36 protein-coding genes (1 of these 36 cut by a window edge) are annotated in these 44,270 nt (G+C 53.6%); 25 read left to right on the top strand and 11 right to left on the bottom strand.

The genetic code is table 11. The annotated features are described in order from the left end of the window. Positions 1 to 226, bottom strand: a 226-nt coding sequence (locus QMG93_RS18785; RefSeq protein WP_216790857.1) for a helix-turn-helix domain-containing protein, incomplete at its 3' end; no start/stop codon positions are given. 104 nt (positions 227 to 330) lie between these two features. On the opposite strand from QMG93_RS18785, the gene QMG93_RS18780 reads away from it, so the two are divergent. From QMG93_RS18780 to QMG93_RS18770, 3 genes are all read left to right on the top strand, one after another. Continuing rightward, positions 331 to 561 (top strand): hypothetical protein, encoded by a 231-nt coding sequence (locus QMG93_RS18780; RefSeq protein ID WP_281939094.1) that lies wholly within the window; start codon positions 331 to 333, stop codon positions 559 to 561. Beyond that, the gene (locus tag QMG93_RS35225; RefSeq protein ID WP_309299678.1) at positions 452 to 751 is read left to right on the top strand and encodes a type II toxin-antitoxin system RelE/ParE family toxin; all 300 of its coding nucleotides are present in this window, start codon (positions 452 to 454) and stop codon (positions 749 to 751) included. The genes QMG93_RS18780 and QMG93_RS35225 overlap by 110 nt, the downstream gene beginning before the upstream one ends. A gap of 179 nt (positions 752 to 930) precedes the next feature. After that, complete coding sequence (locus QMG93_RS18770) at positions 931 to 1,848, top strand: DUF4180 domain-containing protein (RefSeq protein WP_281939077.1); 918 nt, start codon at positions 931 to 933, stop codon at positions 1,846 to 1,848. Between the two features lie 126 nt (positions 1,849 to 1,974). Here the strand turns inward: QMG93_RS18770 and QMG93_RS35220 are convergent, their stop codons facing one another. The 3 genes from QMG93_RS35220 to QMG93_RS18755 all read right to left on the bottom strand — a co-directional run bounded on the left by QMG93_RS35220 (position 1,975) and on the right by QMG93_RS18755 (position 5,679). Continuing rightward, a complete protein-coding gene (locus QMG93_RS35220) occupies positions 1,975 to 3,354 on the bottom strand; it encodes a sensor histidine kinase (RefSeq protein WP_309299676.1) in 1,380 nt (459 codons plus the stop codon). Next, the gene (locus QMG93_RS18760) at positions 3,351 to 4,025 is read right to left on the bottom strand and encodes a response regulator transcription factor (RefSeq protein ID WP_281939075.1); all 675 of its coding nucleotides are present in this window, start codon (positions 4,023 to 4,025) and stop codon (positions 3,351 to 3,353) included. Before QMG93_RS18760 ends, QMG93_RS35220 begins: the two co-directional genes overlap by 4 nt. An 82-nt stretch (positions 4,026 to 4,107) precedes the next feature. Further along, positions 4,108 to 5,679 carry an MDR family MFS transporter gene (locus tag QMG93_RS18755; RefSeq protein WP_281939073.1) on the bottom strand — a complete coding sequence of 524 codons (1,572 nt, stop codon included), beginning with the start codon at positions 5,677 to 5,679 and terminating at the stop codon, positions 4,108 to 4,110. Positions 5,680 to 6,008: 329 nt separating this feature from the next. Here QMG93_RS18755 and QMG93_RS18750 point away from each other — a divergent pair, with 329 nt between their 5' ends. Continuing rightward, positions 6,009 to 6,176 (top strand): hypothetical protein, encoded by a 168-nt coding sequence (locus QMG93_RS18750; protein ID WP_281939071.1) that lies wholly within the window; start codon positions 6,009 to 6,011, stop codon positions 6,174 to 6,176. A 179-nt stretch (positions 6,177 to 6,355) separates the two neighbouring features. On the opposite strand, the gene QMG93_RS18745 is transcribed toward QMG93_RS18750, so the two are convergent. Then, the gene (locus tag QMG93_RS18745) at positions 6,356 to 6,691 is read right to left on the bottom strand and encodes a hypothetical protein (RefSeq protein ID WP_281939069.1); all 336 of its coding nucleotides are present in this window, start codon (positions 6,689 to 6,691) and stop codon (positions 6,356 to 6,358) included. Positions 6,692 to 6,913: 222 nt separating this feature from the next. On the opposite strand from QMG93_RS18745, the gene QMG93_RS18740 reads away from it, so the two are divergent. The 13 genes from QMG93_RS18740 to fba all read left to right on the top strand — a co-directional run bounded on the left by QMG93_RS18740 (position 6,914) and on the right by fba (position 23,347). Next, positions 6,914 to 8,602 carry a methyl-accepting chemotaxis protein gene (locus QMG93_RS18740; protein WP_281939068.1) on the top strand — a complete coding sequence of 563 codons (1,689 nt, stop codon included), beginning with the start codon at positions 6,914 to 6,916 and terminating at the stop codon, positions 8,600 to 8,602. Between the two features lie 325 nt (positions 8,603 to 8,927). Continuing rightward, a complete protein-coding gene (iolD, locus tag QMG93_RS18735) occupies positions 8,928 to 10,793 on the top strand; it encodes a 3D-(3,5/4)-trihydroxycyclohexane-1,2-dione acylhydrolase (decyclizing) (protein WP_281939066.1) in 1,866 nt (621 codons plus the stop codon). 25 nt (positions 10,794 to 10,818) lie between these two features. Further along, positions 10,819 to 11,739 (top strand): myo-inosose-2 dehydratase, encoded by a 921-nt coding sequence (gene iolE / locus QMG93_RS18730; RefSeq protein ID WP_281939064.1) that lies wholly within the window; start codon positions 10,819 to 10,821, stop codon positions 11,737 to 11,739. Positions 11,740 to 11,761: 22 nt separating this feature from the next. Continuing rightward, the gene (iolB, locus tag QMG93_RS18725; RefSeq protein ID WP_281939062.1) at positions 11,762 to 12,577 is read left to right on the top strand and encodes a 5-deoxy-glucuronate isomerase; all 816 of its coding nucleotides are present in this window, start codon (positions 11,762 to 11,764) and stop codon (positions 12,575 to 12,577) included. A 35-nt stretch (positions 12,578 to 12,612) separates the two neighbouring features. Next, positions 12,613 to 13,620, top strand: coding sequence for a 5-dehydro-2-deoxygluconokinase (gene iolC, locus QMG93_RS18720; RefSeq protein WP_281939060.1), 1,008 nt, complete (start codon positions 12,613 to 12,615; stop codon positions 13,618 to 13,620). Positions 13,621 to 13,973: 353 nt separating this feature from the next. Then, entirely contained in the window at positions 13,974 to 15,425 is a 1,452-nt protein-coding gene (locus QMG93_RS18715; RefSeq protein WP_281939058.1) for a CoA-acylating methylmalonate-semialdehyde dehydrogenase, read from the top strand. 336 nt (positions 15,426 to 15,761) lie between these two features. Further along, positions 15,762 to 17,264, top strand: coding sequence for a sugar ABC transporter ATP-binding protein (locus tag QMG93_RS18710; protein ID WP_281939056.1), 1,503 nt, complete (start codon positions 15,762 to 15,764; stop codon positions 17,262 to 17,264). A gap of 1 nt (position 17,265) precedes the next feature. Next, positions 17,266 to 18,249, top strand: a complete 984-nt coding sequence (locus tag QMG93_RS18705) for an ABC transporter permease (RefSeq protein WP_281939054.1) — start codon at positions 17,266 to 17,268, stop codon at positions 18,247 to 18,249. Between the two features lie 44 nt (positions 18,250 to 18,293). Then, positions 18,294 to 19,295, top strand: coding sequence for an inositol 2-dehydrogenase (gene iolG / locus QMG93_RS18700; RefSeq protein WP_281939052.1), 1,002 nt, complete (start codon positions 18,294 to 18,296; stop codon positions 19,293 to 19,295). Between the two features lie 51 nt (positions 19,296 to 19,346). Beyond that, entirely contained in the window at positions 19,347 to 20,345 is a 999-nt protein-coding gene (locus tag QMG93_RS18695) for a sugar ABC transporter substrate-binding protein (RefSeq protein WP_281939050.1), read from the top strand. A gap of 31 nt (positions 20,346 to 20,376) precedes the next feature. Further along, positions 20,377 to 21,405, top strand: a complete 1,029-nt coding sequence (iolG, locus tag QMG93_RS18690) for an inositol 2-dehydrogenase (protein WP_281939048.1) — start codon at positions 20,377 to 20,379, stop codon at positions 21,403 to 21,405. A 37-nt stretch (positions 21,406 to 21,442) separates the two neighbouring features. Next, complete coding sequence (locus QMG93_RS18685) at positions 21,443 to 22,462, top strand: LacI family DNA-binding transcriptional regulator (protein ID WP_281939046.1); 1,020 nt, start codon at positions 21,443 to 21,445, stop codon at positions 22,460 to 22,462. Between the two features lie 21 nt (positions 22,463 to 22,483). Beyond that, positions 22,484 to 23,347 carry a class II fructose-1,6-bisphosphate aldolase gene (gene fba, locus QMG93_RS18680; protein WP_281939044.1) on the top strand — a complete coding sequence of 288 codons (864 nt, stop codon included), beginning with the start codon at positions 22,484 to 22,486 and terminating at the stop codon, positions 23,345 to 23,347. Between the two features lie 267 nt (positions 23,348 to 23,614). Here fba and QMG93_RS18675 read toward each other — a convergent pair whose 3' ends face one another. Together QMG93_RS18675 and QMG93_RS18670 are read right to left on the bottom strand one after the other, a co-directional pair. After that, positions 23,615 to 24,241, bottom strand: coding sequence for an S-layer homology domain-containing protein (locus QMG93_RS18675; protein ID WP_281939042.1), 627 nt, complete (start codon positions 24,239 to 24,241; stop codon positions 23,615 to 23,617). A gap of 126 nt (positions 24,242 to 24,367) precedes the next feature. Then, positions 24,368 to 25,474 (bottom strand): hypothetical protein, encoded by a 1,107-nt coding sequence (locus tag QMG93_RS18670; RefSeq protein ID WP_281939040.1) that lies wholly within the window; start codon positions 25,472 to 25,474, stop codon positions 24,368 to 24,370. A 335-nt stretch (positions 25,475 to 25,809) separates the two neighbouring features. On the opposite strand from QMG93_RS18670, the gene QMG93_RS18665 reads away from it, so the two are divergent. Continuing rightward, complete coding sequence (locus QMG93_RS18665; RefSeq protein WP_281939038.1) at positions 25,810 to 26,835, top strand: tetratricopeptide repeat protein; 1,026 nt, start codon at positions 25,810 to 25,812, stop codon at positions 26,833 to 26,835. 682 nt (positions 26,836 to 27,517) lie between these two features. On the opposite strand, the gene QMG93_RS18660 is transcribed toward QMG93_RS18665, so the two are convergent. Beyond that, the gene (locus QMG93_RS18660) at positions 27,518 to 31,855 is read right to left on the bottom strand and encodes a discoidin domain-containing protein (protein ID WP_281939036.1); all 4,338 of its coding nucleotides are present in this window, start codon (positions 31,853 to 31,855) and stop codon (positions 27,518 to 27,520) included. Positions 31,856 to 32,010: 155 nt separating this feature from the next. Next, positions 32,011 to 32,874: an AraC family transcriptional regulator gene (locus QMG93_RS18655; protein ID WP_281939034.1), complete on the bottom strand. Its 864-nt coding sequence runs from the start codon at positions 32,872 to 32,874 to the stop codon at positions 32,011 to 32,013. A gap of 161 nt (positions 32,875 to 33,035) precedes the next feature. Here QMG93_RS18655 and QMG93_RS18650 point away from each other — a divergent pair, with 161 nt between their 5' ends. Then, positions 33,036 to 33,668: a TraX family protein gene (locus QMG93_RS18650; RefSeq protein WP_281939032.1), complete on the top strand. Its 633-nt coding sequence runs from the start codon at positions 33,036 to 33,038 to the stop codon at positions 33,666 to 33,668. A gap of 21 nt (positions 33,669 to 33,689) precedes the next feature. Here QMG93_RS18650 and QMG93_RS18645 read toward each other — a convergent pair whose 3' ends face one another. Then, positions 33,690 to 35,030, bottom strand: a complete 1,341-nt coding sequence (locus QMG93_RS18645) for a TrkH family potassium uptake protein (protein WP_281939030.1) — start codon at positions 35,028 to 35,030, stop codon at positions 33,690 to 33,692. 173 nt (positions 35,031 to 35,203) lie between these two features. On the opposite strand from QMG93_RS18645, the gene QMG93_RS18640 reads away from it, so the two are divergent. Further along, a complete protein-coding gene (locus tag QMG93_RS18640; protein WP_309299677.1) occupies positions 35,204 to 35,464 on the top strand; it encodes an SDR family NAD(P)-dependent oxidoreductase in 261 nt (86 codons plus the stop codon). Between the two features lie 74 nt (positions 35,465 to 35,538). Here QMG93_RS18640 and coaA read toward each other — a convergent pair whose 3' ends face one another. Then, positions 35,539 to 36,459: a type I pantothenate kinase gene (gene coaA, locus QMG93_RS18635; RefSeq protein ID WP_281939028.1), complete on the bottom strand. Its 921-nt coding sequence runs from the start codon at positions 36,457 to 36,459 to the stop codon at positions 35,539 to 35,541. Positions 36,460 to 36,717: 258 nt separating this feature from the next. Here coaA and QMG93_RS18630 point away from each other — a divergent pair, with 258 nt between their 5' ends. The 5 genes from QMG93_RS18630 to QMG93_RS18610 all read left to right on the top strand — a co-directional run. Beyond that, positions 36,718 to 37,290 carry a TetR/AcrR family transcriptional regulator gene (locus QMG93_RS18630; protein WP_281939026.1) on the top strand — a complete coding sequence of 191 codons (573 nt, stop codon included), beginning with the start codon at positions 36,718 to 36,720 and terminating at the stop codon, positions 37,288 to 37,290. Positions 37,291 to 37,343: 53 nt separating this feature from the next. Further along, positions 37,344 to 40,565, top strand: coding sequence for a bifunctional cytochrome P450/NADPH--P450 reductase (locus QMG93_RS18625; protein WP_281939025.1), 3,222 nt, complete (start codon positions 37,344 to 37,346; stop codon positions 40,563 to 40,565). A gap of 130 nt (positions 40,566 to 40,695) precedes the next feature. Further along, positions 40,696 to 41,238: an AAA family ATPase gene (locus tag QMG93_RS18620; RefSeq protein WP_281939022.1), complete on the top strand. Its 543-nt coding sequence runs from the start codon at positions 40,696 to 40,698 to the stop codon at positions 41,236 to 41,238. A 180-nt stretch (positions 41,239 to 41,418) separates the two neighbouring features. Next, the gene (locus tag QMG93_RS18615) at positions 41,419 to 43,170 is read left to right on the top strand and encodes an ABC transporter ATP-binding protein (RefSeq protein WP_281939021.1); all 1,752 of its coding nucleotides are present in this window, start codon (positions 41,419 to 41,421) and stop codon (positions 43,168 to 43,170) included. A 27-nt stretch (positions 43,171 to 43,197) separates the two neighbouring features. Further along, positions 43,198 to 44,270, top strand: partial view of a sensor histidine kinase gene (locus QMG93_RS18610; RefSeq protein ID WP_281939019.1) — the 5' portion only. 10 nt of this gene lie beyond the right edge of the window; only the first 1,073 of its 1,083 coding nucleotides appear in the window; its start codon is at positions 43,198 to 43,200; its stop codon lies beyond the right edge, outside the window.

The raw sequence follows: 44,270 nt of genomic DNA, 5'->3' as shown, positions 1-44,270 counted from the left end.
AATCCGCAGGCAGGGACTCTTTTCTTTGGTCTTCATGCTCGAATATCTCGCCGACACTAACATCTAAATATGAGCAGAGCTTGTCTAATGTCTCAAGATCAATTCTTTTTGCGCGCCCATGATAAAGTTCGGTCACCGTATTACGGGCAAGGCCCGTACCATCCACTACGTCGGATATTTTCAGACGTTTACGCCCCATGATTTCACTTAATTTATTGATGATCAAACCTTTCTCCCTCCCTTTGTCTTCATGATATCGAAGTTAATGAAAATGATCAAAATATTGATTATTTTAATTGACTTAGAAGATGAAAAAATGTTGCCAGCGGGGTGAGCGACGGCTTTAAGCACGAGGCGGTAGCTTTACATTCGATACTTCGCAAGGATACGGAACAACAGAAAATCATCATCAAGGCTTGCGTTGAAATTTATGAAGAGCATCGACGGCTGCATGCCGTGCGAAGGATGTGTGAGGCTCTGGACGATACCGATCAAGCGAGAAAATATTTTCATGAGGCAATGGGGCTGGACAAAGCAGCTCATGGAGAAGTTGAACCGTGAAATCGGGGGCCTTGCTGATTTTCTCCATATGGGGTCTGTATTGTCAGAGGATGACTATACGTTAATACAGCGAGGGTATCGTTTTATTGTCGTTTCGCCATATTTGATTTTCTACAGAATCATAAATAACGAAGTCATCATCCACCGGATTCTGCATGGCCGAAGAGACTATTTGCGAGAACTTTTTTAATAAGGAAACGGATTGTCGTAGACAACAAACGAATACAGATTATGTTGCAAAGCCCTCGAAATGAAGGGCTTTTTGTTTTGTCTGATACCGGAGAGGCAGATTCATTCCACATCGAATGTTGCAATATCGAGCACCATATGTTAATTTTAACATATGATACTGATCAAGGAGCGACTTCCATGTCCATTACACACGCGATTCTGGGAATTTTAAGCTGGAAATCTGTCACGGGCTATGATTTGAAAAAAATCATCCAAGAATCCCCCTTTATGTACTGGTCGGCCAACAACAATCAGATTTACAAATCACTGGTGCAACTGCTGGACGAAGGCTTCGCGACCTGCGAAGTTCAGCATCAGGAAAGCTCGCCCTCGAAAAAGATTTATACGATCACGGAAGAAGGGTTGGCCGAGCTGAAGAATTGGGTGCTTTCCACGCCCGAACCACCGGATTTGAAGAAATCGTTTCTGATTCAGCTTGCTTGGGCCGATCAGCTAAACACTGACGAATTGAACGCCCTGCTCACAAAATATGAAGAGGAAGTCCGGACGCAGATTTTATTGCAGCAGGAACAAAAGCTCAGAGGCCCGTTTTCTCCCGGCAGAACCGCCAGGGAGATCTGCTTATGGGATATGATCTACGATAATTTAATCGATTTCTACAAGCGCGAATGGGAATGGATTCAAAAGTTGCGCAGTGAATTGCGTATTCCCATAGAGAAGGAGGAAAATCAAATGAACGTTCAAATTATCGAAAGAGGTACGAAAAAATACGTGGAATACACTTCTGCCGAAACGCCGCTGAGCACAAGACAAGATGCGTTGGATCTTATTGCAAGATGTTTTGAACATGACACTAATTTATTAGTGCTTCACGCGGAGGCGCTTTCCGACGATTTCTTCAATCTTAAAACGGGCTTGGCCGGAGAAATGCTGCAAAAATTCATAAACTATCGCGTAAAGGCAGCCCTTATCATCACGAACGAACAGGTTGTGAAGGGGAGATTCAAAGAACTGCTGGCCGAAGCCAACAAAGGCAATGATTTCAGGGTATTCGGCAGCGCCGGGGAAGCGGAAGCGTGGCTTTTAAGCTTTTGACGTCTCCACACGAAACATGGTGCGTTCCTACCCGTTACGGGGATACGTTTGTGATAGCGAGCGGCGAAAAGACAGCTCCGCCCCTGCTGTTTTTCAGGCAAATCATCTCTTTTTTCGGCACCGACTCTAGGAGAGCGGCAGCGATACGGTGAAGGCTGTCCCTTTCCCCGGTTGACTGTGTACGGTTATCGTGCCTTGATGCATATCGACGATCTTTTTGACGATGGATAATCCGAGTCCGCTGCCTCCGCTCAAGCGGCTGCGCGATTTGTCGGCTTTGAAAAAACGGTCGAAGACGAAAGGAAGATCCTCCTCGGCGATGCCGCAGCCGTTGTCCCGGACGGTAACTACGGCGCGTCCATCCAGTTGCTGCAGCCGAATAGCAATCACGCCGCCTTCCGGGGTAAACTTGATGCCGTTGTTCAGCAGGTTGAGCCACACCTGGCTCATGGTGTCTTCATCGGCTGTTACGGTGACGTGGTCCAATTCGACGTCCATCTCCAGATTTTTCGCGACCCATTGCGGCTCGCAGGCGAGAACGATTTTCCGCAGCTGGTTGTCCAGCCGGTAACGCTTCGGTTCGAACGGATGATGGTCGGATTCGAGCGACGTCAGCTTGAGCAGGTTATCGCTCAGCTTGGATAGCCGCCTGCTTTCCGTCTCGATAATCCCCAGTATTTCTATCCGCTCTTCCTTGCTGACGTTATCGTTCTGAAGCTCGCGCGAGAACCCGCTGATCGACGTCAGCGGAGACTGGATTTCGTGAGAGACGTTGGCGATAAACTCCTGCCGCATTCGCTCCATCTGACCGAGCTCGCCGGCCATTCGGTTAATACCGGACGCCAGCGGCTCGTATGGGCCGATCCGTTTCGGGTCTGCGTCCAGCTTGATATTGAAATCCCCTTTAGCCATCCGGTTCAGGGTACCGACCATAAGGTGGAAAAATTCCCGGCGCGACGTCCGGCCGAGGCGGATGAAGGCGAGCAAAGCCGCCATCTGCAGCAGACCGCCGACGAGCAGCGCGAAGAGCTGCCAGCCGTAGTGACGGAGCGGCGACGGAGTCTCCGTGCGGATAAACAAAGCCGCCTCCCGGCCGTTCGCCGCAAACAGCTGCCCCGTCGTCGCTTCGCCGGGACCGAGCAGGCTCGACCGTTCGAACGAACGAAGCGTACCGCCGTTGAATACGTTCGACGCAGCCTCCCGGCTCATCTCCCCGGAGAACGGCTCAGCCTGCTCGCCGTAGGCGATATGCCGTCCGTCCGCCTCCACCAGCACGACGCGCGCCGGAAGAAGCAGAGCGAGCTGGCGCAGCAAATCGTCTGCCCGGGCCGGGTCCTTCGCCATAAGCGCTATGGTCGCTGCGCCGCTATCGAGCATTCGTTCCCAGGTATGCCGCTTGGCATAGCTGCTCTCCAGCCCCGACGCGACCGCAAAGCCGATGCTCCAGAAAAATACGATGGAGAGTGCGAATGCGGCGACCCGCCACGCTTTCGGCCAGAGCATCATGGCAGCACCTCCAGCCGGTAGCCGAGTCCGCGGAGCGTACGGATGCGGAACCCGCAGCGCTCCGGGGGAAAACGATCCCGCAGCCGGTTCACATGCACGTCGACCGTCCGTTCGTTGCCTTCGAAATTGCAGCCCCAGATGAGCTCGATGAGCTGCTCCCGCGAGAATGTCTGACCCGGATAGCTCGCCAGCCGGAACAGCAGCTCGAATTCCTTGAGCGGCAAGGTCTGCCCGATGCCGTCCTCCGTCACCTCATATGATTTTTGGTTCAGCTGCACCCGTCCGACCTGCACGATCTGGAAAGCGGCGATCCGGTACCGCTTGAGCAGTGCCTTTACCCGGGCGACGAGCTCGCGGGACTCGAATGGTTTCACGAGGTAATCGTCGGTGCCGAGGTCGAAGCCCTTCACTTTTTGCTCCGTATCGCCCAGAGCGGTAAGCATGAGCAAGGGAAGGTCGTAATGCTCCCGCAGCTCGCGGCACAGCTCCCAGCCGTCCATCCCCGGCATCATGATGTCCAGAATGACCAAGTCCGCTTTTGTCGCTTCGAGCGCTCGCATCGCCCTAGCGCCGTCCGCGGCTTCAAGCACCTCGAAGCCTTCGCCCCGCATGATCATCTTGACCAGCCTGCGGATATGGGGATCATCGTCCACGACGAGAATTTTAGCCATGGGAACGGTAGCCTCCTTTTTAAATCTTGCCTCTATTATACAGCAGATGCCGTGACAGGACTGCGGTTTCGTACAAACGCACTTACGTTTGTTTCGCGTCGGCGGCTGTCGGGGCCGCGGGAGGAGCCGCCGGTTGGATCATTCTCGCATTGCCCATCAAGAGCGCGGCAACGAGCCCGATGGCGGCGATGACCGTTCCTGCAAGGAAAACGCCGTCGACCGCATGAGTGAACACGTTCTGCAGCTCGGCGAGCAGATCGGCCGGAAGCAGCGTGCGGACTGCCGGATCGAGCAGCGCCTGCGGATCGGCGAACTTGTCGAGCTTATCCGCAGGGAGGGAAGCGAAACGCTCGCCCAATCCCGACATGCCGGAAGTCATCCGGCCGGTCATCAGAACGCCCAAGACGCTGACTCCGATCGTTCCGCCGATCGACCGGAAAAACTGCACCAGCGACGTGGCGGTACCGCGCCGTTCTCTGCCGATCGCGCCGATGACCGAAGTGTTGAGCGTCGGGATAATCAGCCCGATTCCAAGCCCGGCGACGATCATATAGACAATGACCTGCAGCTTCGTCGTGTCCGCATCCATCGTGGCGAACAGACTGAAGCCAAGTCCCATCAGTACCATGCCGAGCACGTTGAACGTGCGGTATGCGAATCGATGCATCAGACGTCCGCCGAGCGTCACGGCAGCGGCGACCGCCAGCATCAACGGAGTCAAAATGTACCCGGCGAGTAAAGGGCTTACTCCGATGACGCCTTGGACGTACAGCGGAATATAGGTCACCGCGCCGAACATGCCCGCACTCATCAGGAAAGCGACGATAGAGGTGACGGAAATGACGCGGTTGCGGAACAGCGGCAAAGGGATGATCGGTTCTTTCGCTTTCGTTTCGATCCACAGGAACAAAGCGAGCAGCACCGCCCCGAGCAGAAACAGGCCTACTACCTGCGGTGAGCTCCATGAATTGTGCTGTCCGGAGCCAAGACCGGATTCCCCTCCGCCCAAGACGAGAGCAAGCAGAATCGCGACGACTGACCCGCACATGGTTAGCGCGCCGAACCAGTCGATGGACGGCTTGCCCTGGTTTTTGGTTTCCTGCAAAGCCGGGATGAGAATGAGGATCGCGGCAAGGCCGATGGGGAGGTTAATATAAAACACCCACTGCCAGCTCAAATATTCCACGAACATTCCGCCGATGGCAGGGCCGATGACGCTTGCCAGCGTCATGACGCCCGCGAACATCCCCTGCATTCTGCCCCGCCTCTCCAGCGGCACAAGATCGCCGATAATCGTCACGGCGAGCGGCATCAGCGCCCCGGCCCCAAGACCTTGCAACCCGCGGAAAACGATCAATTCCGTCATGCCCCCCGATAAGCTGCAAAGCACAGAGCCGAGCATAAACAGCGTCATTCCTGCAATATAGAGCTTTTTCCTGCCGTACAAGTCGGCAAGCTTGCCGTAAATGGGCATGCTGGCGGTCGACGTCAGCATGTAGATCGAGAAAATCCAGCTGTACAAAGACAGCCCGCCTAATTCTTGCACAACGCTAGGCATCGCCGTCGCCATAATCGTCTGATCGAGAGCGCTGATCAGCATGCCAAGCAGCAGGCCGACGATGACCAGAGTCACATTCGTTTTTTTGTTCGTCATGGTGATTTCTCCTTTAGCTTCGGTTTGTCGATGCTGCTTAGCATAAGGGAGATTTATAAATCGAAAATAAACGGAGTGTAAAGGATGAAATCCACGGGCAGGGGAAAGGAGAAGGTGTATCGGGATTGACGGTTTTCGCTTTTTTGAAAAAAAGAAGCTTGCCAACCGTAACAAGAGCGGATTCCAATTCATAAATTTAAAGTGTGATCTATTGAGGTCTATAAACGGAGGTTAAAAAATGGACGATTTCAAAAAAGAGCTTCAGGGATTGAGCGTTTCCGATTTTAAAGCAGGCCAGACGGTGCCTCTGCACTTTCAAGGCGCACCTAGTGAAGCTCGTCTATGCTTCTTCACCTGTTTCGGTTTCGGCTGTTTCCGCTGCTTTGGTTGCGGTTGCTTTCGCTGTTTTGGTTGCGGCTGTTTCCGTTGCTTTGGCTGCGGTTGCTTCCGTTGCGGTCGTTGTGGCCGGTGCTTTTAATGTTTCAGCTGATATATAGAAACACCGGACAAATCGTCCCGCATTGAATAGAGATACGTTTTTATTTGCTTACTCCGCTGCTGCGCTGGCGGGGATTTTTTTGCTTACGCATCCTATGCTGGCTTTAACCCGGCCTCGGAAAAAACAAACAGGCCGGCGCACGAGTAGTCAGGGCGCCAGCCGCCGGAGTGCAGAGGGTTACCCGTTCAACTGATACAGCGAAGCCATACAGTCGACGAACATTTTATTGTACTCCTCTCGGCTCAAGTCTTTATTGCAATAAATATCCCGGCCTAAATATTGATACCAAGTAATCTCCGTCCCGTCTTTTTTATAAATATAGTTGGGAATCCGCTCGTCCGAGATGTCGCCGTCATTCGCATGGCGGATCAAAAACGTCTCATTCTCAAACGTAGGCACCTTCTCATAGTTCAACTCCATGCCTTGCTGCTCGGCGACAAGGTTCAGCAGCACGATCAGCATTTTGAACGGATCGCGGAACATTTCGAATTGAGTCGGTTCATTCGTCTTCATCAAAGGTCGCTCCTTCATCAAGTGGGAATGTTCGTCACAACAGAGCTTGCACAAAAGGATTGAAAAGTGCGGGAGAATCCGTTATTTTAAAATTAATAAAGCGCTTAACCACCTGGTTGAGTTTAATTATATCCAGCCAGCGTCAGAAAAGCAACGAAAAAACGGTAAACGCTTTCAAGGGAAAAGAAGTTCCAGTACAACGACAAAATGGGGGGCATCCGGGTGAGATTGAGCATCGGTAAAAAGTTGGCGGGCAGTTTTTTGACTTTGGCGGTTATTTCCGGTATCTCAAGCGCTTTGTTTTACAGCTCGCTGCAGCAAATGAACCGGTCGTATGCTGATTTGATCGAAAGGCAGGGAGAGCTGAAGGCGATCGCGGGCCAGATCAAATTTCATACGGCTGTGCAGAACGGCAGCCTGAATACGTATCTTTTGACGCAGGATTCCGCTTACATCGCCGAGCTGAATCAGGCGAACGAGCTGATTGAGAAGCTGCTGACGCAATCCAAGGCGCTGCTCGCGGATTCCAGCGAGGAAGAGAAGCTCGGTTATATGATGGAGTTGAACCGGCAATACCGCACGAAAGCGGAACAAGTATTTCAGTTGGCCGGCAAAGATGCCGAAAGTGCGCGTCAGGAAGCGAGAACCGGCATTGTTCCGTTGGGGGCGGTCATTACGAAATTTGCGCAGGATGTGTCCGACCGGCAGGACCGGACGATGGCTGCAGAGATGGAAGCGAACCGGAGTCTCGTCGACCGTATAACGATGTTCACCCTATGGGTGAGTCTGGTAAGCTTCGCCTTGGCCATCGTCATCGGCTTTGCTTTTGCGCGATACTTGTCTAGACCGCTCGTAGCTCTCAGCAAGGCGGCCGATTGGATCGCCGAGGGGAATCTCGGGGTCAAGGATGTGCGTGTCCGGCGGCAGGATGAAATCGGGGATTTGGCCCATTCCTTTCACCGAATGGCGGAAAGCTTGCGGCGGCTGGTCCGGCAAATCGATATTAGCTCGGGCCAGGTTGTAGGAATTTCCAGAGAGCTGCGGTCGAGCTCGGAACAAACGGGGACGGCCGCCGAGCATATTACGGAAATTATGCAGCAGCTTGCGGACGGCTCGGAGAAGCAGGTGCAGTCCGTAGAGCGAAGCAGGCAGTCGATCGGCGACATGCTGGAAGGGATTCAGCGCATTGCCGATAACGGCAGACAGGCCGGCTCGTTGTCCGGGCTTGCGCTCGACAAGGCATCGGCCGGAGACAAGGAGATCGGGATCGTTATCCGCCAGATGGATTCGATTCAGACAACAATGAACAATTTGGACCAAGTCATTGGAAAGATGAGCCGTCGTTCCGCCGAAATCGGACAGTTGAACAAAGTGATATCGGACATCGCTACCCAGACCAATTTACTGGCGTTGAATGCGGCCGTGGAAGCAGCGAGAGCAGGCGCTCACGGGCGGGGCTTTGCGGTCGTTGCGGCGGAAGTCCGCAAGTTGGCCGAACAGACCGGGCAGTCCGCCAAACAAGTCGCAGCGCTGGTGCATAATATTCAAGCGGAGACGGAGCACGTCGTCGGCTCGGTGGCTGCGGCGTCGCAGGAGGTGGCGGACGGAATCCGGGTGGCCGGCGCTGCGGGGCGCATATTCGAGGGGATCAAGCAGTTGGTCGACGAGGCGACGCAGCAGGTACAAGCCGTGTCCGCCGATGCCAGCCGGTTGTCTGCCGGGGCTTCCGAGATCGTCCGGTCGATGGAATCGATCGTCTCTTTATCCGAGACGATGGCGGCAGGATCCCAGCATGTGTCGGCGGCGACCGAGCAGCAATTGGCTTCGGTGCAGGAATTGTCGGCGAATACCTCGGTATTGACGACCATGGCCGAAGAACTGCAGGGGACGGTTCAAAGATTCAAATTATAGGGACTTTCGTCACACATTTTAAATTGATTATTGCAAACGCGGGAAGGCTTGAGTTATAATGATCACACATGAAAGGTAAAGCGCTTACTCTTGGTTTGAAATGAAGATCTTTGGCTTCAAGTGACCATCCCGAAGCTTTTTGTCGGAATGTAAGCGATTTTATGAACGAAATGGACATGACTTACCAATGTAAAATCCCAAATTCACCGGATGAAGGAATTTGCTAGCAAAAGGTCACAGCGAAATGAAAACGTTTTTTTTGCGAAGTGACGTTCTTTATTCACGAATTTTGGGTAAGCGCATACTCATAAAAGGGAGGCCCTGTATGAAAACGATTCGTTTAACGATGGCGCAGGCATTGCTGAAATTTTTGGATAACCAGTACATCCAGATCGATGGGGAAGAACGCAAATTCGTCAAAGGCGTCATGGGGATTTTCGGGCACGGGAACGTCACGGGCCTCGGCGAGGCACTGGAGCTGGACAAAGGCGCGCTCCAGTTCATCCAAGGCAAAAACGAGCAGGGCATGGCGCATGCGGCTATGGCTTACGCGAAGCAGAAGAACCGGCTTGAAATATTCGCGTGTACCTCTTCCATCGGTCCCGGCGCATTGAACATGGTGACGGCGGCGGGGACCGCGACGGTGAACCGCATTCCGGTGCTGTTCCTGCCCGGGGATATTTTCGCTTGCCGACAGCCAGACCCTGTGCTTCAGCAAATCGAAGATCCGACAGACTATACGATTTCGGCCAACGATGCGTTCAAGCCGGTCAGCAAATATTGGGACCGCATTTCCCGGCCCGAGCAGCTGATCACGGCGGCCTTGAACGCGATGCGCGTGCTGACCGATCCCGTCGATACGGGCGCGGTGACGCTGTCGCTTCCGCAGGACGTGCAGTGCGAGGCGTACGACTACCCGGCCGAATTTTTCGCGAAACGGGTCCATTACATCGAGCGGCGCACCGTATCGCAGGGCGCATTGGACCGGGCGGTTCAAGCGATTCGCGGCAAGAAACGGCCGCTGATCATCGCCGGAGGCGGCGTTCACTACTCGCTCGCGGTGAAGGAACTGATCGCCTTCGCGGAAACGTTCCAAATTCCGGTGACGGAGACGCAAGCCGGCAAAAGCGCGATGCCGTGGGATCACCCGCTGTATATGGGCGCCATAGGCGTAACCGGATCGCTTGCCGCGAACCGGCTGGCGAAGGAAGCCGATCTAATCATTTCCGTGGGAACGCGTCTGGCCGACTTTCCGACCGCATCCAAGAGCGCGTTCCAGCATCTGGACGTATCGTTCCTGAACATTAATGTCAGCTCCTTCGATGCGATGAAGCTGAACGCGCTCATGGTCATCGCTGATGCTAAGGAAGCGCTTACCGCCTTGCAGGACGTCTTGGGGCAGGCCGGCTATGAAAGCGCCTACCCGGCCGACGAGCTGAAGGCGGAGAAGCAGGCTTGGGACCAAGAGGTCGACCGCTTGTACGCCATGGAGCTGCCGGACGGTCTGTCGCAGACGAGAGTCATCGGCGAAATTAACGCGTCGCTCGATCCGAACGACGTGGTCGTATGCGCCGCTGGCAGCCTGCCCGGCGACCTTCACCGGCTGTGGAGATGCGATCATCCGAATACGTACCATATGGAATACGGCTTTTCTTGCATGGGCTACGAGGTGTCGGGAGCGTTTGGGGTGAAGCTGGCCGATCCCGGGCGCGAGGTGTATGCGTTCGTCGGCGACGGCAGCTTCATGATGCTTCATTCCGAGCTGCTGACCAGCATCCAGGAAGGGCGGAAAATCAACGTGCTGCTCCTGGATAACCACGGCTATCAGTGCATTCACAATCTCCAGCGCGGACATGGCAGCCAAGGCTTCGGCAACGAATTCCGCTACCGCTCCGCCGATACGAACAGGCTGACAGGCGACTACGTGCCGGTCGACTTCTCGCTCTATGCGCGGGCGCTCGGTGTCAAGACGTTCACGGTGCGTACGATTGACGAGCTGAAGGAAGCCTTGAAGAGCGCCAAGGAGCAGACCGTCTCCACCTTGATCGAAATCAAGGTGCTTCCGGGCACGAACACGGACGGCTATGAATCGTGGTGGCGCGTCGGCGTGGCGGAAGTATCGGAGAGCGTGAAGGTGCATCAAGCTTACGATACGATGCGGCAAAAGCTCGAAGGCGTGAAGGAAATTTAATTTTCATTAAAGAAGGGACCTGCATATGAACATCGATCGCTTGAAGCTGGGAATTTCCCCGATTAACTGGGTGAATGAAGATGTGCTTGAGCTAGGGGATCACTATACGTTCGAAGATCTGTTGACCGATTTCTCGGCTCTCGGCTTCGCCGCGACGGAGAATTGCCGCAAATTCCCGAAAGATCCGGACGTGCTGCGGGAAGCTTTGGCGGAGAAAGGAATCCTGCTCACTTCGCAGTGGAAAGGCGTGCTTTTTTCTGACCCGAGCTATCGGGAAGCGGAGCTGGAGGCTTACCGCAAGCATGTGCAATTTTTGCAAAAAATGGGCAGCAAGCACGTCGTCACCTGCGAGCTCGGCGGGTCGATCATCGGCGATCCGAGGCGGTCGCCTGCGGACCGGAACGTGATTCCTTTTACCGATGAGGAATGGAATCATATGGTGGACGGCTTGCATCAAGCTGGTGAAATTTGCCGCGAGCATGGCATGAAGCTGGTGTACCACTACCATATCGGCACGAATGTCGAGCGCCCGGAGGAAATCGACCGCTTGATGGCGACGACCGACCCGGAACTGGTTCATATGCTGTACGATACGGGCCATGCTTTCTATGGAGGAGCCGACCCGCTTGCGCTGCTGCAGCGGTACGCCGACCGGATCGCATATGTGCATTTGAAAGACGTGCGTCAGGACGTTCTCGACCGGGTAAGGCGTGAGAATATACCGTTCCAATCGGCGGTGATTCAGGGCGTTTACACGGTGCCGGGGGACGGCTGCATCGATTTTGCACCGATTTTCCGGGAGTTGTTCGCCCGCGGTTACGACGGCTGGATGATCATCGAAGCGGAGCAGGACCCGTCCGTGGCCAACCCGGTCGAATACGCGCGGAAGTCGAAGGAATACATTGCTGCCATCGTCAGCGATTTAACGAGCAATATATCTGGATAACGGGAAAGGGGAATGGTTTCAGATGGCGGATCTTATTGTGCCGAGCCGTAAGACGGCGGACGAGCAAGGAAACGTGCTCACGATTACACCGGAATCGGCGGGCTGGACATATGTCGGCTTCGAAGTGTACCGGTTGAGCCAGGGCCAGCGCTTAAAGAAGGAAACGGGCGATCAAGAGGTATGTCTGGTGCTATTGTCGGGCAAGGCGAATGTGGCGACCTCCGAGCTTAAGCTGGACAACATCGGGCAGCGCATGAGCGTCTTTGAACAAATCCCTCCGTACAGCGTCTATGTCCCGAACGGCGACTTCTTCGAAGTAACGGCGACGACGGAGCTGGAGCTGGCCGTATGTGCGGCGCCGGGCTACGGCAGTCATCCGGCGAGACTCATTGCTCCCGATCAGGTCGGGGTGGAAACGAGAGGCTATGGGAATATCGAGCGGCATATCCATAACATTTTGCCGGAGCAGTCGCCTGCGGACAGCTTGCTGGTGGTCGAGGTATTTACGCCGAACGGGCATTGGTCCAGCTACCCGCCGCATAAGCATGATCAGGACAATTTGCCGAACGAATCGTACTTGGAAGAAACGTATTACCATAAAATCAACCCGGCTGAAGGCTTTGCCCTGCAAAGGGTGTACACGCTCGACGGAGAGCTGGACGAAACGATGATCGTGAAAAACGGGGACGCCGTGCTGGTGCCTAAAGGCTTCCATCCCGTATCCGCGCCGCCGGGGTATGATGTTTACTATTTGAACGTGATGGCGGGTCCGGTGCGCACCTGGCGGTTTTATAACGATCCGGCGCACGAATGGCTGATGACGAACGCCAAAAAATAATTTTCCAATCGCATAAGATGGAGGTGCGCCGAGAGATGAACCATATCACGTTTCAGCAGGACCGGGAGCTGGATTTTATCGGGCTTGGCCGGCTGTGCATAGACCTGAACGCCAACGAGATTAACCGGCCGATGGAGGAAACGCTTACTTTTACGAAATATGTGGGGGGCTCGCCCGCCAACATTACGATTGCGTTAGCCAAACTAGGTGCGCGCACGGGATTTATCGGCAAAGTATCGGACGATCAATTCGGTCGTTTCATCAAAAGCTATCTGCACAAGCTAAACATCGATACACGCAATGTGGTGACCGATCATACCGGCGCGGTGACGGGGCTGGCGTTTACCGAAATCAAGTCGCCGAGCGATTGCAGTATCCTGATGTACCGCGACAACGTCGCCGATCTGAAGCTGGAAGCGGGCGAGGTGCAGGAGGATTTCATCAAGCGGGCGAAGGCAATCTTGATCTCCGGCACGGCGCTGGCGTCAAGCCCTTCCAGAGAAGCCGTATTCCAAGCGATCGAATATGCGCGGAAGCATCAAGTGGTCATTATTTTCGACGTCGATTACCGCCGCTGGACGTGGAAGTCGAAGGAAGAGACGGCGATTTACTGCAATCTGGTCGCGGAGCAGTGCGATGTTATTATTGCCGGCAGGGAAGAATTTGACGTCATGGAAATCGTGACCGGACCGGAAGTCAAGGACGATCTCGCCACGGCGCAGCGCTGGTTCGAGCGTCAGGCGAAAATCGTCGTCGTCAAGCACGGCGGAGACGGCTCCATCGTGTTTACGAAGGACGGGGGAAGCAGTCGCGGAGGCATTTTCCCGGCGAAGCAGGTGATCAAAACGTTTGGTGCGGGGGATTCGTTCGCAGGCGCGTTCATTTACGGCTTGCTGCAGGGCTGGCCTGTCGAGAAATGCCAGGAGTTCGGCAGCGCGTCGGCTTCCATCGTTGTGTCCAGCCACAGCTGCTCCGATGCGATGCCGACGGTGGAGCAGATTGAGGATTTGATCAGAGAGCACCGGGCGAATAGCAGTACTTAAAAGTACGGTGAATCCCAGCGGAGCGGGCGGAATCGTTCTGTCCAGACTTTGCAAAGCAAAGTCACAGAGTGTTAAGAAAGAGATTTTTGACTGAAATAGAGAAACATACGAAGGTGGGGTATCTACTGGAGGAGCGATAGCGTTCGCCTTTGTCTGCAGGAAATACCCGCTACTAAATGGCTTCTAATAAAAATTTCCTGCGGACAACAGCGACCGGAAGTAGATACCCCACCTCCTCGTACACCTCTATTACTTTAATTGACCACTTTCTCAATAAGCTCAGATTTGCAAAGCAAAGTCACAACGGAAGTACGCTTAGCGTCGCAATAAAATAGAAAAGGGGAACAACTAGCATGTCTAACGAAAAGCTTCTGCAAAATTACATTGGCGGGCAATGGGTGGATGCCACTTCAGGCAAAGAAGATATCGTGACGAATCCGGCGACCGACGAAGTGCTGGCGAGAGTGCCGCTGTCTTCGCGGGAAGATCTCGATCAAGCCGTCCGGACGGCGAAGGAAGCGTTCAAGCAGTGGAGCCGCGTACCGGTGCCGAGAAGAGCGCGCATCATGTTCAAATACCAGCAGCTGCTCGTGGAGCATTGGGATGAGCTGGCCCGCCTCGTAACGCTGGAGAACGGCAAAAACTACGCCGAGGCTTACGGTGAAGTGCAGCGGGGCATCGAATGCGTCGAATTCGCAGCGGGCGTGCCGACCTTGATGATGGGCAGCGTGCTGCCGGATATCGCGACCGGACTGGAATCGAACATGTATCGTTATCCGATCGGCGTTGTCGGCGGCATTACGCCGTTCAACTTCCCGATGATGGTGCCTTGCTGGATGTTCCCGCTGGCGATCGCTTGCGGCAACACCTTTGTCCTGAAGCCGTCGGAGAGAACGCCGATTCTGGCTTGCCGCTTGGCGGAATTGCTGCAGGAAGCGGGCCTGCCGGACGGCGTGTTCAATATCGTCCACGGGGCGCACGATGTCGTTAACGGCCTGCTGGAGCATCAGGACGTAGCGGCGATTTCCTTCGTCGGCTCGCAGCCGGTGGCGGAATACGTCTACAAGACGGCGGCCGCTCACGGCAAGCGGGTGCAGGCGCTCGGCGGCGCCAAAAACCACTCCATCGTGCTGCCGGATGCGGATATGGACCTGACCGTCAAAGAAATTATTAATGCGGCTTTCGGCTCGGCGGGCGAACGGTGCATGGCTTGCTCCGTTGTCGTGGCTGTGGGCGATACCGCCGATACGCTGGCCGAGCGTCTGGTTGCGGCGGCTAAGCAATTAACGATCGGCAACGGCATCGAGAAAGGCAATTTCCTCGGCCCGGTCATCCGCCAATCGCATAAAGAAAGAACGGTCGGTTATATCGAAAAAGGAAGCGAAGAAGGAGCAGCGCTTCTGCTGGACGGACGCGAATGCGAAGCGGCCTCGGGAGACGGCTATTTCGTCGGGCCGACGATCTTCGACCACGCGAAGCCGGGCATGACGATCTGGAATGACGAAATTTTTGCGCCTGTGCTGCAGATCGTGCGCGCCGACAGCTTAACGGAGGCGATTGACATCGCCAATCAGTCCGAATTCGCCAACGGCGCCTGCTTGTACACGGACAGCGCCAAAGCCGTGCGCCAGTTCCGGGAAACGATTGACGCAGGCATGCTCGGCATTAACGTAGGGGTACCTGCGCCGATGGCCTTCTTCCCGTTCTCTGGCTACAAAAAGTCGTTCTACGGCGATTTGCATGCCAACGGTAAAGACGGCGTCGAGTTCTATACGCGCAAAAAAATGGTCACCGCCCGTTATTAAGGTGGAAGCGGCTTCGCTTTTTTCGTCAACGGCGGAGCCGCGCCGTTACAAAAAAAGGTGTAAAGAAAATCACAGAAGCATATTGCAATTTCTCAAAACCCTAGATATAATCGCATTAAGGAAAGCGCTTTATTTATCTCGATTGGGGTAGCTCTTCCAAATGACAATGCCGATAAATAAAGGAAAGTCATGGAAAACGGATCGTTATTAAGGTCATGGTAAAGCGGCTGATACAGCGGAAAACGGATTATTTTTTTTGGATTTTGATTAAGCGCTTACTTTCATTCCTCACGGTACACACGGAGAAAGGCTTTGCTTTTTGAAAGGGGTTACGACATGGGAGAACGCGATGCTTTATTGGAACTGAGGGGAATCAACAAAGGCTTCTCAGGCAACCAGGTGCTGAAGGAGATTCATCTGGACATCCGGCCGGGCGAGGTGCATGTCCTGCTGGGGGAGAACGGAGCGGGTAAATCGACGCTGATCAAGATTATGACCGGCGCGTATACGAAGGATTCCGGCGACATCTTCTGGGAGTCGAACAAGGTGGAAATCAACGGTCCGGTCGACGCGATGAATCTCGGGATCGCCACGATCTACCAGGAGCTTAACCTCATTCCCGAGCTGACGGTATACGAGAATATTTTTCTGGGCCGGGAGCTGAAGAAGAACGGCAAATATTCGCTGCTCGACCGCAAGACGATGCGGCTTAAGGCCGAGGAATATTTGAAACAGCTCGGGCAGGATATTTCCCCGGACGCCAAAGTATCCACACTTGGCATCGGACAGCAGCAACTGGTCGAAATTGCGAAAGCGTTAACCATTAATGCGAAGCTGATCATCATGGACGAACCGTCCTCGAGCCTAAGCGAATCGGAAATCGAACAGCTGCTGACGACGGTGATGGAGCTGCGCAAGCAAGGGATTGCGATCGTCTACATCTCGCACAAGCTGGAAGAAAACAAGCGAATCGGCGACCGGATCTCGATCTTGCGGGATGGCCGGAAAATCGAAACGCTGAGCATGGCGGAGACGGATACCGAGAAGATGATCCAACTGATGGTCGGCCGGAGCCTGGACGAGAAATATCCGAAAATGAACTTCCAGCTCGGCGAAGAAGGCTTGCGGGTCGAAGGTCTGCGGCTGAAGAACTCGAGCAAGGAGATCAGCTTCACGGCGTATCAAGGACAAATTCTCGGTTTTTCCGGTCTTGTCGGCGCCGGGAGGACGGAGCTGGCCCGGGGCATCTTCGGGGTCGATCCGGTCGATCAAGGCAAGGTGTACGTGTTCGGCAAAGAGGTCAAGATCAAGTGCCCGGAGGACGCGATCAAAGCGGGACTCGCTTTTATTACCGAGGACCGTAAAGGCGAAGGCTTGATCCTCGATCAGACGCTCGAATTCAATATCACCATTGCCAACCTGAAGAAGTTGAAGAAAAACAAGTTTTTGCACAAAGACAAGATGAAAGCGCTTGCTATCGATTATTTGAAGGAGCTGCAGGTGCGTCCCGGAGATATTGCCGCACAGGCGCGGAAGCTCAGCGGCGGTAATCAGCAGAAGGTTGTCATCGCCAAATGGCTCTGTACGAACGCTAAAGTATTCATTTTCGACGAACCGACAAGGGGGATTGACGTCGGCGCGAAGGTGGAGGTATACCGGCTGATCAATTCATTGGTGCAGGACGGTGCGGTGGTGATCATTATTTCGTCGGAGCTGCCCGAGATTCTGGGCATTTGCGACCGCATTCTGGTCATGAACGAAGGGCAGATCGTCGACGACATGCTCAGGGAACAGGCGGATCAGGAAAAAATCATGAAGTCCGCGACAAGGGGGAATTAAGATGTCTGCTGTCATCGTTGAAAAAAGCGAAGTAAGGAAAGTAAAATCTAACGGGTTTATAAGCAAATTCGGCGCCTTGATCGGCTTGATAATTTTATGCACGGTCTTGACCGTCCTAAGCGATAATTTCTTGACCGTGGACAACGTGATGAACATTGCACGCCAATCTTCCATCAACGCGCTGCTGGCGATCGGGATGCTGCTGCCGATTTTGACGGCGGGGATCGACTTGTCCGTCGGTTCGATTTTGGCGTTGTCCATCATGATGATGGGGATCGTTTCCGTCAATCACGGGATTAACCCGTATCTCGGCATTGTCGTATGTCTCGGCGTCGGTGCGCTGCTCGGCTGGACGAACGGCATCATGCTGACGAAGCTGAAGCTGCCGCACCCGTTCATCTCCACGCTGGGTACGATGAATATCGCCCGCGGGATTGCCTTGATTATTACCGGAGCGGCCCCGATTGCCGGATTCGCCGCACCGATTCAATTCGCGGGCAACGAGTTTATCGGTCCCGTGCCGTTCAGCTTTATTCTGGTTATCGTCGTTTATATTCTCTTCGATATTTTCTTGAACCGTACCTCGACAGGACGCTACATCTACGCGATCGGCGGGAATAAGGAAACGGCCCGTCTGTCCGGGATTAACGTGAATAAAATTCTCGTCATCGTCTACACCTTGAGCGGCTTGATGGCCGGTTTGGCCGGGCTGGTCATGGTCGGACGCGTCAACTCGGCGTTTCCGCTGGCCGGGATGGGCTACGAACTGGATGCGATCGCTGCGGTGATCATCGGCGGCGCAAGCTTCTTCGGCGGCGTCGGCACGGTCTGGGGCACGCTAATCGGCGCTACGATCATCGCGGTGCTCCGCAACGGCTTGAATCTGCTGAACGTCTCCGCCGATTTTCAGATGGCGATCATCGGTCTGGTTATCGTAGCGGCGGTCTATGTGGATGTGCTGCGCCAGCGCTCCTTCAAGAAATAGACATTAACTTGAAATCACCGAAACCCATACAAGGAGAGAACACAATGGAAAAACCGATTCGCTGCGCGGTATTGGGGCTTGGAAGACTGGGCTACTGGCACGCGGAAAATGTAGCTTCGAAGGTGAAGGGAGCCAAGCTGGTATGCGTGGCCGATCCGCAAACCGGTCATGCGGCCAAGGTGGCCGGAGAGCTCGGCGTAGACCGGTACACGGGGAACCTGAACGAGGTATTCGAGGACGACTCGATCGATGCGGTCGTTATCGCGTCTCCGACGAGCACGCATGCCGACATGATTACGCAGGCGGCGCGCAACGGCAAGCACATTTTCGTCGAGAAGCCTTTGACGGTCGATCTGCAGGAAGCGTCGGACGTCCTCCGCGTCATCGAAGAAACGAAGGTCGTGTGCCAGGTCGGTTTTATGAGAAGGTTTGACCCCGCCTATGCCGAGGCGAAGAAAAGAATCGCACGCGGCGATATCGGCAAGCCGATCTATTACAAGGGCGTATCGCGCGACCCCGGCTCGCCGCCGGCCGAGTTTATCAAGAACAGCGGAGGCATCTTTCTCGACCTGGGCATCCACGATTACGATTTGGCGAGATTTTTGTTGGAAGCCGAAGTGACTTCCGTCGCAGCGCACGGCAGCGTGCTGGTTCACGGCTTTATGGAGGAATTCGGCGACGTGGATCAAGGGATCGCTTACGCCACGTTCGACTCCGGAGCGGCCGCCGATATTGAATGCAGCCGGAATGCTTACTACGGCTACGATATTCGCGGCGAAGTGATCGGAACCGAGGGAACGCTGCTGATCGGTTCGCTCCGGCACCGCGACATTTCCGTACTTACGTTTAAAGGCAGCTCCCAAGACATCGTGCCGGACTTTCCGACCCGGTTCGAAAGCGCTTATGTGCTTGAAATGCAGCATTTTGTCGATTGCTTGCTGAACGGCCAGAAACCGTCAGTCACGGCAGAGGACGGGAAAAAGGCGCTGGAGATCGCCGTAACGGCCAAGAAAGCCTTTGAAACCGGAAGCCGGGTACAGTTGTAACGCCAAAAGCTTGACATAAGAAAAGCTTATAAAAAATCGGGAGGTCTTTTCATGAAAAAAAGCGCATTGGTGTCTATGGTATTGGCTCTGTCTCTTGCGGTGGTGGCGGGGTGCGCCAGTCAAGGCGGAGGCAGCTCGGCTCCGGCATCGTCGGACAAAGGGGATAAAGGCGGAAGCTCCGGCCAAAAGCCGAAGGTGCAAGTCGTGCTGAAAACGCTCAGCAGCCCTTACTGGAAATACGTCGAAGCGGGTGCGAAAAAGGCGTTCCAAGATTTGAACGTGGACGGAACCGTCATCGGGCCGGCTTCGGAATCGCAAATTCTGGAGCAGGTCAATATGCTGGAGGACGCGCTGAACAAGAAGCCGGCCGCTCTGGTCGTGGCACCGACGCAGCCTTCTACGGCGATTCCCGTGCTGAAAAAGTATAAAGACAAAAACATCCCGGTACTGCTCGTAGATACGGACACGGCCGATTGGGCGGATAAAACGACCTTTATCGGTACGGATAACGCGACAGCGGGGAAAAAGGGCGGAGAATATTTGGCTTCGCTGCTGAAATCCGGCGATAAAGTAGCCCTCATTGCGGGCGCACTCGGCAACCCGGCGACCGACGAGCGGATCAAGGGCGCGAAGGAAGCGCTGGAGGCGAAAGGGATGAAAATCGCCGCCAACCAGCCGGCTGACAGCGATAAAGCGAAGGCGATGTCCGTCATGGAAAATATTTTGCAGAACAACCCGGACCTGAAGGGGGTCTTTGCCGCCAACGACGACATGGCGCTCGGCGCTTTGCGTGCGGCGGAAGCAAAAGGCCTGAAAATCCCGATTCTCGGCACGGACGGCACGGTGGAATCCATCGAATCGATTCTGGCCGACAAATTGGGCGGCACGGTTGCGCAGAACCCGTATGAAATGGGCTACAAGGGCGTAGAAAATGCCGTCAAAGCGATCAAAGGCGAAAACGTGGAGAAGCGGATCGACAGCGGCGTGGAAGTCATCAACAAAGAAAATGCGCAGAAGAAGCTTGATTTCCTGAAAAGCTTGACGAAATAAGAGGCATTACATTATAGAGAGGAACATGGATATGGAGAGAATAAAAATAGGCATTATCGGCGCCGGCCGCATCGGCAAGCTTCATGCGGAGAACCTGAAGCGGCTCCCGCAGGTGGAAATCAAGACGATTTCCGATATTTTCGCCGACAACATCCGCGATTGGGCGGCACAGAACGGCATTGCCAACGTCACCGCTGACTATCAGGACATTATGCAGGACCCGGAAATCGCTGCCGTCTTCATCTGCTCGCCGACGGACACGCACATTGCCATCATCGAAGAAGCGGCCAAGGCCGGGAAGCACATTTTTTGCGAGAAGCCGATTAGCTTCGCCCTGGATAAGACGGTGCAGGCCCTTGAGCTGGTCAAGCAATCGGGCGTCAAGTTCCAAACGGGCTTCAACCGCAGATTCGACCATAACATGAGCCGGATTCAAGAACTGGTTCGAGAGGGCAAGATCGGCGACACGCATATTCTGAAGATTACTTCCCGCGACCCGGCACCGCCGCATAAGGAGTATATCCCTGCGTCCGGAGGCATGTTCATCGACATGACCATTCACGATTTTGACATCGCCCGGTTTATGGTCGGCAGTGATGTGGAAGAGGTGTTCGTACAGGGAGCGGTTCTCGTCGATCCGGTGTTCGCCGAATGCGGCGATATCGATACCGCCATCATTTCGCTCAAGTTCAAGAACGGCGCTCTGGGCGTCATCGATAACAGCCGTCAGGCGCATTTCTACGATCAACGGGTCGAGGTGTTTGGCTCGAAGGGCTGCCTGACGATCCAGAACGATTATCCGAGCAGCGCGGAGCTTTACACTGCGGACGGCGTCTACCGGGATAAGCCGCTCTACTTCTTCCTGGAACGGTACAACGAAGCATATGTGAAGGAAGTCAAGGCGTTTATCGACGCCATCGTTCACGATACGCCGGTACCGGTCAGCGCGAACGACGGCTATCAAGCCGAATTGATCGCGCATGCGGCAAAATTATCCTTGCAGGAAAAGCGTCCGGTCAAGGTGGAGGAAGTATTAACGCAATGGCATATTAGTGTATAATTGTTAATATGTCATTTCGTTGAAAGAAGTGGAAGCTATGAAGGCTACAATTTATGACGTTGCCAAGCAGGCAGGCGTATCCATTGCCACCGTCTCGAAAGTGATCAATCAAACGGGGCGCATCAGCGAAGAAACGCGGGCCAAGGTCAATCGGATCATGCAGGAGTTGAATTACCAGCCAAGCGTCGTAGCTTCGGCTCTGACGGGAAAGCAAACCTTTACGCTCGGCTTGTTGTTGCCCGATTTGGCCAACCCGTTCTTTGCGGAAATCGCGAGAAGTGTGGAGGATCGTGCGCACGAGCTCGGCTTCAGCGTCATGATTTGCAGCACGGACAACAATCTTTTGAGAGAAGAACGAAATATTTCGTTGCTGAAGCAAAAAAGCGTGGACGGCATTATCATTGCCACCGGCGTACGCAACGATGCGATATTGAAGGACTTGAAAAAACAAAACTTTCCGGTTGCGCTGATTGCCCGCGATATGCCTTCCTTGGCGATCGATACCGTGCTGGTGGACGATTTCATCGGCGGGCATATGGCGGCCACGCATCTCATTGAGCAGGGACACCGGCAAATTGCCGTCATCGCGGAGGACACGTTGGTGATGAGCAGTAAGGAGCGGATACGGGGGTACCGGCTCGCGCTGGAAGAAGCGGGCATTGCCTATAATCCGGAGCTGGTGCGGATCAGCGATTTTAAAGTAACGGACGCGAAGCAGGTTGCCGGGGAAATGCTGGACTCCCCTCAGCCGCCGACGGCCATCTTCGCCTGTAACGATCTGCTGGCCACCGGCGTGATTCAAGCCGTACGCGAACGAGGCTTGTCTGTTCCCGGCGATTTATCTATCGTCGGATTCGACAACACGCTGCTGGCGACGATTGTCGATCCTCCGTTAACGACGGTTGCGCAGCCCATTCAAGAAATGGGGCAAACGGTCGTCGATCTGATCATCCGCATCATCAACGATAAAAATTCCACCAAGCAGCGCATCGTGATGCTGCCCGAGTTGGTTATCCGTTCTTCCGTGTCCCGGCCTGGCGAATACCGGAATAAGTGAGGAACAAAGGAGCCGCTAGAAATGACGATTGTTTCCATGAAACACATGCTGGAACGGGCGCTCGACGGGCGGTATGCGGTCGGACAATTTAATTTAAACAACCTGGAGTTCACGCAGGCGATTCTGCAGGCGGCGCAAGAGGAGCGGTCGCCGGTCATTCTCGGCGTGAGCGAAGCGTATATCCCTTATATGGGCGGACTGCCGTTCATCGCGGGAATGGTCAAAGCGCTCGTCGCGGAATACGGCATTACGGTGCCGGTCGCGCTGCACTTGGATCACGGCTCCACCTATGAGGTATGCATTCGGGCGATTCACGCCGGGTTTACTTCCGTCATGATCGATGCGTCGCATCATTCGCTGGAGCACAACATCGAAGTAACCCGCAGCGTGACGCAGGCCGCACATGCGCTTGGCGTCAGCGTGGAAGCCGAGCTTGGCCGGATTACGGGCCGGGAGGACGATCTCGTGGTCGACGAGGCGGAAGCGATGTATGCCGTGCCCGAAGAATGCTTGCGGTTGGTCCGGGAGACCGGCATCGACTGCCTGGCGCCGGCGCTGGGCTCCGTGCACGGCCCGTATCGCGGCCAGCCTCAGCTTGGGTTTGACCGCATGGCGGAAATTCAGCAGTTGACCGGGCTGCCTCTGGTTCTGCATGGAGGAAGCGGCCTTCCTGAGGACGAGATCCGCAGGGCGATCTCGCTCGGAACAGCCAAAATCAATGTGAACACGGACAATCAAATGGCCTTCACGGCTGCGATTCGAAGCTTCTTGAACGACCATCCCGAAGCTTACGATCCGCGAAATTATTTGGTGCCTGCCCGCGAAGCGATTAAAGAAGCGGTCAAAGCTAAAATCCGTCTGTTCGGCAGCGGGAATCAAGCGTAATTGCATACGGAAGAGCGCCTCCGGCCCCGGAATGAGCATGAACTGCCCATTCCGCAAGGCCGGAGGCGCTTTTTTTGTTGGGGGGCGAGAGCGGAATTCTGGTCACTCGTTTCACATCGCTGATTATATTCACTGGTTGGCGAATAAATTTCGAAAGGCTATCGGGGCAGCCGGCAGAATAGCCCTCCCCGCTGGCTTACCAAATATAGTAGCCTAGATACTGAAAAGGTCGCATGTAAACACATTGCGACCTTTTCGGGGAGATTATTATTTTTCGGATTTTGGCTCGTATTTAACGGTTTCCTTTGGTGATTTTTGCAATTTGTCTAGCTTAGAGTGTACGCGTTTAATCATGGTTAACGCTTCGGCTCTTGTAAGTGGATCACCTTCCTTGAATCCTTCAAAAGAGTTGTCAATTTTCCCTTCTACAATGCCGTTGTCCAAAAGATAACGAATTGAATCCTGTTGGTTATAGTTTTTGCCTGTAGCATCTGCAATAATTTTGGCTGCTTGACCCCGGGCTAGGCCAATATCAGAACCTTTGGGCTGATGAAAAGGAACAATGACATACCATCCGTAACTAAAGGCAAAGGTCATATAGGGGTAAGACCAATCCCCCGTATTATTAGGATCATCTGGACTAAAATCCGAAGGTTTAAATGTCCTGATCAAAAGTGTTATAAATTCCTTTTGTCCAACAACTTGTTCCGGCTTAAAAGTATTATCAGGGTACCCATCCACTATTTTTTCCTTAACAGCCCATTGTATGGTATCTATGGCCCAATGATCCTTGCTAACATCTTGAAATTTAATTTCTTCCGCATGTACACTGCTGTATCCGCAGAAAAACATCATTATGCAAAGTGCTGATAAAAGACACTTGCGCCCAATCATAAAATGACCCCTCCTTTTAATGTAAATTAAACGTTCTATTTACAATTGACGAAAATAATTCAAGAAAGTTGCGATGGCTATAAAAAAAGGCCCTCAAACTTCGAGAGCCTTTTCCTTCAATTAAAATTAACGTCTTGGCAAATCGAAATAAATATTGACCTCGTTGCTAAATGGTGTACCATAAACACCTTTAACCGTTCGTTGCTCATCAGGCGTACCGGATCTACGTTCCGAGCTTGTTTTTGAATAGTCCCAGTTCACGGTATAACCATTTGAATCGGCAAGCAAGACATTATAGTGCTTACCGTATTGGCTGTATGAGCCATCAGTAATATCGCCTTGATTTTCGAAGAAGGTTAAAGAATGCTCGTTATTTACAGCGGTAGTAGGATTATACTTATCAAAACCATGTCCGGGTGCGTAGAAAGATATAGCACTCAATGGATTACCTGTATACCGATTAAATGCACTTGTAAAGAGTGTATCGTTTTCTTCCCACGATACTAAAAGAACTTCGGCGTGCTCATTTTTATCGATGATGTTACCTCCTTCCCACCAACCAGTCGTGCCTGGAGGAGCAGGATAAATATTCATTCCTAATTTCCAATACCGCCCATCCCTAGTGAATAAACCGGCATCCCCGCCTCCACCTGTTTCATGGTAAAAACCAAAAAACTCCATTGCTCTTGTAGTTAACGTGTTTGCCAGATAAACTTGAGGGAATTGAACATGCATGTATCCCTTATGGTACCCTTTGGTCGCAGTGTAAATGTAGTGTCCTCCCGTGTCCATCTCGTATCCATACCTTGAGGATGTAGAAGGGGTCACATCATTTTTTTGTTGCAGGCGTTTAAATTTCTTTTCCGTCCCAAATCCAGGTTCCTTTTGTCCATTTACTTCAAACCCACCTTCGGGAAGTGCTTTACCAGAAATCATCTCGTCAATTTTAGGATTAACAATGCCTTGGATAAAGTTGGCCGCTTGTTCCTTGTTGAAATTGTTGATTTTCACAATCTTTGAAACAAAATCAACTTTATCACCAAGTTTCGCAATCGTTTCCTCCGTTACTCCCACTGATGTCAATTCATGCCTTGCAACCTCGAAACTTTTCTCCACTTCTTGTTTTGAAATTGTGATTGGTTCTTGTTGCGTTTGGGCAATCGCACTCCCCAGAATGGAAAAAGTAAGTACCGTCGAAGCTACGGATGCATACACGACTTTTTTTATTTTCATGGATTCTTCTCCTTTGATTTTTTTGGAACAAAGAGCCGGCCGACATATTGTCCACCTAAAAAATACCATGAATGGCAATATAATCATATGGGACAAAACTACTTTTTTATGAGCATTTAGTAGTACTAAAACAAGCGATTTTACTAGGTTGTGTTCAAAAAGTTGTGTAAAAATATGTACTTATTTGTTGATAAATGTCATATTTCGTTGTTTTACTCTCGTTTTCTACTGTTACTTGCTGAAATTCGGTTATTCCCCTCCAAATGTTCTATATTGCCATCGAAAACTCCTAGATGTAATATTATGGTATATCTTGAAGGGAGCGTTTGGGTCAAATGACAAATCTAGGGTTTGAGGCAGGGATGAAAGATCAATTCTATGCTGTAGCAGAGCAACTTTTCAAAGAGGAAAAGAAAACAGAAGCAGCGCCTTTGTATCGTACTATCATTGAGCGGACGGATAATAACGATCAAACGTTTCTCCTGTGTCAATTCCGGTTGTTTCAATGCCTCGTCGGAATTAGCTCGGAAGAAAATAAGGATGCATTAGAACGCTTTGAGCCGTTCTATAGCCTTCTGCCGGAAGACACGCGACTCGATGCTTTGTTGCTGCTGGCGAATGTTTGTTATTCACTTGGCGACTGGAAAAGGGTTGAACGTTATGGGGACGAATTGTATGCATGTGCTATTTTTGTTTATGATCGATTAAAAAAAGAAAATTTTGTTAAAAACCTACATACTGAGCGGCATTTAGTGGTATATTATGGTCATGGACTGAGGATCAAAGGGTTTGTTCTCACCATGCAAGGGCGATATGAAGAAGCGAAAAAATGCGTGGCTGAGTATTCAGACCTTGGATGGTTCGAGTGCCTTGATGACATGGGGAAAAAGGAGGTTGAGAAGTTTCGAACTTGGGGCAAGGCGAATATGTACAATCTCGAATTAAAAACTGGTAACAATAAAGTGCTCCCTGAATTGTCTGAATTTTTAGACCAAAACCGCGAAGAGATTTTACCAAGTCTTTTATCGGTTGTTGAATCGGCAAATCAGTTCCGTTTTGATGCCGATGACATTATCAACAAATTTTCAATTTGGCTTCCTCCTGTAAATTCCGAAGTAACCTATATTAACGGAACTCAATTATTTCATTTTTGGTACGAAAAAGCTAAGTATGATTTTAAAAAGAAACGTATCGTCGGCGGTATTGACGAGTTGTTATATGCTCTTTATTTGGCGCATAGGATGAACTATTATGCAGGCTTCGAAAAATGCGTTTCGTTATTTAGAAAGCATAGCGAATACGCGACAGAACAGCAGAAACTGGGGTACAAAAATATTGTAGAAGGAGTGTTTGATTTATGAAGAAAGCGTTATTATCTGTAGTGATGGGGTTGATCTTGTTAAGTGGAATCATTGTACCGCAGCAACCGCAGGAGCCTTCGATAAAGCTGCTCGATCATAATGGATGGGGCGGCTAATAAAATAATAAGAGTCCCGGCCTGTGGTCAGGGGCTCTTTTGTTTTTTCAAAAAGATGAGATTTTTTCGCAAATTCGATGCGACGCAACACCAATCTCGGATGGTTCAAGTTTCTGGACGATGACGGGAAAAGGAGGTCGATAAGTTTAAGGCCATTGCAAAAGCAAATATGCTTTTACTAGAACTCGAAACGGGGAATATAGATGTACTATCCGCTTTAGTGGAATATTTGGAGGAGCACCCCCTCGTACCCTCCCGGTTACGCTGTCTGCGATCCAAGCATCAATTCTAAGCAGCTCTTTATTTATTTACTGTGAAAAGGCAAATTATAGCTTGAGAAAAAGGAAGTCTCTTCCCATGTTGACGAACTGCTTCAAGCTCTAGAGATAGCAAAAAAGAAGCCTGTAACAGCTTACGTAGACGTTGGTGTAGGCGAATAAACGAAAATAACTCCTGAGCTCTAGGGTTCAGGAGTTATTTTTCTTGCGGGTCTCCGGGTCCGCAGGAAATTTTTATTTGAAGCAGCTTAGTAGAGGAAAAACACTTTCTGGACACTTAGGCTTTACTTACGCGGTCGCGTCCTCGCTGTCCGGGGAATCGTCGCCGACTTCGAGCTGATCGTCGGTGCTATCAGCCTGCTCCAGATCGTAGGAGTTCCCGGTCCAAGCTTGGCTTAGCGCGTTGGCATCGGCGATCAATGCCGCTTTTGCCGCTTCGGAAATAACATCCTTCTTGGTCGCTTTGTCGATTTTCTTCTTAAAATCGTTCATCGCTTTGACGGCCTGTTTTAGCTTCGCTTTCGCTTCGTGATTCTGGGCGGTCTTCAAGCTCGCGGACAGCTTATTCTTGAGCGGTCCGCTTAGCTCTCCGGCAGCATGATAAGATTCCAGCAGCCGCTGCATGGAAGCGATGCTAGTCTTAACAACAATCGAAATCGCCGCCTGCGACACGTTGCCCGCCTGATCCGTCGCTGTCATTTGGACCGCGTGCGTTCCCAATTGGCCTGCCAAACGCAGCGGAGTTCCGGGGGCATACGGCTTGCCGTCTACCGTGATCGTTGTCCCGGCAATGCCCGACACCGAATCGGAGGCTTGCACATCCAGCGCAAGCGTCTCGCTGTCCATAAATTCGGTCCCGTCCGCCAAGGGGATGCCGTTCGCCATTGCAGCCAGGGTCGGAGCCGTTGTATCGACTTTCAGGAGGAGGGGCTTCGCCTTTTCCACATTACCGGCATTGTCCGTAGAGCGGTACCGCAGCCCGTACATTCCGTCTGTGCTGAATTGGATCGGTTCCATGTACAAATTCCAATTTTTTCCCAAATCCAGGCTGTATTCCGTTCTGGAGATGCCGGACTGTTCGTCTTGTGCGGACAAGGTGACGGTTACCGGATGGATAAACCATCCTTGCTGCCCGTCCGGACGGGAAGGCGAGACGCTCGCCGTTGTCACCGGCGGCGTTTTATCGTTTTCCCATTCGATCGATTCCTTCAACCGCGCAATCAGCTCCTGAAGCGGGCTGATCGAGCTTTCGTAGTCGTACGGGAAATGATTGAGCATTTCTTGCAATTGGCTTCTCAGCCCGCTGTCACCTTTGCCCAAGGCCAGCAAGCCTTCCGCTTGTTTCACCAGCTCCAAATAGCTGTTCAACACCCCCGGTCCGTACACTTCAAACTCCAGAATGGAATAGCCGTATATCGTACCTCTTTCGATGCCTTGAAGCTTGACATATCTCGCCTTGACGGCGGTGTCAAATTTGATCGTCTCGACTCCGCCTTTGCCGTCGATCACCGCATCGCCTGCTTTTACATTTTGCCACTGCTGGCCATCGCCGGAAACGAGTATTTTGTACTTCTTGGCGTAAGCGCCTTCCCACTTGATCACGACGCTGTCGATTTCCTGCTGTTCACCGAGATCGACGCTGAACCAGTTATCGTCTTCAAAAGTACTCGACCATCTTGTGCCCGTATTTCCGTCGACAGCCTGATCCGGCGACAAATGAGGGGCCTCGCTGGTCGATGCTTCCGCATGCTTGTTTAACGCCAGGTTCATCCCGTCGAAGCTGACCGCCTTATTGTAAACGATCAGATTGTCGATGACGCCTTTAAAGGAATTGGCGGAGCTTCCGATCTTCTCGAGCGGCAGCACCAAGGTATCGATCCGGGGCGTTGCGCCGTTCGTTACCCATAATTTCTCCACGTACTCGTTGCCATTGACATACAGGGATACGCCTTTGTTATCTCCGGTCAGCAGCAAGTGCGTCCATTGTCCCGCCGGAACTTTGTATTGGAACGTGCTGTGATAGTGTTCCTTGGAAAAGCCCAGCAGCCCGGTCTTTCCTTCCTTGAGCTTCACTTGGCCGACAGGCGATTCCAGCAGTACTGCATCATCCGGGTTGTCGGCATCGGGCTTGATCCACATGGAAACGGTCCATCCAAATCCTAACGCTTCTAGCGGCGTCTTGATGTAGCTTTCTCCTCCGCCGAACCGTACGCCTTTGCCGTATTTGCCGTCCGCTGCCGCTACATTTTTGCCGATGCCATTGTAGCCGTTGCCGGAAGCGTCGGCGAAGCCGTTTTCGAACAAATACTTGATGACGTTGCCGTCTTTATTCGGGACTTGCAGCTTATGGGAGATGTTGGCGTTCGGCGCTTCGCCGATCCGTTCCGCTGCGGCTGCATAAGCGTTGTAGTCAGCGTCTTCCCGGCTTCCTGTCCACATTTTTTCGGACAGCACCTGCACGCCGGGGAACATTCGGTCATGAGAATCGTCCATCGATAATCCGACGGAATCCGAAATGTCGTTCCACAGCGCCAGCATGGCGCCTTTCAGCTTCGGATGGCCGTAGGGCAGCGTCGTATCGCTAAATACGTTCGGTTCCCACATTTTATACATATATTTAGGGTCGATCCGGTCTTTGTACAATCTTGGCACGAGATACATATAGCTGTTCTCCGTGTTCAGGATATCGTATCCAAGATCGATCGCTTGCCGGGCATCTCCGTAAGGCACGTGCCACACATCCATCGTGGCCTCGGTGCTGACTGGGGTGACCCCGTTGTATTCCCTCATGCCGCCCCAAATATGGGGATGCTTGCCTTTGCCGTTGATATGCTTGACGAGCGTATCCATATACCCGCGAAAAACCTCGGTATTGCCCCAATATTCGTCCGTCCCGACATGGACGTCGGGGCCGATAAAGGTCGGGTTGTCGCCATCGATATATTCGTCGAGCAAACTTTTGACGAAATCGACCGTTTTCGGCTTCGTAATGTCCAGATGAGGTCCGGTCCCCAGAGAAGGATCGAAGCTGGTAAAAGCTCTGGAATGCCCCGGTGTATCGATCTCCGGAATGACATTCACGCCGTAATCCATGCCAAGCCGCTGAAGATCGCGAAACTCCTCTTTGGTGTAAAAGCCGTTTTTGCTCGCAAGCCCGGGGTATTTCGTACTCTCCAGACGATAGGCCGCAGTCGTACCGTCTTGGAACGGCGTTCCTACATCGTCGTTCAAATGAATCTGAAACTGGTTCATTTTGTACCAGGACAGCAGCTTCACGTAGTCTCTCAGAAACTCAATCGTATAAAACTTTCTGGCAACGTCGATCATGAGCCCGCGTGTTTCGTACTTCGGATAATCCCTTGCCGTCCCTTTGGGGATATGGGCATGACCTTCATCCTGCTTCAAAATTTGCAGCGCCGATCTCGTCCCGAAAAAGACGCCTGTCACATCAGCCGATGTAATCGTGACATGATCGTTAACGTCGAAGAGGTAGCCTTCTTTTCCGAGCCAGGCTAAGGAATCGTCGATGGACAAATAAAGGTCGCCCGCCTGTGGAGCACCGTAAATAATGTTCGCGCTGACGCCGGTAATATCCCGCAGATCTTCCTTCGTTTGCTCCGCGGCTTTTTGCAAAGCCGTTTTATGGGCCGGATTGACCACGATTCGCGAGGTCGGCTTCAGGGTGAAATTTCCGGTCCGGCCATGCCATTCGCGCAGCGACGGGATGACCTTCGGCTCCTTGTTCAAATCGTCCGTTTGCGTATACTGCCCTGGTACCGCTGCGAGCACGTTTCCGGTTATGGCTTTCTGACCGGTGCCCGTATGTTCGACTTGAAACAGGAGATTCACTTTCGTATCCACAAGAGGCGTGTGAATTTTCCCCGTTTGATCGATCACGGGCAGTCTGTCGCTGCCGTATACGGAAACCTTGTAGCCTTCGGGCACTTGTGGCAGAACGATCTCCGTCTGTCCTTTGGCAATAGGCGGGATTTGGGTGATGCCCTTCACGATTTTGGGCAGTTCGCCGGCGTTATACACCTCGAATTCGAAGAAGGAATACCCGTAAAAGGTGCCTTCCACAGGAGCACGCTGCACGCCTTGAAATTTCACATACCTTGCTTTCACATCGTCAAAATCGGTCGTTTCCGTCCCGCCTCTACATGCAATCTCGCCGTCATGGCCGAGCACGTTCGTCCAATGCTGCGCATCGTTTGAAACCAGCAGCTTGTACTTGCTGGCGGGGGTCTGCCATTTGATGGTCACCCGGTTTATGGTGAACTCTTCGCCGAGGTCCACATAGAACCACTGATCGTCTTGCAGGGCGGACGACCATCGCGTGCTGCCGTTGCCGTCAACGGCATTGGCCGGGCCAAGCCAGTCCACTTCGTTCCCCGAAGCGTACACCGCTTGATGTACCGCCAAATTAACGCCGACCGGGGTACTGACAACATTCGCAGGCATGGCCCTGCCACCGTAAACGGTTTCATAAACAGACCGGGTAACGGGAAGCATCGGAGAAACGTCGCCTGTCCGCCCCGCCTCAGCGGCTGCTTGTGGCGGGCCTGCGGGGATAAGCGTGGAGAGAAGCACCAGTGACAATAAACTAGAAAGCGTTTTCCTTTTCATGTTCTCCTCCTTGTGCATTTTTGGAAAAAACACCTCAACTTTTATATTAAGAGACCGGTTTTTCCATTCAAATAGACAACTTATTACTTTCCATATACATTTGATTACTTTTTAACAAAAAAAGAGAGCCTGCCGCTTGGCAAGCTCTTCGATAACTACTTCTTCACAATCGGCACCCAAGCCTCGCACCGGTAGTCCTCTGCCGTCGTATCGCCTGGCGGATAGACTTCCAGCTCCGGCGCTCCGGAAATTTCGTAGCCCGTCGCCGGAAACCATTCTTGAAAGATGCGGCCAAATACGTTCTGGATCGCTCCGGGGAGCGGCCCGACCGAGGTGAAGATCGCCCAGGTGGAAGCGGGAATCGTCTTCACGATGAACCCTTCCATTGCAGCTTCGGGGCCGGCTATGCCTGCAATCGTATACGTCATGGTCTCGTTGTCCGGCTGCATCTCGACGATGCCCAGCAAATTCTCGCCGGCTCCCAGGGAAGCAAGCTTGGCTATCGTGCCGTCACGATGACTTTCCTGCCACAGCTTATGGATGTGTTGCGATTGCTCCCCGTTCCGGCACGTCGCTTGAATGGACTTGCCGACAACCGTAAAAGCCTCTTTTTCCACGATACGGTAATCCATATCTTTGTCTCCCTTCAGTGATAGATGGAAGGAGATGCGGGGAAACGCTTTAAGGCTGACGCCCGGATTACGGGCCTCCGACGGCGATATGCCGTGGATTTTGCGGAACGCTTTGGCGAACGACTCCGGGGAGTCGTAGCCGTATTTCAGCGAGACGTCCAACACCTTGGCGGAAGTCGTAGCCAGCTCTTGCGCAGCCAAGGTCAATTTGCGCTTCCGCATATACTCGGCCACGGTCATTCCCGTCAGCATATGAAACATGCGTTGAAAATGGAACGGGGACGCATAAGCGGCTCTGGCGATTTCCTCGATATCCAGCCTTCCGTCCAACCGCTTTTCCATAAGATCAAGAGCCTCTTTCATCCGGATCAGCCACTCCAACCGCATCCTCCTCCTTCGTACCTTATCGTATCACCGAATAACCGACCGATCCTGTCATTGCGTGCTTTCCGTGAACCGATTGCCGGAACGGATTACCTTAACAAAAGCTTGCGGTTTCCGGCAGCGCGGTGTACGTTGATATAAAATGAGCGCAAACGGAGGATTCTATGCAGCTTATCGCCATGATCACGATGCTGGCGGATCACATCGGCGCCGTATTCTTCGAAGATCAGGCCATATGGAGGGTGATCGGTCGAATCGCCTTCCCGATCTACGCCTATGGTATCGTCATGGGATACAGACATACGAGAGATTTAAAAAGCTATATGAAGCGTCTGTTCCTCCTGGCCGTCCTATCGCAAGCGCCGTATATGCTGGCCTTGGGAAAAATGGGCGTGAACGCCGTAGGGACGCTGCTTGTGTGCGTAGCGGTCTTATATGTCATGGAACACCGCAAGAAAAACGTTTGGCTTCCGGTTGCCGTCGCTTCGGTCGTGATCATGGAGGCTTTGAGCTTCGATTACGGCTTGTACGGGCTGCTGCTGGTGTTGATCTATCGCTATACGAAAAGCCATACGATGGTGGTCAGTCACTTTATTGTAAATGTGCTGTTTCTGGCGCTCAAGGGCTGGGTCCTTGGGGCATACAGCATTATTGTCACGATAGGTATCGCCTATGCACCTGTACGGTATGGACAATTCGAACACCGGAACGTTCCGGGATGGCTGTGGAGAAGCTTTTATCCGGCGCATTTGGCCGTTCTAGCGCTGATCGAACCGATCGTCGCCCTGTACCGGTAGCTTCGAAATCCTCTCCCGTCATTATCCGATGATGATTTTTCCTTCCGGATACCGGTACAGCTCTTTTTTCGGATTCGGCTGCAAGGCGAACGCCAGCGTCACGAGTCCCACCCTGCCGATAAACATGACGCAAATCATCACAATTTTGCCGGCAAACGTCAGGTCAGCGGTCAGCCCCATGCTGAGACCCACCGTACCGAAGGCTGAGGTCGTCTCGAACAGGATTTTGAGAAAATCCTGGTCCTGAAGGGTAGACAGCAGCATCGTCGCAAACGCGAGGAAAAAAACGGCGGTCAGCGTGAATGTGACAGCTTTGTAGATATCCTTCGCGGGCAAACGGTGGCGGAACAGCACGACGTCTTCCTTGCCGCGCAGCATTGCCACGAAAGCCCCGACCAGGATGGCGAACGTCGTGAGCCGGATGCCTCCCCCGGTGGAGCCGGGAGCCGCGCCGATGAACATCATAATGATCATCAGAAACTGCGTGGCAGTCCGAAGCTCGGCGATGTCGAGCGTGTTGACGCCGGCAGAGCGCAAAGTCATCGACTGGAAGAAGGAGGCGACGATTTTCGTGTCCCAAGGCATGCTGCCCAGCGTTTTCGCATTGGTGAATTCGAAGATCAGAATGAGCACGGCGCCCGTCAGCACCAGAATGCCGTTCGTCGACAAGACGACCTTGCTGTGCAAGGACAGCTTGCGGGTCTTGGGAAATTCGATCAGTTCCGAGATGACGACAAACCCGATTCCGCCGAAAAAGATGAGCATCATGGAAACGAGATTGATGCCGAGATCGTTGACGTAGGGCGTTAAGCTGCGGAATCCGCCGAACAATTCGAAGCCCGCGTTGTTGAAGATTGAGACGGAATGGAACAGGCCGAAATAGGCGGCCTTCCCGAGCGGCATCTCCTGCGACCAGCGCAGCATGAAATAAATCGCCGCAATCCCTTCGATCGTTATCGAATACAGGAATACCCGGATGATCAGCCGGACGATGCCGTCGATGTTGGCGTGATTCATCGATTCCTTCAATAAAAGGCGGTCCCGCAGCGAGACCCGGCGCTTCAACGCCAGCGTGAACCAGGTGGCCATCGTCATGAAGCCGAGTCCGCCCAACTGCACCATCAGCAGCAGAACGATCTGCCCGAACAATGAAAAATGAACGCCGGTATCGACAATAATCAGCCCGGTGACGCAGGTGGCCGACGTTGCCGTAAACAAGGCGTCGATATACTTCATGGACTGCCCGTCCGCAGAGGCGGCCGGCATGGTGAGCAGAAGAGAGCCGATTAAAATGATGAGAGCAAAGCCCCCCGCCAATACGCGCGGCGGGGTAATTTTGATAAATTTGGCCGGATTGCGCACCGGATTTCACCTCAAAGTTATGTTCCCACGGTTGTTGTCATGGCTTTCCATATCATAGCACGGGATGGTGAGGATTTCACTATGCGCAAGGGGGATATGACCCGGAAGCTGAGGGGGCTGCAGCTTGTTTCGGCTCCTGCTCCGGCGTCTGGACGTACCCAAGCTGCCTCGAAATATCCAGTGCGGAGCTGGCGCGGTACGGCATCCGCGTGAACGTCGTCGCGCCGGGGTTCGTGGAGACGCCGCTCGACCGTGAGCTGCGCATCCGGGAAGGGCTGGCGGTCTTTTCCGAGCGAACGCCGATGCGAAGGTCGGCCACGATCGACGAAGTGGCGAACGTCTTCCTGTTTCTCGCATCCGACGAGTCCAGCTACGTAAACGGTTCCACGATCACGGTGGATGGGAGACATCTTGCGAATGCGAGCGAGTTTTAACGGCAGCGGGCCTATGGCCGCACAGCCGTCCGCTTCCCTGGCAGCCGCCGGGAAGGGGGCGGCTTTTTGCCGCGTCACTTCCGCACGAATACCCGCTGTACGGCGTGATTCGCCCCTTTTTCCAGAATCATCTTCGCGCGTCCTTTGGTCGGCAAAATGTTCTCGTGCAGGTTGACCGCGTTGATGTCCCGCCAAATCCCGGAAGCGGTTGCGACGAGCTCCTCGCCATGCAGCTCGGCAAAACGGTGGAAGTACGACTTCGGATTAAGAAACGCCGTTTCCCGGAGCATCCGGAACCGTTCGACGTACCACTGCTCAATGTCTTTTTCCTTCGCGTCGACATAAATCGAATAATCGAAAAAGTCGCTGACGAACACTTGAGATAGTTTCCCGACTTGCAGGACGTTGATGCCTTCCACGATCAAAATATCGGGCTGGCGGATCGTCTCCACTTCGTCCGGCACAATATCGTACGACAAGTGGGAATAGACCGGCGCATGGACGACGGGCTTGCCTGCTTTAATATCGCGGATAAACCGCAGGAGCTTCTTGATGTCGTAGCTTTCCGGGAAGCCTTTGCGCTTCATGAGCCCCCGCTCCTCCAGCACGCGGTTCGGGAACAAGAAGCCGTCCGTCGTAATCAGCTCCACATTTCGGTGCTCCGAACATCGCGACAGCAGCAGCTGCAGCAGCCTGGCCGTCGTACTTTTGCCCACGGCCACACTCCCGGCGATGCCGATAATGAACGGAACAGGTTCGGCGCCGTTCTGCAGGAACGAAGCGGACGTACGGTGAAGCGCCCTGGCGTTCTCCACCAGCAGATCGAGAAACCGCGTCAAGGGAAGATAAATTTCTTCGACCTCTTGAAACGGGACTTTATCGTTCAGGCCTTTGAGCTGCTCGAACTCTTCCATCGTAATGCGAAGCGGCGCGGTAGCGGGCAGTCCGGACCATGCCTGACGATCGAATTCATAATAGAGGGAGTACGGATTCATCGGGACCTCGCTGTCCATCAAATGGTTTAGTAGTAATGCATTTTCATATCATAGCATGACCCGGCGGCGATTTCACTAGTTTGTTACTCCTGAAAAAAGGCCGATTCGGAGCAAAGACGGACAAATCCCACATCTGGAGCATCATCTCAGCCGCGAGCAGTACGGCTTTTTTTATTTGAATTTATGTATGTACTGGTTTATAATGGAATCAAATGATAGATTTATCTATCAAATTCCATCGAAAGCGAGGCAGAGATTATGGCGACGGCCAGATCGGCAACAAAGGAGCTCCGGCTCCGTGCCATACTTGATGCGGCTACGGAGCTTCTGGTCGAGAAGCCTACGGCATCCCTGAACGAGATTGCCGAATACGCGGGCATCGGCATCGCCACCCTGCATCGGTACGTGGCGAGCAGGGAGCAGCTGATGCTGCAGCTGGGGCTAAGAGCGGCGCAGGTTGTGGAAGAAACGATAAGCCGTATCCCGCTGGACGAGGAATCGAGCGAAACCTACATTTCGCAGCTGGTGGAAGCGCTGATTCCGCTGGGAGACAAAATTTATTTTCTCGCTCATGAAACCTCGCTGAATTACAACCCCGAGATGTCCGCGGCCGAGGAGAAGCTGAAGGAACCGATTCACCACATGATCCAATCGCTGCAGCGCAAAGGCCATTTCCGGCAAGATATGAGCAGCGAATGGATTCTGAACGTGCTGTATTCGCTCCTCTTTGTCACCTGGCAGCAGGTTCATGAAGGCCACGTTGCCAAAAAATCGGCGGCGGCGCTAGTTCTGGAGACGCTGTACCACGGGTTTAAAGCAAGCAAGCCGTAAAGCAGGTTTAAAGCGGCTCGGGCAAGGCAAATGGAATCGGGAGGATGGTTGTTATGAGTGAAACGGGAGTTATTCCTCAACCCAAAACTTATGGTCCCCTAGGAAATTTACCTTTGATCGACAGCAAGAAACCGACCCTTTCGCTTTGTAAACTTGCAGAAGAGTACGGCCCTATATACCGGATCACGCTTCCGGGTTATTCCAGCATTGTGGTGTCCGGACATGATCTCGTAGCGGAAGTTTGCGACGAATCGCGCTTCGATAAAAGCATAAAGGGCGACCTGGAGAACGTGCGCGCCTTTGGCGGAGACGGGTTGTTTACAAGCCGCACGGATGAGCCGAACTGGCAAAAAGCGCACCGGATTCTTCTCCCCACCTTCAGCCAGCAGGCGATGAAAGGGTACCATGCGATGATGGTCGATATCGCTTCGCAGCTGATTCAAAAATGGGCCCGTCTCAACCCCAACGAAAGCATCGATGTCGCGGAAGATATGACCCGGCTTACGCTGGACACGATCGGCTTATGCGGCTTCAATTACCGTTTTAACAGTTTTTATCGCGAAACGCCCAGCCCTTTTATTAACAGCATGGTCCGCGCTCTGAACGAAGCGATGCTGCAAGGCAGCCGCCTAAAGATCCAACACCTGCTCATGGTGCGAACGAGACAGCAGTTTAACGAAGACATTCAAACGATGTTTTCCTTGGTGGATAAAATGATCGAGGAACGAAAAGCAAACGGGGACCGGGGGGAAATCGACCTGCTTGCCCGGATGCTGAACGGGAAGGACCCGGAGACAGGCGAGACGCTGGATGACGAAAATATCCGGTATCAGATCATCACGTTCTTGATCGCCGGACACGAGACGACAAGCGGCTTGTTATCGTTCGCTTTATACTTTTTGCTGAAGCATCCGGATGTGCTGCAGAAGGCTTATCTGGAAGCAGACCGGGTGCTGACGGATTCGTTTCCGTCGTATTCGCAGGTGCTGCAGCTCCATTACATTCGGATGATTTTAAATGAATCGCTGCGCTTATGGCCGACGGCCCCGGGATTCGAGCTCTATGCGAAGGAAGATACGGTCATTGGCGGCAAGTATCGCATTCGCAAAGGGGAAGGCATCGGGGTGATCCTGCCGCAGCTTCATCGGGACAAAGCCGCTTGGGGCGCCGACGCGGACGAATTCCGCCCCGAACGGTTCGAAGATCCCGGCAAAATTCCCAATCATGCCTACAAGCCGTTCGGCAACGGGCAGCGGGCTTGCATCGGCATGCAGTTCGCGCTTCACGAAGCGACGCTGGTTCTCGGCATGATTGTCCGGCATTTTGAGCTGGTGGATCATACGAACTATCAGTTGGACGTGAAGCAAACCTTGACGCTCAAGCCGAGCGATTTTCATATCCGCGTGCGGCTGCGGCATAAGACGGCTAGCCCGGCGGTTCATGAACAGGAAACAGCAGGCTATTCCCGAGCCGTTGAAGCAGAGCCAAGGGAGGCGCAGGCGAACTGTCCGCTTGCAGGGGCGGAAAAGACGTCTCTGCTCGTGCTTTACGGTTCCAATTTGGGCACGGCGGAAGGGCTTGCCCGCGAGCTGGCGGATGCCGCTCGGGCGCGGGGCTTCCGAAGCGAGGCTGCGCCGCTGAACGATTGGGCCGGAAGGCTGCCCAAGGACGGGGCGGTGCTTATCGTCACCGCGTCTTATAACGGCAAGCCTCCGGGCAATGCGCGTGAGTTCGTGAAATGGCTGGAAGGCGTGCGGCCTGGCGAGCTTCAAGGGGTTCGCTATGCCGTATTCGGATGCGGGGACCGCAGCTGGTCCAATACGTATCAGGATGTGCCGCGGTGGATTGACGAGCAGTTGGCACGGAAAGGGGCAGTGAAACTCTCGGTGCGCGGCGAGGCTGATGCCGGCGGCGACTTCGAGAAGCAGCTCGACGAATGGCGGGTCCGCCTATGGTCTGATCTTAGGCATGCTTTCGAACTGGAACGAAGCGACGCGGAGAAATCAGAAAGCATTATTCGTGTTCGAATGGTCAGCGGTTTGGAAACCATTCCGCTTGTCCGGGCTTATGATGCCGTTTACGCCTCGGTGACGGGGAACCGCGAGCTCCGGATGGCCGGCAGCAGCCGGAGTACACGGCATCTGGAGCTCGCGCTGCCGGATGGGGTTACCTACCGGGAGGGCGATCTTCTCGGCGTGCTACCGTGCAACAGCCTGGCAAACGTCGGCCGGATTTTGCGGCGGTACGGCTTGAAGGGGAGCGATCAATTGATTGTCACGGCGGCAAACGATAACGGCCTCGCGCATCTCCCGCTGGATCGACCGGTCGGTATCCATGAGCTGCTGAGCCGGTGCGTAGAGCTGCAGGAAGCCGTTACCCGCGAGCAACTGCACGAGCTTGCGGCCTATACGGTGTGTCCTCCGCACAAGCGTGAATTGGAAGTGTTGGCTGAGGAGAGCGTCTACGAGGAGCAGATCCTGAAGAAGCGCATAACCATGCTCGATCTGCTTGAAAAATATGAAGCTTGCCAGCTGCCGTTCGAAAGGCTGATCGAGCTGCTGCTGCCTCTGCAACCGAGGTATTATTTCATATCCAGCTCTCCGCAGACCAGCCCAAGGCATGTCAGCATTGCCGTAGATGTGGTGCAGGACCCCGCTTGGAGTGGGAGCGGCGAATACCGCGGGACTGCTTCGAATCACCTGGCCGAATGCAGGCCAGGTGATGAAGTCTTGCTCTTCATCCGCGCGTCCGAAGCCGGATTGCGGCTCCCGGAAGATCCGGTGACACCAATCATTATGGTCGGGACCGGGACGGGAGCGGCGCCTTTTCGGGGCTTTTTGCAAGCGCGGACCGCGATCCGGGAGAAGGGAGCCGCTTTGGGCGAGGCGCATCTTTATATCGGATGCCGGAGCGAAGCGGATTCGATTTATCGCGAGGAGCTTGAGCGCTACGATAGGGAGGATGTCGTGACGCTTCATCAAGCCTTTTCCCGTGCGGAAGGGAAAAGCAGCATCCATGTACAGCATTTGCTGGAGCGCCATGCCTCGAATTTGATGGACATCCTTGATCGGGGAGGATGCATCTACGTATGCGGGGACGACGCTCAAATGTCTCTGGAGGTGGAGTCGGCCTTGCAAAAAGCATACCGGACCGTGACTGGAGCCGGGGAGCGGGAAGCGAAAGCTTGGCTGGAGCGCCTTCGAATGGAGGGGCGTTACGCGAAAGAAGGATGGGGGCGCATGCACCCGGAAATTAGCGCCGCCATAGTCAAATAGCAGCTTACCGGCGCTGTTTTGACCTCGGACCGGAGGAGCAAATCGTTTTATCCAAACCGTCCCTAATGATGGTTGCTGCGCGGATGTTACACTGGAAGCGACACGAAGTTCGCCGGAGAGGGGCATTCGCATGAAACACAATGAAGAAACCGCAATTTATCTCATCACCGGGGTGATGGCGAGCGGCAAATCGACGGTCGCGCAGTTGCTGGCCGAGCAATTCGGCCGGGGAGTTCATTTGCGCGGCGACGCGTTCCGCAGGATGATCGTCGCAGGCCGGGAAGAGCTGCTTCCCGACGCCTCGGAGGAGGCGACCCGTCAGCTGCGTTTGCGGTACCGTCTGGCGGCCGCCGCGGCCGATACGTATGCCGATGCCGGCTTCACCGTCATCGTGCAGGACGTCGTCGTCGGTCCGATGCTGGAAGAGTTCGTCTCTTTCGTCCGGCATCGTCCGCTTTATGTCGTCGTGCTGGCGCCCAGTGGCGAGGCGGTTGCCGCAAGAGAGGCGGCCCGGGGGAAGAAAGGCTACGGATTGTGGACGGTTTCCGGATTGAACGGCATTTTGCATAACGAAACGCCGAAGATCGGCCTGTGGCTCGATACGTCCGAGCAGACTCCGGAAGAGACGGTAAGTGAAATCAGGAGACGGTCCGCGGAAGAAGCGGCTGTTTAGTCTTTGTTGAGTGGCTGCAAAGTCGGCCTTAATCCGATGCTTTTGGCGGATTAAGGCTTTTTTTTCATTCCCTTGTATTCCAGTCTTTTCCGTTAATATTCCGTTTAAAAAAGTATCGTAAAGTACAGATTGTCAAACGGAAGAGAGTTATAGGAAAATAGAATGGGAGTTGGGACACACATGTCAAAACCGAAAACATCGGCGAATTGGCGGCAATTGATCCGGCTGGTCCGGGAAACGAAGCCTTCCAAGGGTCTGCTTGCCGCTGCGCTGTTTCTAAGCATCATCTCAACCTTGGTCGGCTTGGCGATTCCGCTGTTTACGAAAAATATGGTCGACAGCTTTTCGCTGACCTCCTTAAGCCTGACGCAGATCGTGCTGATGGGAGTGGCTTTCATCGTTCAAGCGATTGCGGGCGGTGTCGGCGTTTATTTGCTCAACCGGGCAGGGCAGAAGGTCGTTGCGTCCCTGCGGGACCGGCTGTGGAACAAGCTGCTCGTGCTGCCGGTCTCTTATTACGACAATCATGAGACGGGGGAGACGATCAGCCGGATGACCAACGATACCGGCGTCGTCAAAGGCTTGATCAGCGAGCACTTGACCGGCTTCTTCACCGGCATTCTGGGCGTAGTCGGGTCAATTGCGGTGCTGCTGTATCTCGATTGGAAAATGACGCTGATCATGCTGATCGTCGTGCCGCTGGCTATCTTGATTTTGGCTCCGCTCGGCAGGCAGATGCATAAGATTTCGGTCGGCCTTCAGGATGAAACGGCCGGCTTTACGGCGGTGATCAGCCGGGTATTGTCGGAGATCCGGCTTGTGAAGGCTTCGAATGCGGAGACGGTCGAATACCGGAACGGGCGGACGGGCATCGAGAAGCTGTTCCGGCTTGGCTTGAAGGAAGGTATCGTTTCGGCTTGGGTCGGGCCGCTTATCTTCTTCATCCTGATGCTGCTGCTTGTGGTCATTATCGGGTACGGCGGCGCGCGGGTCGCTTCCGGCACGCTGACGGCAGGAGATCTGGTGGCATTCATCCTGTATTTGTTTCAATTCGTAATGCCGATTACGCAAATTACGAACTTCTTCACGCAGTTTCAAAAGGCGGTCGGGGCGACGGAACGAATTGCAGCGCTGCTGGAGCTCGGGGAAGAGGATCATGCTTCCGGCAAGCCGCTTGATAACGCAGGCCAGTCGTTGACGCTCGAACGCGTAACCTTTGCCTATAAAGCCGGCGAAACGATACTGGACGATGTCAGCTTCACCATGCAGCCCGGCAAAGTCACAGCCATCGTCGGCCCGAGCGGCAGCGGAAAAACGACGCTGTTTGCACTGCTGGAGCGGTTCTACCCGCCGACCGGTGGAGCAATCAAGCTCGGGGGCGAGCCGATCGATGAGTACTCGCTGCCGTCGTGGCGCAGCCGCATCGGCTATGTCTCCCAGGAAAGCCCTTTGATTGCCGGGACGATCCGCGACAACATCTGCTACGGCTTGCCGCACGACGTGACGGATCAAGAGCTGGAGCAGGCGGCGCGCATGGCTTATGCCGATACGTTCATTCACGAGCTTCCGAACGGCTACGAAACGGAAGTCGGAGAACGGGGCGTCAAGCTGTCCGGCGGGCAGCGGCAGCGGATTGCGATTGCGCGGGCGCTGCTGCGCAACCCGCAAATTTTGATGCTGGACGAGGCGACCTCCAGTCTGGACAGCAAGTCGGAAATCGTCGTGCAGCAAGCGCTGAACAATTTGATGCAGGGACGGACGACGCTGGTTATTGCGCACCGGCTGTCAACCGTGGTGGATGCGGACCAAATCGTCTTTCTTGAGAAAGGCAAAGTAACGGGCATCGGCACGCACGAGCAGTTGTTCCAAACGCATGCGCTGTACCGCGAATTTGCCGCACAGCAGCTTCGCATTCAAGAGCAGCACGTTTAAACCTATAGCGGATAAGGAGGGAAGGGAGTGGAAGCACAGCATCAGGTGAACCGGAAAGCGGCTCACAGATGGAGATTTTTTAAAAGTGTCTGCGGGATTTGCGTATTACTTTTATTATCGCTGGCGAGCTGGTCGGCCGCTTATTTCTTCATCCGTTATTTGCTGAACGCATTTGGAAGCCGGCCTTCCGATTATGTCGGCCAGCTATTCACCCAATTGGTCGCGTTTGTTACCAGCATGGGGATTATGGGGACGATCGGAGTAATTTTTCGCGACAAGCGCATGGAAATGTTCCGGCCGATGATCGATGCGATGAAGCGGATCGCCAAAGGCGATTTCACTGTCAGCATTCCTCCGGACGAGCGCGCCCCGGGCCAGTTCGGCGAGCTCGTCGAAAGCATCAACCACATGGCCGTCGAGCTCAATCAGATGGAAAAAATGCGCCAGGAGTTCATCTCCAACGTCTCCCATGAAATTCAGTCGCCGCTGACGTCGATCGGCGGCTTTGCGCGCATTCTGCAAAGCGACGAGCTCAGCCGGGAGGAACGGATGCATTATCTCGGCATCATCGAAAAGGAAAGCGCCCGGCTGTCCAAGCTTAGCGAAAACCTGCTAAAGCTGACCTCCCTCGAATCCGACCATCATCCGTTCGAGCGGAGGCGGTACCGTCTCGACAAGCAGCTGCGCAGCCTGATTCTGGCGTGCGAGCCGCAGTGGCACGATAAAGGAATCGACATGGACGTGTCGCTGGAAGACGTCAGCATCGAGGCTGACGAAGATTTGCTGAGCCAAGTGTGGGTCAATCTTCTGCACAACAGCATCAAATTCACCCCGGCCGGCGGGACGATCGGCGTTCGGCTTAAGCGCAGCGGGCAGCAGGCGGTCGTTTTCGTCACCGATACCGGGATCGGCATCCCCGAGAACGATGTCGCGCATATTTTCGAGCGGTTCTACAAGGCGGATAGGTCCCGCAACCGAAGCACGGGAGGCAGTGGGCTCGGGCTCGCGATCGTCAAGCGGATCGTCGAGATGCATACGGGCTCCGTCGCCGTGCAGAGTGTTCCCGACACGGGCACGACATTTACCGTCCGGCTTCCGGC

This window comes from Paenibacillus tyrphae, from assembly GCF_027925525.1.
GTDB classification, from domain to species: Bacteria; Bacillota; Bacilli; order Paenibacillales; family NBRC-103111; genus Paenibacillus_G; species Paenibacillus_G tyrfis_B.
Note: the sequence above shows the minus strand (reverse complement) of the source record. Positions and strands in the feature narration are given on the sequence as shown.

What these genes read in the sequence shown, in the direction of transcription:
- fba (WP_281939044.1), top strand. Translation starts at nt 22,484, where the DNA reads ATGACGATTGTTTCCATGAAACACATGCTGGAACGGGCGCTCGACGGG.
- QMG93_RS35220 (WP_309299676.1), bottom strand. Translation starts at nt 3,354, where the DNA reads ATGATGCTCTGGCCGAAAGCGTGGCGGGTCGCCGCATTCGCACTCTCC.
- iolE (WP_281939064.1), top strand. Translation starts at nt 10,819, where the DNA reads ATGAACATCGATCGCTTGAAGCTGGGAATTTCCCCGATTAACTGGGTG.
- iolC (WP_281939060.1), top strand. Translation starts at nt 12,613, where the DNA reads ATGAACCATATCACGTTTCAGCAGGACCGGGAGCTGGATTTTATCGGG.
- iolB (WP_281939062.1), top strand. Translation starts at nt 11,762, where the DNA reads ATGGCGGATCTTATTGTGCCGAGCCGTAAGACGGCGGACGAGCAAGGA.
- QMG93_RS18630 (WP_281939026.1), top strand. Translation starts at nt 36,718, where the DNA reads ATGGCGACGGCCAGATCGGCAACAAAGGAGCTCCGGCTCCGTGCCATA.
- QMG93_RS18755 (WP_281939073.1), bottom strand. Translation starts at nt 5,679, where the DNA reads ATGACGAACAAAAAAACGAATGTGACTCTGGTCATCGTCGGCCTGCTG.
- QMG93_RS18660 (WP_281939036.1), bottom strand. Translation starts at nt 31,855, where the DNA reads ATGAAAAGGAAAACGCTTTCTAGTTTATTGTCACTGGTGCTTCTCTCC.
- iolD (WP_281939066.1), top strand. Translation starts at nt 8,928, where the DNA reads ATGAAAACGATTCGTTTAACGATGGCGCAGGCATTGCTGAAATTTTTG.
- coaA (WP_281939028.1), bottom strand. Translation starts at nt 36,459, where the DNA reads ATGAATCCGTACTCCCTCTATTATGAATTCGATCGTCAGGCATGGTCC.
- QMG93_RS18655 (WP_281939034.1), bottom strand. Translation starts at nt 32,874, where the DNA reads ATGCGGTTGGAGTGGCTGATCCGGATGAAAGAGGCTCTTGATCTTATG.
- QMG93_RS18695 (WP_281939050.1), top strand. Translation starts at nt 19,347, where the DNA reads ATGAAAAAAAGCGCATTGGTGTCTATGGTATTGGCTCTGTCTCTTGCG.
- QMG93_RS18675 (WP_281939042.1), bottom strand. Translation starts at nt 24,241, where the DNA reads ATGATTGGGCGCAAGTGTCTTTTATCAGCACTTTGCATAATGATGTTT.
- QMG93_RS18650 (WP_281939032.1), top strand. Translation starts at nt 33,036, where the DNA reads ATGCAGCTTATCGCCATGATCACGATGCTGGCGGATCACATCGGCGCC.
- QMG93_RS18770 (WP_281939077.1), top strand. Translation starts at nt 931, where the DNA reads ATGTCCATTACACACGCGATTCTGGGAATTTTAAGCTGGAAATCTGTC.
- QMG93_RS18665 (WP_281939038.1), top strand. Translation starts at nt 25,810, where the DNA reads ATGACAAATCTAGGGTTTGAGGCAGGGATGAAAGATCAATTCTATGCT.
- QMG93_RS18715 (WP_281939058.1), top strand. Translation starts at nt 13,974, where the DNA reads ATGTCTAACGAAAAGCTTCTGCAAAATTACATTGGCGGGCAATGGGTG.
- iolG (WP_281939052.1), top strand. Translation starts at nt 18,294, where the DNA reads ATGGAAAAACCGATTCGCTGCGCGGTATTGGGGCTTGGAAGACTGGGC.
- QMG93_RS18710 (WP_281939056.1), top strand. Translation starts at nt 15,762, where the DNA reads ATGGGAGAACGCGATGCTTTATTGGAACTGAGGGGAATCAACAAAGGC.
- QMG93_RS35225 (WP_309299678.1), top strand. Translation starts at nt 452, where the DNA reads ATGCCGTGCGAAGGATGTGTGAGGCTCTGGACGATACCGATCAAGCGA.
- QMG93_RS18685 (WP_281939046.1), top strand. Translation starts at nt 21,443, where the DNA reads ATGAAGGCTACAATTTATGACGTTGCCAAGCAGGCAGGCGTATCCATT.
- QMG93_RS18705 (WP_281939054.1), top strand. Translation starts at nt 17,266, where the DNA reads ATGTCTGCTGTCATCGTTGAAAAAAGCGAAGTAAGGAAAGTAAAATCT.
- QMG93_RS18625 (WP_281939025.1), top strand. Translation starts at nt 37,344, where the DNA reads ATGAGTGAAACGGGAGTTATTCCTCAACCCAAAACTTATGGTCCCCTA.
- QMG93_RS18760 (WP_281939075.1), bottom strand. Translation starts at nt 4,025, where the DNA reads ATGGCTAAAATTCTCGTCGTGGACGATGATCCCCATATCCGCAGGCTG.
- QMG93_RS18620 (WP_281939022.1), top strand. Translation starts at nt 40,696, where the DNA reads ATGAAACACAATGAAGAAACCGCAATTTATCTCATCACCGGGGTGATG.
- QMG93_RS18670 (WP_281939040.1), bottom strand. Translation starts at nt 25,474, where the DNA reads ATGAAAATAAAAAAAGTCGTGTATGCATCCGTAGCTTCGACGGTACTT.
- QMG93_RS18745 (WP_281939069.1), bottom strand. Translation starts at nt 6,691, where the DNA reads ATGAAGACGAATGAACCGACTCAATTCGAAATGTTCCGCGATCCGTTC.
- QMG93_RS18615 (WP_281939021.1), top strand. Translation starts at nt 41,419, where the DNA reads ATGTCAAAACCGAAAACATCGGCGAATTGGCGGCAATTGATCCGGCTG.
- iolG (WP_281939048.1), top strand. Translation starts at nt 20,377, where the DNA reads ATGGAGAGAATAAAAATAGGCATTATCGGCGCCGGCCGCATCGGCAAG.